Consider the following 49,174-nt stretch of genomic DNA (forward strand, 5'->3'; position numbering starts at 1 on the left):
GCGCGCCGCGGGACTGACTGACCTCCCTCCCGCGGCGTGCCGCGGGCCCGCGTGATCCGGGGCGCGGGCCCGTACGACATCAGGGGCTGGCGTGGTCCCAGCCGTAGCGCAGTGGCTGACCGTGCTTGAGGCGGTAGACGTACAGCGCCTCGACGCGCAGCCCCCGCCCGTCGCCGTCGGCCTCGTCCTCCGCCTGGCATCCGGATGTGACTTGGAGCACGCGGGGCGGGCCTGTCACCCGTACCCGCATGCCGTCCGCCGGGCCTCCGTCGAGATGCGCCCACTCCCAGGCCACAGGTGTCCTTCCGGTTCGTCGTAGCGTTTCTGGCATAGCAGACACTTTAAAGGTTGCGTAAACCAGGAACTGTGTCCGGTGGGGAGGCCGGCCGCGGGTGCGACGCTCACGGATACCCCACAGAGCCATGATTTACCCTTGCCGCGTTGCGCAACCATGAAGCCTTGGGTGAAGCGCCGCTTCACCCGCCGAATCCGGCCGCACCACCCCACGGGGGCCGCCCGGGAGAGGGAGCACGGGAGATGACCGAGCCCTGGAGCGGCCGGGCCGCGGCGCGGGCGGCCGCTCGCGCCGAGAGCGGGCGGTCCCGGTCGTCGGGCCGCGGGGGCAGGCGCGCCAGGCAGGCCGGCCGGGGCCGGCGGTTCCTGAAGATCGGCGGCATATCCCTGGCCGTGCTCCTGCTGGTCACCGCGGGCGGCGGCTACTGGCTCTACCAGCACCTCAACGGCAACATCACCAGCGTGTCCCTGACCGACGGCGCGGGCAAGGACAGCGCGGGCCAGGAGAAGGCGGACGCCTTCGGGCGCACGCCGATCAACATCCTGGTGATGGGCAGCGACGGCCGGACCACCGAGGCCGACTGCAAACTGGGCGGCGGCTGCGCCAAGACCGGCGTCCAGACCGGGGGCAACGCCGATGTCGAGATGGTCGTGCACATCTCCGCCGACCGCTCCAACGCCACCGTGATGAGCATCCCGCGCGACACCCTCACCGACGTGCCCGCCTGCGAGAATCCCAAGACCGGCGCGTCCACCCCCGGCTACCACGGCATGATCAACAGCGCCCTGACGTACGGCCAGGCGTGCCAGGTGGCCACCGTCCACAAGTTGACCGGAATTCCGATCGACCACTTCATCCAGGTCGACTTCTCCGGCGTCGTCAGCATGTCCGACGCCGTGGGCGGGGTATCGGTCTGTGTGGACGCCGACGTGTACGACACCTACTCGCATCTGAAGCTCTCCCGGGGCACCCACACCCTCAAGGGCGTCGGGGCGCTGGAATTCCTCCGCTCGCGGCACGGCTTCGGCGACGGCAGCGACCTCGGCCGTACGTACGCGCAGCACATCTATCTCAGCGCGCTGATCCGCAAGTTCAAGAGCGCGGGCACCCTCACCAACCCGGCGGCCGTCTACAAGCTCGCCAACGCGGCGACCAAGGCGCTGACCGTCGACACCGGCCTCGGCAGCATCAGCAAGCTGGTCGGCCTGGCCTCCGACCTCGACAAGGTCCCGTCCAAGCGGATCACCTTCACCACCATGCAGACCGGGCCCGACCCGACCGACCCCAACCGGGTGGTGGTCGGATCCGGCGCGAAGACGCTGTTCGCCACCATCGCCAACGACCAGTCGCTGACCACCGCCTCGGGCGGCACGTCCGCCGCGGCCTCGGCGACCGCGTCGGCGAGCCCGACCGCGACGTCCGTCCCCGCCTCGGCGATCACCGTGCGGGTGCGCAACGGCACCGGCATCGGGGGCCGCGCGTCCGAGATCGTCGACACCCTGACCGGCAAGGGCTTCAACCCGGCCACCGCGGGCGGCAACGCCCCGGCGCCCGCCGCCACCACGACCCTGACCTACGGCCCCGGCCAGCGGTCCGAGGCGGGGACCGTCGCCCGTACGCTCGGCATCGCGACGTCCCACCTCAAGGAGGGCGCCGTCGCCGGGCTCACCCTCGTGATCGGGGCGGACTGGCCGAGCGGCACCACCTTCCCCGGCGGGAAGTCCTCCGCGCCGCCCGCCGACACCAAGGTGGCGCTGGGCAACTCCCACGCCCAGACCGCCGACGACTCCGACACCTGCGCCAAGGTCAGCCGCTACCGGACCGTGCAGATCAACCGGGTCCCGATGACGCCGACCCAGGCGTACGCCGCCGCCCGTTCCAAGCCCGACTCGGACGACTGACCCGCGCACACACCCGTAACGCTTAAGCTGTTACGCAATCGAGGAACTGTCGTGGCGCGCACGCCGTTGACCTGGCAGACGCGCGCGGACGACGACATACCGGCGATCGACAACCGACTACCGACAACCCCCAAGCAACCGGAGGTAATTTCGTGGGCGTGACTCTGTCCAAGGGCGGCAATGTCTCTTTGAGCAAGGAAGCTCCCGGACTCACCGCGGTCACCGTCGGCCTGGGGTGGGACGTACGGACCACCACGGGCGCCGACTACGACCTGGACGCGTCCGCGCTGCTGTGCGACGTGGGCGGGAAGGTCCTCAGCGACCAGCACTTCGTGTTCTTCAACAACCTCGGCAGCCCCGACGGCTCCGTGGTGCACAGCGGCGACAATCTGACCGGTGGCGGCGACGGCGACGACGAGCAGATCAAGGTCAGCCTCGCCACCGTGCCCCCGCAGGTCGACAAGGTCGTCTTCCCCGTGTCGATCTACGACGCCGAGAAGCGCGGCCAGAGCTTCGGCCAGGTGCGCAACGCGTTCATCCGGATCGTGAACCAGGCCGACGGGCGGGAGCTGGCCAGGTACGACCTGACCGAGGACGCCTCCACCGAGACGGCTATGGTCTTCGGAGAGCTGTACCGCAACGGCGCGGAGTGGAAGTTCCGCGCCATCGGCCAGGGGTACGCCTCGGGCCTGGCGGGCATCGCCACCGACTTCGGCGTCAACATCTGACGTGGGTGCCGGCGTCACCACCTCTGACGCCGACCGCCGCGTCGGCCGCTGACGTCCTCGGCCGGGGCCGGGGGGCCCCCCCCCCCCCCGCGGGGGCCCCCCCCCCCCCCCGGGGGGGCCCCCCCCGGCCCGGACTCCGCACGCCGTCGCCCGCTTCACCCACCCTCCCCTCGAACTCTCCCCGGAGCACCCCGCCGTGTCCTGGTTCACCGCCGCTGTCCTGGGCCTTGTGCAGGGTCTGACCGAATTCCTGCCGGTGTCGTCGAGCGCGCACATACGCGTGGTCTCCGTCCTCGCCGGATGGGACGACCCCGGAGCGGCCTTCACCGCGGTCACCCAACTGGGCACGGAGACCGCCGTGCTGATCTACTTCCGGCGCGACATCGCCACCATCGTCAAGGCGTGGACCGCGTCGCTGTTCCACCCCGAGCGCCGCAAGGACCACGACGCGCGGATGGGCTGGTTCGTGATCGTCGGTACGGTCCCGATCGCCGTCCTGGGCGCGGCATTCCAGCACACCATCGAGAACGGCCTGCGCGACCTGCGGATCACCGGCACCGTCCTGATCCTGTTCGGACTCGTCCTGGCGGTCGCCGACCGCACCCGCGCCGTGCGCCGCCCCAAGCCGATCACCGAGCTGACCTTCCGGCACTCCCTCTGGTACGGCCTGGCGCAGGCGCTCGCCCTGATCCCCGGCGTCTCCCGCTCCGGCGGCACCATCAGCGCCGGACTGTTCCTCGGCTACAGCCGCGAGGCCGCCGCGCGCTACTCGTTCCTGCTGGCCATCCCCGCCGTGCTGGCCTCCGGCGGCCTGGAGCTGTTCAAGCTCGGCAGCGGCCCGGCGCCCGCCTGGGGCCCGACGATGCTGGCGACGGTCATCGCCTTCGCGGTCGGCTACGCGGCCATCGCCTGGTTCCTGAAGTACATCTCCCACCGCAGCTTCACTCCGTTCGTGATCTACCGGGTGCTGCTCGGCGTGGTCATCATCGCGCTGGTGGCGACGGGCGCGGTCGCGGCGGGCGCGGGCGCCACCTCCGGCTAGAGCGCGCACCAGGCCAGGACCGGGACAGGGCTGGGCCAGGACCGGGCCAGGGCCGCGTCATGGCCGGCTCAGGGCTGGTTCAGGACCGGGGCCGCCGTCCGGAATGTGGTCCGACGTGACCGGAGCGTGGTCCGCGCTCTAGCCTGGCCGGTGCGACAGGTTCGCGTCCGTCAGCCAGGCGGTCGCGTCGTAAGAGGGAACCCGGTGCGAATCCGGGACTGCCCCGCAGCGGTGAGTGGGAACGACCGCCGTCATACGCACTGGGTCCGACGTACCGGACCTGGGAAGCGACGGTCAGTAGGTGTCCGCCTCAGGCGGACGTGCCCGCGAGTCCGAAGACCTGCCCGTCGCCCGTACGCGACCGTTCGCGTACGGATATCCCGGTGACCTCGTGGGCGGGTCGGCGTGCATATCGGACGGACCGGTGCCATTGCGGGGCACTGTGGGTCCGTCGGGTCTGTCACCTCCCTTTCGCGCTCGCGTCCCGTCGCCGGGAGGCCAGGAGTCATCTCGCGAAGGAGATTTCCGTGACAGCGAAGTCCGCAGCCGCGGCAGCACGGGCCACCGTGTACGGCTACCCCCGCCAGGGTGAGAACCGTGAACTGAAGAAGGCCGTCGAGGGCTACTGGAAGGGCCGCGTCACCGCCGACGCCCTCCGGCAGACCGCGGCTGACCTGCGCCGCTCGACCTGGCGGAAGCTGGCCGAGACGGGCGTCCACGAGGTGCCGACCGGCGACTTCTCGTACTACGACCACATGCTGGACACCAGTGTCATGGTCGGCGCCGTCCCCCCGAGGCACCGGTCGGCCGTCACCGCGGACGCGCTCGACGGCTACTTCGCGATGGCCCGCGGCACGCAGGAGGTGGCGCCACTGGAGATGACCAAGTGGTTCGACACGAACTACCACTACCTGGTCCCCGAACTGGGCCCCGACACCGTCTTCACCGCCGACTCCGCCAAGCAGGTCGCCGAGTTCAAGGAAGCCGCCGCGCTCGGCCACACCGCCCGGCCCGTCCTGGTCGGCCCGGTCACGTATCTGCTGCTCGCCAAGCCCGCCCCCGGCGTCGCCGCCGACTTCGAGCCGCTGACGCTGCTCGACCGGCTGCTGCCCGTCTACGCCGAAGTCCTCGCCGACCTGCGCGCCGCGGGCGCCACCTGGGCACAGCTCGACGAGCCCGCGCTCGTCCAGGACCGCACCCCGGCCGAACTGAACGCCGTCGCCCGCGCCTACCGCGACCTCGGCGGCCTCACCGACCGGCCGAAACTGCTGGTCGCCTCGTACTTCGACCGGCTCGGCGAGGCGCTGCCCGTCCTGGCCAAGGCCCCGGTCGAGGGCCTGGCGCTGGACTTCACCGACGCCGCCGCCGCGAATCTGGACGGCCTCGCCGCCGTCGGCGGACTGCCGGGCAAGCGGCTCGTCGCGGGCGTCGTCAACGGCCGCAACATCTGGATCAACGACTACGAGAAGTCGCTGGCCACCCTCGCCACCCTCCTCGGCTTCGCCGACCGCGTCGACGTGGCCGCGTCCTGCTCGCTGCTGCACGTCCCGCTCGACACCGCGCCCGAACGCGACATCGACCCCCGGATTCTGGGCTGGCTCGCCTTCGCCGCGCAGAAGACAAGCGAGATCGTGACGCTCGCCAAGGGCCTGGCCGAGGGCACCGACACCATCGCCGCCGAGATCGCCGCCAACCGCGCCGCCCTCGCCTCCCGCGCCGCCTCCCCGATCACCCGCGACCCGGCCGTACGCGCCAGGAGCGCGGCCGTCACCGACGCCGACGGGCGCCGCTCCCAGCCGTACACCGAGCGCGCCGCCGCCCAGCGCGCCCGGCTCGGCCTGCCGCTGCTGCCGACCACCACCATCGGCTCGTTCCCGCAGACCGACGACCTGCGCGCCGCCCGCGCCGACCTGCGGGCCGGCCGGATCGACACCGCGGGGTACGAGGAGCGGATCAGGGCCGAGATCGGCGAGGTCGTCTCCTTCCAGGAGAAGACCGGCCTCGACGTGCTCGTGCACGGCGAACCCGAACGCAACGACATGGTGCAGTACTTCGCCGAGCAGCTCACCGGCTACCTCGCCACCCGGCACGGCTGGGTGCAGTCCTACGGCACCCGGTACGTGCGCCCGCCGGTCCTGGCCGGGGACATCTCCCGGCCGGAGCCGATGACGGTGCGCTGGACGTCGTACGCCCAGTCGCTCACCGACCGCCCGGTCAAGGGCATGCTCACCGGTCCCGTCACCATGCTGGCCTGGTCCTTCGTCCGCGACGACCAGCCGCTCGGCGACACCGCGCGGCAGGTCGCGCTCGCCCTGCGCGACGAGGTCACCGACCTCGAGGCCGCGGGCACCTGCGTGATCCAGGTCGACGAGCCCGCGCTGCGCGAGACCCTGCCGCTGCGCGCCGCCGACCGGCCCGCGTACCTGGACTGGGCCACCGAGGCGTTCCGGCTCACCACCGGCGCCGTCGCTCCCGGCACCCAGATCCACACCCACATGTGCTACGCCGAGTTCGGCGACATCGTCCAGGCCATCGACGACCTCGACGCCGACGTCATCAGCCTGGAGGCCGCCCGCTCCCACATGCAGGTCGCCACCGAACTGGCCGCGCACGGCTACCCGCGCGAGGCGGGACCCGGCGTGTACGACATCCACTCGCCGCGGGTGCCCGACGCGGCGGAGGCGGCCTCGCTGCTGCGCGAGGGCCTGCTCGCCATCCCCGCCGAGCGGCTGTGGGTCAACCCCGACTGCGGCCTGAAGACCCGCGGCTGGCCCGAGACGAAGGCGTCGCTGGAGAATCTGGTGGCGGCGGCCCGTACGGTGCGCGCCGAGCTGTGAGGCTCCGGCCGACGGCCGCGTGACGCGGCCGGGACGGCCGGGAGGGACGCGCGGAGCCTTCGCCGTCTCTCCCGGCCGGGCGCGCCGCCGCCTGTCCCGGCTCGACGCGGTGTGCGTACGGCGCGTGTGGCGTATGCGACGCGTACGGCCCGTATGGCCCCTACGGCCCGTATGGCGAGACCCTCCCGGCTCCCCGCGCGCACGCCGGGCCTACAGTCATGTGCGGTGGTGGTTCTCGTCGGCGGGGGGAGTACGGCGATGCGCGGCGCGACATGGGGATGGCGGACCGTCCAGGGCCTGTACATGGCGGTCGTGGCCGTCCTGGCGGTGCTCGGCGCCGTCACCGGGACGAGCCTTCCGTACCTGCTGGCCGTGGCCGTGACCCTGCCCTTCGGGATGGCGGCACTGGTCCTCGTCTACGGCGGCTACGCGCTGCTCAAGGGGGTCGGCGGGCTGTGGGCGTCCACCACGAACGCCGACGGCGACGATGCCGCCTGGCTCAGCGCGGGCAGCGCGACGCTCAACGTCGTCCTCCTGATCGCCGCGGCCCTCGCCAACGTCCTGCTCCTCGAGTACCTGCGCCGCCGGAGCCCGCGCACCGCCCGGCGGTGAGGGCGCGGCGCTCGGGCCGGGGGAGCGCGGGAGCCGTCAGGGAGAGGGCGGGGCACCCCACCAGGACCGGTGGAAGGGGTCGTCGGCGCCGATCGAGCCCCGCGGGACCGGGCGGCCGGTCGCGGCCGACTTGTAGAGGGCGGTGACGAATTCGGTGGTGCGGCGCGCGTCGGCCGCCGTGTGCTCGGGCGGCTCGCCCCGCCGCATCCGCGCGACCAGGTCCGCGAGCTGCGGCGCCTGGTGCGCGGGCACCTCGGCGCCGATGGTGTCCCAGCCGGGCGTGGACGGCGGCCGGTCGGGCGCGGGGGTGAACGTCCAGTGCTCGTTGCCGTACGCGTACAGGTGGCGCAGCTCCGTACTGGCCCGCGCGCAGTCGATCCGCAGATACGACTCCTGGCGCGCCGACACGACGCTGTTCACGATCGACGCCTGCGCGCCGGAGGCGAAGGCGACATGGGCGAGGGACACGTCCTCCGTCTCGATGTCCCGGTCGACCGTCGCGATCCGCGCGCTCACCTCCGCCCAGTCGGGCATCAGCCACAGCATCAGGTCCATGGCGTGGATGCCCTGCGTGACGGTGGCACCGCCCAGTTCGGTGGCGCGCCGACCGCGCCACGGGGCCGCGTAGTAATCCGCCCCCCGGTACCAGGTGGTCTGGCACAGCGCCAGCAGCGGCGGCCCGAGCACACCGTCGCGCAGCAGACCGCGTACGTGCGCGGCGCCCGACCCCGCCCGCCACTGGAAGACCGGCGCGCAGCAGCGGCCCGTCGCGCGCTCCGCGGCCAGAATCCGGTCGTGGTCGGCCAGCGAACCGCACAGCGGCTTCTCGCAGTAGACCCAGGCACCCGCCTCCAGCGCGGCCACCGTCAGATCGGTGTGGGTGAACGACGGGGAGCAGATCACCACCAGGTCGGGCCGTTCGACGGCCAGCAGTTCCAGCGCGTCGTCGTAACCGCGCGCGATGCCGTGCCGCGCCGCGAAGTCCGCGGCCCGCGCCGGGTCGGAGTCCGCGACCGCCACCAGGTCGAGCTGCCCGGACAGCGCCCGGATCGCGGGGACATGGGCGTCGTCGGCGATGCTGCCCGCGCCGATCAGCGCCGTACGGTAGGGAAGGTCTCCGGCCGGCCGGGTCATACGGTGCCCCCCTGGGCCGTCATGCCGCGCGCGAGCCACCGCGCGGTCACCGCGATCGCCTCGGGCTCGTGCTCGGGGGAGTGGAAACCGTGGCCGGCGCCGGGCAGCGGGTGGAATTCCCAGTGCGGGACCGTCGCCGCGACGTCACGGGCGATGTCGAAGGAGACGCAGTCGTCGCGGTCCCCGTGCAGGACGAGGGCGGGCGGGCCGCCCGCGGTGTAGGCGTCGATCGGCCGGTGGGCGGCCAGCTCCGCGAACAGCACCCGGCCCAGGGCGAACCGGCCGCCGATCAGCAGCTCCCCGTGCTCGGCGAGGCCCTTCAGCGGACCCGCTCCGAAGTTCGCCAGCCCCCAGGGGAGTTCGGGTTCGAGGAAGGTCCGGCGCAGGTCGAGCACGGGATTCCACAGCACCAGCCGGGCCAGCCGCCCGCCCAGCCAGGGCATCGACAGGCCGGTGGACACGGCGCCGAAGCTCGCCGCCACCACCGCCAGCGGACCGGGCAACTCCCGCTCGGCGTAGGCCGTGACGGCCGCCAGGTCCAGCATCTCCCCGGCGATCGTCACACCTTGCGGAGCGCCGCCGCTCTCCCCGTGCCCGCGGAAGCTGAACCGCAGCGCGGTCAGGCCCTGTTCGGCCAACCGCTGGGCGAGCCGTACGAACGCCCCGCCCTCGTCGAGATCCGCGGAGATTCCATGGACCAGGAGCACCGTGCCCTCGGGGCCTGTTCCGGACCTGGTCCCTGGCCTGTTCCCGGCCCCTGTTCCGGCCCCTGTTCCGGACTCTGTACCGGGGGCTCCGGACGCGGGGCGGTGCACGACGGCGTCCAGCTCGACGCCGTCGGATGCGACCACCCGCACCCGTTGTCCGTCCGTCACGGAAACTCCCTGTCTGCTCGATGTGTTGACGTCATCCCCACGGACCGACATGTGACGACGTGCAGCGGCTGGTACCGGCGCGCATCGGCGCGGACGGGCGGCACCCCTCCGGCCGCCCGTCCGCGCACCCGCGCGTCCCTACGGCGTCCAGCGGTACAGCAGCACCTTGTTGAACAGGTCGTCCTCGACCTGGACCAGATAGTCGCCGTTGGACCTGCGGGTCGCGGTGATGCCGTACGGCACGTCGACCCACCCCGTACGTTCCACGCCGCCGACGTTGGCGCCGGGCTGCCAGGTCCCGACCGGGCTGGCGTCGGCGGCCTTCCACACCCAGATCTGCCCGCGCGTCGCGATACCGGAGATGAAGATGTAGTCGCCCGCGAAGGCCAGACTCACCATGGTCACGATCGGGTTGGCGGCGGTGTCCCAGGGCAGCAGCAGCGTCCAGGTCGGGGTGCGGTTGCCGGTGCTCCACTTGTCGTAGCGCACCAGGACCTTGCCGCACTCCTTCCAGTGGGCGTTGTCGAAGACCTGGTCAGGGGTGTAGCCGACCATGTACATCACGTCGGCGGCCACGTCGTAGTGCAGACGGCGGACGACGCTGAACGGCGCGGGCAGCGCGATCGTCTCCCGGCTCGCGTACGTGTAGACCGGGTTGCCCTGCGCGTCGAAGCCCTGCAACGGGTAGCGGCGCAGGTCGCGGTCGCCGCCCTCCCAGATGTCGCCCCGGTCGTCGACGTACCAGACCCAGCAGTTGCCCGGGGAGTTGCTGCCGTCGCCCGGCTGGATGAACTCCCCGGCCTCGAACGCGCCGTTGCCGCTCAGGTCGCGCCAGATCCACTGACCAGAGGCGGGCTGGTTCGGCGGCCAGTTGGGGTCGTCGCCCGGATCGGCTCCCGACCAGTGCGCCTTGAAGATCGCCCCCGACGGCTTCGCGATCTCGCCCTGGAAGCGGTAGATGAGCAGGTGACCGCAGTACATGCCCGTCACGTACATGTACATCTGCCCGTTGAGCCGCTTCAGGAAGGGCGAGGTGGCGTGGTGGTGATGGCCGGGCAGGAACAGCCGCGCGTCTTGCGGGTAGTTGACCGAGTCGAGGGTGTAGCTGCGCCAGGTCGCGTCGGTGCCGGGCTGCCGCGCGTAGTTGACGGTGTAGTGATTCTGCTTGGTGTAGACCTCGACGCCGTCGGAGGCCGGGTCGAAGTCGGCGGAGTCCACGAAGGCGCTGCCCTGGAGCTGCCACACCACGGCCCCGGCCGCGGTGAACTTCCGCAGCCAGGTGCCGAATTCGTACATCGCGACATAGACGTTGCCCGCGGAGTCGCCGCCGACGCCGACGATGCCGAAGAACTTGTCCGCGGTGACCCGGCCCGGTGTCCCCGCGCCGATGCCGCCCGCCTGGCCGAGGCTGCGGGCCCGGGTGGGCGTACCGGACAGGCCGGTGTACGTGTGGACTTGGCGCAGCGGGCCGTTGTCGCCGACGAGGAGGTCGCCGTGGACGTCCACGGCGAGCGAGGTGGGCAGCCAGTCGGCGGAAGGGCCGCTGATCGTTCCGCCCAGCGCCGCGCCGGTGTTGGAGAAGTGCAGGATCTGCGCCGGATGCGCGGGGTCGGCGTGCCAGAAGTGGCCGTCGTTGGCGTCGCGCGTGACATTCGCGACCACCCAGATCTCGCCGTTGGCGCCGATCGCCACCGCGCCGGGCTTGTTGACGCTCCAACTGCGCAGCAGCGCACCGCTGGCGGCGTCGAAGACCTTGACGAGGTTGGCCGCCCGGTCGGTGGCGACCACCTGCGTCGCCGAGGCCGCGGCGGCGGCGGGCGAACTGCCCACGGCGTAGGTCAGCGAGGTGGCGGCGCCGTTCAGGCCGAAGCGCGTCAGGCCGTTGCCGACGCTGAGATAGACGTACGAGTCGTTGACCGCCACCGCGTCGCCGTTCGCGCCGTGGCAGTTCCCGATGAGATGGCCGTCCTTGTAGATGCCGGCGTAGTTCCCGCCCTCGTCCCAGAAGCTGACGGTGTAGACGGTGCCGTCCTTGGCGACGGCGATGTTGAAGACGAAGTCCTGCACCCACTCGGTGGCCCCGGAGAAGGTGTTCCCGGTCCAGGAAGTGACCACGTTCGGCAGGGTGTTGGTCGGGATCGCGGTGGCCACCGGGGGCGCGGCGAGCGGTCCTGACGCGCCGGTGGGCGCGGCGGGCGGCGGGGCGGCGGCCCGCGCCGCGGAGGTGACAGCGGCCGGAAGCGCCACGGCGGCTCCGGCGACGATCGCGGCGCTCCTGCCGTAGGCCAGCATCCGCCGGCGGGAGACGGCGCCGGTACCGCGCGGGGTGTGACGGGGTGCGGGGGGATTGTCTGCGGGTTCCTGCTCGCTCATGTTCGGGGACCTCCGTCGTGGGGCCGACACCTTCGAGCCGGTCTGGCGGTACACGAGTGACCGTTCACTTGACGGGAGGTAAAGCTAGGACTCGCCGCACCCGGCGTCAATGGCGCGTACCTCTTCCGCTCGGCGGCGATCGGTTCTACAATGAGTGACGCATCATGTGAACGGTCACTGAGGAATCGAGGATGCCCCGTGTCGGATCGGCCGACTCTGCGTACCGTCGCGGCCGAGGCGGGTGTCTCCCACCAGACGGTCTCCCGGGTGATCAACGGCGACCGTACGGTCACCGACGCCGTACGTGACCGGGTGCTGGTCGCCATGCGGACGCTCGACTACCGGCCGAGCGCCGGTGCCCGCGCCCTGGCCAGCGGCCGTACCGAGGTGATCGGCGTCGTCCTGCCGCACAACCCCGGATTCGCCTTCTCCAACGACCACTTGATCCGCCTGGTGCAGGGCGCCGACCAGGAACTGACCTCGCGCGGCTACGGGTTGCTGCTGTCCACCCGCGAGGTGGCCGACGAACCCGCCTCCGCCTACCGCCGGTTCGTCCAGCGCCGCCAGGTCGACGGCCTGCTGGTCGAGGCCGGAACCGGCGGGGAGTCGCTGCCCGCCCTGCGGTCCGCCGGATATCCCACCGTGGTCATCGGCTACACCGCCGAAGACCTCACCTGCGTCCACCCCGACGACGAGGGCGGCGCCTACGCCGTCGCCCAGCACCTGCTGGCCCTCGGCCACCGCCGCATCGGCGTGGTCAACGGCCCCCGGGAGAACCGGCTCGCGATGGCCGCCCGGCTGCGCGGGCTGCACCGCGCCCTGGCCGACGCGCACCGCACTGTCCCCGACGACCTCATGGAGCACGGCGACTTCACCGCCGCTTCCGGCTACGCGGCGGCCGAACGGCTCATGGCCCACCCGGAACCGCCCACCGCGATCTTCGCCTTCAACGACGGCATGGCCCTGGGCGCGCTGCGCTGGCTGCGCGAGCACGGACACGCCCTGCCCGCCGACGTGTCCGTGGCGGGCTTCGACGACACCGAGGCCGCCGACCTCGTCGACCCGACGCTGACCAGCGTCAACCTGCACAGCGTCGACGTGGGCCGGCGCGCCGCACAGATCCTGCTCGACCTGCTGGACGGCCGCCCGCCGGCCCAGCGCGAGAACGTCATGCCCAGCACGCTCAAGGTCCGCGCTTCCACAGCGCCGCCGCGCGCGGCCGGTTGAGCACCCGCCGCCCCGCGCGATCCCGCCCCGCGTCAGCCCCGCTTCGCGCAAGTCCGCCGTACATCGGCCCCGCCCCGCGCGATCCCGCCGCCTGACGCGTCAGCCCCGACTCGTACACCCCTTATGGGTACGCCCCAGACCCCCGGAAAGGACCGGTCGCACCGATGGACCCCGCCCAGAACCGGAGCGAAAGCCCGGACGCCTGCGCCTACGTCGAGGACGTATCACCCGGCAACGGCCGGCTGCGGCCCCGCGCGTCGTTCGACTCCGACGCACCCGCCCTCGACCTGAACGGCGACTGGAGCTTCCGGCTCGGCGACGGTCTCCACGACGTGACCGTGGGCTTCGAGGCCCCGGAGTTCGACGCCGCCGAGTGGACGACCGTCCCCGTGCCCTCGTCCTGGCAGATGGACGGCGTCCCCGGACCCGGCCGCTTCGGCACACCCGCGTACACCAACGTCACCTTCCCGATCCCCGTCGACCCGCCGCGCGTGCCCGACGAGAACCCGACAGGCGAGTACCGCAGGGAGTTCGACGTCGCGGAGGGCTTCGCCGACGGCGGCACCGCGGTGCTCCGCTTCGAGGGCGTCGACTCCGCCTTCGCGGTCTGGCTCAACGGCCGGCCGCTCGGCGACGGCAAGGGCAGCCGGCTGCCCACCGAATTCGACGTCACCGACACCCTGCGGACCGGCCGCAACGTGCTGGCCGTACGGGTCCACCAGTGGTCGTCCGCCAGCTACTTGGAAGACCAGGACATGTGGTGGCTGTCGGGTGTCTTCCGCCCCGTACGGCTGCTGGTCCGGCCGGCCGGCGGCATCGCCGACTTCTTCGTGCACGCCGACTACGACCACCACTCCGGCACCGGCACCCTGCGGGTCGACGTCGACGGCGCGGGCGACGCGCGCCTGAGCGTTCCCGAACTCGGCATCACCGACGCCGATCCCGCCGGTCCGCACACCGCGCCGGGCGTCACCCCCTGGAGCGACGAACAGCCCCGGCTCTACGCGGGCGAACTCGTCACGGCCACCGAACGCGTCCCGCTGCGTATCGGCTTCCGCCGGGTCGTGGTCGAGGACGGCGTCGTCACCGCCAACGGCAGGCCGCTCGTCTTCCGCGGCGTCAACCGGCACGAATGGGACCCGGTCAGGGGCCGCGCGCTGACCCGCGAGACGATGCTCGCCGACGTGCTGCTGATGAAGCGGCACAACATCAACGCCGTGCGGACCAGCCACTATCCGCCCGCCGCCGTCTTCCTCGACCTCTGCGACGAACACGGCCTGTGGGTGGTCGACGAGTGCGACCTGGAGACCCACGGCTTCTCGGAGAACGGCTGGCGCCGCAACCCCTCAGACGAGCCCGAGTGGCGCCCCGCGCTGCTCGACCGGGCCGAGCGGATGGTCGAGCGCGACAAGAACCACCCCAGCGTCGTGATGTGGTCGCTCGGCAACGAGTCCGGCGTCGGCGCGAATCTCGCGGCCATGGCCGAGTGGATCCGCGACCGCGACCCCGACCGGCTGATCCACTACGAGGGCGACTGGGACGACTGCGCCTACACCGACGTGTACTCGGTGATGTACCCCGACTACGCGTTCGTGGCGGCGGTCGCCGCGCGCCAGGAACCGCTCACCGGCGACCCGGCCAACGACGCCCGCAGGCGCGCGATGCCGTTCCTGCTGTGCGAGTACGCCCACGCGATGGGCAACGGCCCCGGCGGACTGCGCCAGTACCAGGAGCTGTTCGAGAGCAGCCCCCGGCTGGCGGGCGGCTTCGTCTGGGAGTGGATCGACCACGGCGTCGCCCAGCGCGACGAGGAGGGCACGCTCTTCTACGCCTACGGAGGCGACTTCGGCGAGCCCGTCCACGACGGCAACTTCGTCGCCGACGGCCTGGTCTTCCCCGACCGCACCCCCTCTCCCGGACTCCTGGAGTACGCGAAGGTCATCGAGCCGGTCAGGATCACCGCCCGCCGCGACGGCGGCGGAGTCGAGATCCGCAATCTGCACCACACGCGGGACACCGGCTACCTGCGCTGGGTCTGGCTGCTCGAAGTCGACGGCGAGCAGGCCGGGGAGGGCGCGTGGGAGGTCCCGGTGACCGGCCCCGGCGACACCCGCCGCGCGGACTGGCCCGACAGCCTGGCCAAGGCGCTCGCCGCGGCGGGACCGGGGGAGCGCTGGGTGACCCTCAGCGCGCAGCTCGGCGCGGACGAGTCGTGGGCCGGAGCCGGGCACACCGTCGCCTGGTCCCAGTTCGCCTCGGACGGACACGGCGCGACCACGCTGACGGCGGGACCCGCGGGCGCGGCTTCCACCACGACCACGCTGACGGCGGCACCCGCGGGCGCGGCTTCCACCACGACCACCCCTCGGGCGCGCCGCCGCGGAACGATCAGCCTCGGCGCCGGACAGTTCGACGCGGCCGACGGACGGCTGCTCCGCCTCGGTGACCTGGCACTCGAAGGCCCCCGCGTCGACCTGTGGCGGGCCCCGATCGACAACGACGGCCGGTCGCCGCTCCTGGCCGCCTGGCACCGCAGCGGCCTGCACCGGCTCCGGCACAAGGTGCTGGAGATCTCGGCGGGCGGGGCGAGCCTCACGGTGAGGACCAGGATCGCCCCGGCGGGCCTGGACCTCGCGATGCTGGCGGACTACCACTGGACCACCGGGCCCGGAGACCGGCTCGTGCTCACCGTCGACACCCGGCCCGGCGGCACCTGGGAGGTACCGCTGCCCCGGCTCGGCGTCGCGCTAACCCTCCCGGCGGCGCTCGACCGGCTGAGCTGGTTCGGCCTCGGTCCCGGCGAGTCCTACCGGGACAGCGAGGAGGCCGTCCGCGTCGGGCGGTACGCGACCACGGTCGCCGAGGCGCAGACGCCGTACGTGTACCCGCAGGAGAACGGCAACCGGCGCCATGTGCGCTGGGCCCGCCTCACCGGTCCCGAAGGCGACTCCGCGGGGCCCGGCCTGGAGATCACCGGCAGCCCCTGGTTCGACCTGACCGCGCGGCCCTGGTCCACCGCGGCCCTGGCGGCGGCCAGGCACACCGCCGACCTCAGGCCCGACGGCCGTATCCACCTCAATGTCGACCTCGAACACCACGGCCTCGGCAGCGCCTCCTGCGGACACGCGTTGCAGCCCCGGCACCATCTGGCCGCCGTACCGGGCCGCTTCACCCTCGGGTTCGGTCTGACGGAAGGGGAGGCGGCAGCCGATGGCGTAGGGTGATTTCGGCGACCCCGGCGGCGGTATGATCCGAGCGTGAGACAACGTTGGCCCTCCCCTCGGCGCCGCGTCGCCGAGGGGAGCAGCACGTGAGTACACCGAGCCCGAGCGCGGCCCCGCGGCGGCCGACGATGACCGACGTCGCCCGGGAGGCCGACGTCAGTCTCAAAACGGTCTCGCGTGTGGTCAACGGCGTGTCCACCGTCGATCCGGAGATGGCCGAGCGGGTCAGGGCCGCCGTGGTGCGGCTCGGCTTCCGCCGCAACAGCATGGCCAGGGACCTGCGCACGCAGTCCACCTCGGCCACGGTCGGCCTGCTCATCGAGGACCTGGCCAACCCGTTCTACGCGGGCATCGCCGCCGCCGCGGCGCAGTGCGCCCTGGAGAACGACACCCTGCTGATCACCGCCAGTTCCGAGGAGGACGCCGAGCGGGAACGCCGACTGCTGTTGCAGATGTGCGAGCGACGCGTCGACGGGCTGCTGGTCGTACCGGCCGGCAGCACCGCCGACCACGTCTACCTGCGCGCGGAGATCGACATGGGCACCCCCGCGGTGTTCCTCGACCGGCCGCCCACCAACCTGCGCGCGGACACCGTGCTCATCGACAACGCGGCGGGCGCGCGGTCCGCGATCGAGCACTTGACGGCCCGCGGCCACGAGCGGATCGGCGTGGTCTCGGACTGGCTGAGCATCCACCCCATGGTCGAGCGGCTGTCGGCCGCCGAGACCGCGCTGGAGCGGGCCGGGCTGCCGTACCGCCCCGACCTGATCAGATACGGCCTGCACACCGTGCGCGACACCGAGGCCGCCGTCGAGCGGATGCTCACCGGGCCGCAGCCGCCGACCGCGCTGTTCGCGCTGAACAACCGGCTCACGCTCGGCGTGCTCGGCGCGCTGAACCGGCTCGGCGGCGCGGGCGGCGCGGGCGGCGCGGGCGGCGCGGGCAGCGCGGGCAGCGCGGGCGGCGCGGGCAGCGCGGGCAGCGCCGTCGAAGTGGTGGGCTTCGACGACTTCGAGACCGCCGCGCTGATGGCCCACCCGCTGACCGTGGTGTCCTACGACGCCCGCGCCATCGGCCGGATCGGCGCGGAACTGCTCTTCAGGCGGATCGCGGGGGACAAGTCGCGGCCCCAGACGGTGGTCATCCCCACCACCCTCGTCGAGCACGGCGCGGCGCGGCCGGGCGCCGGACGGTGACCGGCGCGGGGGCCCCGCCGAGTCCCGCGCGGGACTGAACCGGGCCGCAGTCGGTCCTGTTCAGGCCCCGCCCCCCACGCCCACCCCGCACTCACCCCCGCGAACGTCCCCACTCGCCACGCAACCGGCGCGGTCCCGTACCGCTACCGCGCCGAGACTCATGCCGATACGGGCCGCCCCGTGCGCCGTTCCCCGGCCGCCGAGGGCGGCGCGCCACAGTGCGCCCAACGGGATGTCCACCCAGTCCAGTTCGCCGACGCGGTGGTCCACGACGGGACCCTCGCCGACCCCGACCCCGGCCCCGCCGGGGACGGAGATGTCCGGCGCGTGCGGGTAAACGGCTTGTGACGCGGTCGCTCTCCGGATCTCCGTGCGGGATTTCTCTGTCACTCGCGCGAAAACTCTAGGCAACGTTGTCTCAGGTGGCTAGGGTTCAGCACGACCGCCTGCGGAGGGCGGCCGGGTCGGACCTCCTGTCCCGGTGCTCCTTCCGGTATGCGTGGTTGATCTGTCGACAGCCGTCAGGACGTAGCTGACCAGGCACGAAGGCGCCGCCTGTCGGTGAGCGCGCACGGCCGGAGCCGTGGCGCGGGCGTCGTGATCCCCTCCAACCCCCTGGGGGACGCCGCTTGTCTCGTCAGGCAACGTTGTCTCAGCTGGTCAGACATGTTTCCCCGACCTCGGAAAGGAGCGGTGATGGCCGACTTCGCCAGTCCGGCGCAGATGTGGGCCGCACGCGACGCCCTGCGTGTGCAGGGCGCCTCGGTCAGCCTGCTGACGGACGGCGCGCGGCTGAGCGTCGAGCCCACGGGCGGTCACGTGGCCGGTGCGGACGGGGGCGCCGGGCGTCCCGCGGACGCCGACGTGCTCGAACTGCGCGCCGACGCGGCCACAACGGCCGTACTGCGGCTGGCCGTTCCGCTCGGCGACGCAGCGGGTTACTGGCATCCGGGGGCGGGCTGGGACCGGCACCTGGTGGCGGACTGGGCCAACCCCTGGCGCACCGTCGGCCTGGTCGACTCCGCGCCGCTGGGCTGCCTGTACGACACGGCGGGCCGCGCGCTGCTGGCCTTCGCGTCCGACCGGATCGCGGCCACCACGCGGGTCAGATTCGGTGTCGGCGAGGAGTCGGCCCGCTTCGGCGTGTGGCTCTCGATGGACCTCGCGGCGGGGGAGACCTGTCGGATTCGCGTCCAGGCCCCGGGCCGCCCGTGGGCCGAGGCCGTACGGGAGGTGACCGGCGGTCTCCCGGACGCCGCGCCGCTGCCCGTACCCGACGCGGCCCGCGCCCCCGCGTACTCGACCTGGTACTCGATGCACCGCGAGCTGACCGCGGCGGGCGTCGAGGCCGAAGCCGTGCTCGCCGCCGAAATGGGCTGCGGGGTGCTGCTGTTGGACGACGGCTGGCAGCTCCACGCGGACGGTCCCGGCTACTCCGGCAGCGGCGCGTGGACCCCGGACCCGGCCAAATTCCCCGACTTCGCCGCGCATGTGAGGACCGTGCAGGGCCTGGACCTGCGGTACGTGGCCTGGATCGCACCCCTGCTGGTCGGCGAACGCACCCCGGCGTACGAGGAGTTGGCGCGGGTCGCGCCGCACGAGGTGACGCGGCTCGGCTGCCGGGTCCTCGACCCGCGCCGCCCGGCCGCCCGGCGCTTCGCCGTCGACTCCTGCGTCGACCTCGTCCGGCGCTACGGCCTGGACGGGCTCAAGATCGACTTCCTGGACTTCGCGATGGCGTACGCGGCGGAGGAGTACGCGGCTGAGGAACTCGCGGGCGGGGACCACGCGGCCGAGGTCCACGCGGTCGAAGTCCACGCGGTCGAAGTCCACAAGGTCGAGGTCCATGGGGCCGACCGGCCGACTGCCGAAGAGAGCGCCGCAGACGAGAACGTCAGGACCGGCCGCGATGACGGCACCGGTGCGGGCCGTGGTGCCTCCACAGACGCCGGTACCGGTGTCGCCACCGCCGCCGGACCTGACACCGGCGGAGGCACTGGCACCGGCACCGGCACCGGCACCGGCACCGGTAAGGACACCTGCCGAGGCGTCACCGCGGAGGCGCCCGCCGATCTCGCCGTCGCGGACGTCGCCGATGTGGGCCTGGGCATACGGCTGTTGCTCACCGAACTGCGCGAGCGGCTGCGTGAACTGCGCGGCGACGAGCTGCTGATCGAGCTGCGACAGCCCTACACCGGCCCCGGCATGCGGCGCTTCGGCAACATGTTCCGGGCGGCCGACTGCCCGGCGGACGCCACCGCGAACCGGGTCCGCACGCTGGACACCGGCGTGCTCGCCGGATCGGCGGCGGTCCACTCGGACATGCTGATGTGGGACCCGGCCGCCCCGGCGGAAGCGGCGGCCCGACAGCTGCACTCCGCGCTGTTCTCGGCACCGCAGATCTCCGTCGCGCTGGCCGGACAGAGCGCGGAGCACCGCGCGATGACCGCCTTCTGGCTCGGCGTCCGGCGGACGTACGCCGATGTCCTCGGCCGGGGCGAGATCCGCGCCGGACGCCCCGACCAGCTCCACCAGACGGTGACGGCCGCCCTGGGCCGGCGCGCCGTCATCGCCTGCTACGCCGAACACCACCTCGTCCCGCTCCAGTTGGCGGAGTTCACCGAGGTCGCCCTGGTGAACTCCACCGCCGGGCCGCGCGTGGTCCTGGACATCGAGGACCCCGGCGTCGAGCGGCCGGGCGTGGCAGGCATGGCAGGCGTGGCAGGCATGGCGGGCGTGGCAGGCGGGTCGGGCCGGGACATCGACGCTCCTGGCGTCGCAGGGCCCGGCGTCCGCGTCCGGCTGGACGTCTTCGACGCCTGCGGCAGACCCGCCGCCTCGGGCCCGCGCACGCTCGGCCCCGGACTCACCCCGATCGCCGTCCCGCCCTCCGGCCTGTGCGTCATCCGGCCGGTGGCACCCGAACAATCCCCGCGCTGAACCCTGGAGAGGACCGACCGTGACAGACAGCCACGTCAGATCCGACCGCACCACCCCGGCGACGCCGACCTCGGCGACGGCCACCCCCGCGGAGGTCTCCCGGCGCAAGGTCGTGGGCTACGGAGCAGCCGCCGTCGCGGGCGCCGCCGCCGCGAGCGCCATGGACTGGGGCCTTGCGCCGAGCGCCCGCGCCGCGGCGCCCGAGGGCACGGCGGCAGCCGCCGCGCTGCCCGTGGTCGCCTTCGGATTCTCCGACCCGACCGGCCTCTACCCGGTGACCGGTACGGCGAAGGCCGCCCCCGACCTGCTCGTGGTCTTCAACCCCACGACGCCGCTGAGCGGTTCGGTCACCTGGTCGATCGCCGCCCGCGCCGGGGCGCCGCTGAACAGCGGCACCACCGCGTTCACCGCCCCGGCCGGTACGCAGACCACCACCACGATCCCGCTGGGCTCGTACGATCCCGACCACTACGCCGTCACGGCCACCGTCACCAACGCCTCCGGTGCCCAACTGCTGTCGCAGACGCTCGGGTTGGGCGTGATCCGGCCGACCGTGGCGGGCCGCAGGCCGAACTCGGCGTTCGGGCTGGGCATCCGCTCGGAGTCGACTCCCGCCATCACCCGGCAGATCGCCCAGCGCATCGGCGTCAAGTGGTGCCGGGGCATCGACGCCGTGCAGCCGGACACCGTCTGCCCGTCCCCCGGCGTCTTCTGGCAGCAGCCGCAGATCGACGCGGCGCGGGCCGAGATCGCCGACTGGCACGCCCACGGCATCGAGGCCCTCGCCGGCATCAACTACAACATGTCGTGGAATGTGCAGCCCGGCCCGGACGGCAAGCCGGTGAAGACCTACCAGAACCGGCCCAAGGACCTGGTCGCGCACGCCGAGATGGTCTACCACTGCATCGCGCCGCTCCAGGACCTGGTCCCCAACTGGGAGGTGTGGAACGAGCCGTGGGTGCACGGCTGGGCGTGGATGACCGGTGACGCCCAGGACTACCGCGACATGTGCAAGCTGATCTGGGACCGGGTGAAGCCCGAGTTCCCCGACGTGAATCTGATCGGCGGCGGCTCGGTCACGTACAACCGCGACATCGTGTACGCGCGGGGCTCCAAGGACACCGGCTACATCGACGGCTCGGTGAACCACGCCTACGGCTACCCCGACGCCACGCAGTACGCGATGACCAAGACGCAGGTCAAGATGGACCGCCTCTGGTCGCGCACCCAGGGCCGCGCCGGGCAGTGGCAGACCGAACTGGGCAACGCCGACGCCAACTTCACCCATCTGCCGGCCGGACAGGCCGGGTACGGCGTGGCCCGCACGGTGGCGCCGACGTACCTGCTGCACATGCTCGCGGGCGCCGAGGAGGACTCGCCGATCCGGATCTTCTGGTTCTCGCTGTCCTACGACAAGACCTACTCCGGCGTCGAGTTCAACATCTACGACATCGCCACGAAGTCCCCCAAGCCCGCCGTCGTCGCCTACGCGACCATGACGAGCCTGCTCGAAGACGCCACGCTGGAAGAGGAGTTGTACCCGAACGCCAAGTCGACGTGGGGCTTCCTGTTCCGCGGCGCCGACGGCAAGGGCCGGGCCGCCGTCTACGCCGACCAGCTCTACGACGGCACGATGGAGGACCAGAGCGCCGGGTACAACGGCACCGTCACCCTCAACGGCGCGCAGGGCGTGCGGGTCTACGACTACCTCGGCCGCCGGCTCGCCGACGGGGCCTCGTCGTCCGTCACGCTCCAGGTCAAGCCGTGGGAAGTCCTGTACTTCGACAGCGATCTGAGTCCTGAGGCGCTGAAGTCGGTGCTGACCACGGGTGCCGCCTTCGACTACGACACCCCGCTGAAGGTCGAGGTCCCGTCCTTCACCAGGCCGCTGGGCGCGAGCAGCACCATCGACGTCCTGGTGGAGAACGTCTCGCCGCAGACGCAGAACGCGAAGGTCGTGATCACCCCGCCGTCCGGCTGGCAGGTGTCGCTGTCGGTCTCGCCGTGGATCAGCCTCAAGCCCGGCCAGTCGAAGACGCTGACCTTCCCCGTGACGTCGTTCACGGCTAACTCCGCGAACGAGTACGAGATCGGCTACGACATCACGGTGCCGCGCGGCTCGGCCCAGGTGCACCAGACCGGGACGCGGAAGGTGCAGCTCGCGTATCTGCCGTTCCGTCAGATCACCGTCGGCGGAAGCTCCAGCCAGTGGAACGACGTCGTCCCGGTGACGATGACCAGCACCGGCGCGGCCGGTGACACCAAGACGTACAGCCTCCAGGCCGCCTGGGACGACGGCTTCCTGTACTTCAGGGCGCTGATCGAGGACGACGTCCAGCTCTCCAACGTGCCCTTCGCGGCGAACGAGTACCTCTTCCCGTTCAAGGCGGACAGCATCCAGCTCGGCTTCGACGCGGTCGCGCACAAGACCGAGGATCTGCTGGTCGGGGACGCGCACTACGAGAAGTGCCTGCGGTCGCTCTCCCACCTGTACGTCGTCACGCTCGCCACCGGAGGCGTACCCGAACTGCACCGGCAGCTCGCGCCCGGCACCAACTACCAGACGTACTACCCGACCAACGCGACGCTCCCGACGCCGCTGGGCCCGATGGACGCGAAGGCGGACAGCGGCACCGAGGGCCGGGTGCTGGTGTCGCGGGACGACGTCAACAAGGTGACCAGGTACGAGGTCGCGCTCGCCTGGAGCCAACTCCCCGAGGTGGCCGCCGCGGTGAAGAGCGCGCAGCCCGGCGCCGTCACCCCGATGTCCTTCGCCTTCCAGGTGACGGACGCGGGAACCGGCGGTCACGGCGCCACGTACTGGACGACCGCCGCGGAGCCGCCCACGTCCGGCTGCTACAACTTCGCGCCGTTCTGGGGCACCGGCGCCCAGTTCACCGGCGGTCGCGTGGACACCCGCTGGGGCATCGGCAGTTGACCATCCCGCGCACCCCGTAACGCCTCTTCGCACAGAACCAGGAGCACCCTCCCGTGACCGACCACGCCGCCGATTCCGCCGGACCCGTCAAGGAGTCCGTGCCCGCAGAGCCGCCGTGGGCGCAGCCGTCCGGCGTCCGTATCACCGGGGTCAGGACGATCCTGACCGCTCCCGCGGGCACCACGCTCGTCGTGGTGCGGGTCGACACCAGCGAGCCCGGCCTGTACGGACTCGGCTGCGCGACCTTCACGCAGCGGGCGAAGGCGGTCGCCACGGCGGTCGACGAGTATCTGGCGCCGCAGCTCATCGGCCGCGACCCGGCGGACATCACGGACATCGCGTCGACCTTGCACGTCAGCGGCTACTGGCGGTCGGGGCCCGTGCTCAACAACGCGCTGTCCGGCGTGGACATGGCCCTGTGGGACATCAAGGGCAAGCAGGCGGGACTTCCGGTGTGGCAGCTCCTCGGCGGGCGCTGCCGCACCGCGGTCCCGGTGTACGCGCACGCCGCGGGACGGGACGCGGCGGAAGTCACCGACGAGGTGCTGGCCCTGATGGCCGAGGGGTACGGGCACGTCCGCTGCCAGGTCGCCGTGCCCGGCGCGGGCACCTACGGGGCGCCGGCCGCCGCGGCCACGGCCGGCGCCGCCAAGGCGCTGACCCCCAACGCCTGGGACCCGGCGGCCTATCGGCGCACGGTGCGCGGCCTCTTCGAGCACCTGCGGGAGCACGCGGGCTCCGAGGTCGAGCTGATCCACGACGTGCACGAGCGGGTGCACCCCACCGACGCCGTACGGATCGCGGCGGATCTGGAACCGTACGACCTGTTCTATCTGGAGGACCCGGTCGCGCCCGAGGACATCGAGTGGCTGCGCGTCCTGCGCGGACGCTCGGTGACCCCGATCGCGATCGGCGAGCTGTTCACCAACCCGGCCGAGTACCGCCCGGTCGTCATGGAGCGGCTGTGCGACTTCATCCGGGTCCACGTGTCGGCGATCGGCGGCATCACCCCGGCGTGGCGGCTCGCCGCCGCCTGCGAGATGTTCGGCGTGCGCACCGCCTGGCACGGTCCCGGCGACGTCTCGCCGGTCGGGCACGCCGCCAACCTCGCCCTCGACCTGGCCGCCCCCAACTTCGGCATCCAGGAACAGCATCTGTTCGGCCCGGCCGCGCGGGAGGTCTTCCCCGGCTGCCCCGAGATCCGCGACGGCCACCTGTGGCCGAGCGACGCGCCCGGTCTCGGCGTCGACCTCGACGAGCGGCTGGCGCTGAAGTACCCGCCCAAGGGCGCGGCGGAGCCCGGCCAGGCGTGGAAGCCGCCGCGGCGGGCCGACGGCGCGCTCCAGCGCCCCTGACGCGCGCCCGCCCGCCCGGCACCGACCCCGCACCGCACTCGAACCGGCCCCGCACTCGAACCGACCCCCGCACCGCACTCGAACCGAACTCGAAACGAAGGAGCCCCACCCTCATGCGACCCCGTACCTTCGTCACGCTGCTGGCGGCGACCGCCTGCGTGTCGGCCGCGCTCACCGGCTGCGGCTCCTCCTCGTCCGGCGGCGGCGGCGCCACGACCACCCTGACCGTCGCCGAGTGGACCAACCCGGGCGCGATCGAGTTCACGCAGGACCTCAACGCCAAGTTCGAGAAGGCCCATCCGGGCGTGAAGGTCAAGCTCCAGCAGGCGCCGAACAACAACGGCGCCTGGCAGCAGCTCTGGAACAGCCTGCTCCAGTCCAAGTCCGTTGACGTACTGGCCCTTTCCGCGCCCACCCAGGCGGGCTTCGCGCCCAGCTACACCAGCCTCAAGCCCGCGGGCGCCGCCGCGCTGATCGACGCCGGGCAGATGACCGACCTGTCGGCGCAGCCGTTCATGAAGAACTACGACGCGACGGCCCAGGCCGCCGCGGTCGGGCGGAACGGGAAGGTCTACGGCGTCATGGCCGCGCAGTACGCCGCCGCCGGGTCGATCTGGTACAAGAAGGACCTTCTCGACAAGTACCACATGGGCGTGCCCACCACCTTCCAGGAGTTCCTCGACGACTGCGAGACGCTGAAGAAGGCGGGCAAGACCCCGATCTTCGTGGCCGCGAAGGACAACATGCAGGGCGGGGTGTGGCAGGGCTCGGTGAACCAGACCCTCATGCAGGGCCGCCCGGCCTCGGACTCCGTCAAGGTGTCGAGCGAGCGGGCCGACGCGTTCTGGAAAGGCACGCAGTCCTGGACCGACCAGGTCTACAAGGACGCGGCAGGCCGCTACGAGAAGGTCATGAAGTACATCGAGCCCAACGCGGCCGGTGTCGCCCAGCTCACCGCGCCCGGCGTCTGGGCCGCGAAGTCCGACGACTACCCGTTCCTGCTGGACGGTTCGTGGGACGGCGCGCTCATCCAGAAGGCCAACCCGACGCTCAACCTCGGGTTCTTCACCATGCCCGGCACCGACACCCCGGCGGCCAACCGCCTCATGCTCAAGCCCGACCTGACCTGGATGGTCCCGACGACCGCCAAGCACAAGGACCTGGCCATGGAGTGGCTGACGATGTTCTCCGACCCGGAGAACTACAAGGAGTGGCTGACCAAGACCGGCTCCATCTCCACCCAGCCCGCGCTGAAGAACACCGGACTGCCGTGGATGGACTGGCAGAACGCCCACATGGACGACGCCTTCCAGCAGCTCAGCAACCCGTGGGTGCCCGCGGGCGCGCCCGTGGACGCGGGCGGTCCCGACTTCTCCAAGATGACGCCGATCGGCGGCGACAGCGCCGACACGATCCTCAGCCGCTCGGCGAGCGCGTACCGCAAGTCGGTCGGCAACTGACCACCGCCTCCCAGGCACCATGAGAAAGGAGGCGCGGCGTGGCACGCTGTCCCTTCGGAACCCAACGGACGCGGCGGTTCATTCCCTGGGCCAGCATCGCGATTCCGGGAGCGGGCTGGCTGCTGTTCGGGCTCTACCCGTCCCTGGCCACCATCGGATACTCCTTCACCAGGTACTCCGGGCTCCCGGGCACGCCGCTCAACTTCTGCGGACTGTGCAACTACGACGCGGCGTTCACGTCGCTGTCCACCCAACTGTGGAGCGCCGTACGGGTCACGCTGATCTATGTCATCGGCGTGACCGTGCTCCAGAACGCGATCGGGCTGGGACTGGCCCTGCTGCTCAACCGGCCGGGCCGCTCCCTGACCTTCTACCGCGCGCTGATCTTCATGCCGCAGATCTTCTCCGTCACCGTGGTCGGCGCGGTCTTCTCCCTCATGCTCGACCCGTACTCGGGGCCGGTGGAGAAGGTCGTGCACGGCCTGTTCGGCGTCGACTCCGCCTTCCTCGGGTCGAGTTCACTGGCGCTGTGGCTGGTGATGATGGTGAACGTCTGGATGTTCTCCGGCTACTCGATGCTCATCTACATCGCGGGACTGCGGAACATCCCGCGCTCGGTGTACGAGGCCGCGGCGATGGACGGCGCGGGGCGGTTCCGGGTCTTCCGGCATGTGACGTGGCCGCTGCTGGCCCCGGCCACCACCGTGAACGTCTTCCTCACCGCCATGGCCACGCTGGGCGAGTACGCGCTGATCATGGTGCTCACCGCGGGCAACTTCGGCACCAAGACCCTGGGGTTGTACATGTTCCAGTCCGCGTTCGGCAGTGACAGCCAACTCGGCTACGGCTCGATGCTGGCGATGATCCAGTTCGTGCTGACCGTCGCGATCGGCGGCGTCCTGCTGTACGGCCTGCGCAGGCGGGAGGTCTCGCTGTGACGACCGCCCGGGCGGCCGGCGCGTCGCCGTCGTCAGCGCCGAGGACCCCCGCGGCCCCCACCCGGCTCCAGCGGCTGATGTCCGCCAGGACGACCAAGGCGGCGGGGCTGAACCTGCTGTGCTTCGCCATCGCGGCCGGTCTGTTCGCCCTGCCGCTGGTCTACGTCCTGCTCCAGGCGTTCAAGACGTACACCGGATTCCTCCAGAACCCCACCGGGATGCCGCATCCGTGGACCACCGAGAGCTTCTCGGCGGCCTGGAACCAGGGGCACTTCGGACGGCAGATGATCAACAGCCTTGTCTACGCGGTCATCCCCGACGTCGTCACGCTGATCCTCGGCGTCTTCCTGGCCTTCCCCATCTCCCGCGGCTACTTCAAATACTCCAACGGGCTGTACACCTTCTTCATCTTCTCCGGCTTCCTGCCCGGCGGCCTGATCCCGCTGTTCATCGAGGCCAGGACGCTGGGCCTGTACAACAGCATGGCCGGCTACCTGATCCTGACCAGCCTGTCCGGCGCCGGGTTCTTCTTCTTCGTCGGCTACATCAAGGGCATCCCGCGCGAGATCGACGAGGCGGCGGCGCTCGACGGCTGCGGCTACATCCGGTTCATCTTCACCATCATCATTCCGCAGATGAAACCGGCCCTGGCCACGTTCGCGATCTTCGGCTTCGTGCACGCCTGGAACAACCTGATCCTGCCGCTGGTGATGCTGTCGGACTCCGCGCTGTGGCCGGTCACCCGGGGGCTGTACTCGTTCTTCGGCGAGTACTCGCAGAACTGGCCGCTGATCGCCGCGGGCACCTTCATCGTCGCGGCGCCCATCATGCTGCTGTTCATCCTGCTCCAGCGCTACCTCGTCGAAGGCGTCGCGGGCGGCGCGGCGTTCGGCACGCAGGGTGTCGCGCCCGGCTCGTCGGGCGCCGGAGGCGCCGAAGTGGGAGGGGGATCGTGACGGCCGCCGTCACGCACTGGCCGGCGGACGGCGACGAGGTGAGGTTCGCGCTCAGTGACCCCCTCGTCCACCCCGACTTCGCCTGGCCCCGGACCCTGCTGCACTACCCGGTGCGGTGGGCGGCGCCCTCGATACGCGCCGGGCGACTGCGGCTGCTCGACGCGTCCGGCGCGCCGGTGCCCTTCCAACTCGCCGAGACGACCACGGACTCGGAGGGCGACGACGCGTTCCTGACGTCGGCCACCGTCTGCTTCTTCGCCGACCTCGCGCCCGGCGCCCGCCATGAGTTCACCCTGCGGGCGGACGAGACGCTGCCGCCGGCACGGGGCACGGGGCCGGTCGAGGTCATCGAGGACGGCGACGGCATCGTGGTCGACGGCGGAGCCCTGCGGGTCCGGCTGCCGTCCGCCGGCCGGTTCGCCGCCGGGGCCATACCAGGGCCGGTCCGGCAGCTCGACCGCGGGCACGGCTGGGTCGGCAGGTCCGTACTGCGCTGCGGCGACGGGCGGCTGGACCACCTCGACGTGCAACTGACCGAGGCGGGACCGCTGTTCGCGACCCACGTCCTCACGTACGTCTTCACCGGCGGCGCGCGCTACACCGCCACCGTCCGGGTGCTGCGGGACTGCGACTTCCTCGAACTGTCCGAGGAGATGGTGTCGTTGGACGAAACGGCGACCACCACTACTGCGACGACGACGGCCATGGCCTGGGAACTGCACTGGGAGGGCTGCACGCCCACCCACCGGTTCTCCTCCGCCTGGCCGTTCTCGCAGTCCGCCGCCGACCACGCCGACCCCGGTTCGCCCGAGCTGTACCACTGGCTCGGCATCGACGAGCCCGTCGTCGTCGGCGACTGCGGCGAGGACCCGTCCTTCTCCGGGCCGGGCGGCAGGGAGCACCCCGAGACCGACATGGCCTTCACCGTCGGCCCCTACGCCCCGAGCTTCGCGTGGGACATCCGGCCGCACGCCGCCTTCTGGGACGCGGAACAGCGCGACGCCATGGGCGTGTTCGTCCGCGACCACGCCCGGTGGGACGACCGTACGTACTCCTCGTGGGCGTCGGCGGACACCCTCCGCGTCCACTTCCGCCACGACGGCGTCCTGCGCTGGACCTGGCCGCTGCGCACCGGCACCCGCAGCACCGGTATCGCCTTCTACGACCACGAGCGCGACCTGGAGGTGCTGCGCGCGCAGCGGTCGACGGCCTACCAGTCCACGTACGTACGCCATCTCCAGCACTGGCAGGGCACGCTCAGCCTCGACCGGGTGAAGGACTGGACGCTCACCTATACCGGCAAGCGGCCGGAACCGCTGTGCGGGGAAGGGGAGTTCGCCAGCGCGCGGGAATTCGCCGACGCCCTGCTGACCGGCCCCGAGGGACCCCGGCTGATCGCCCACGGGGTCAACGACGTCGCGGGCTACCTCAACATCGGCCAACGCCCGCTCTACGACCGGCTGCTGGACGGCTACGACCGGTTCGCCGGACAGCTCGACGGCGCCGAGCGCGAACGCGTGGACGCCCTGCTCCTGCTGACCGGATACGTCTCGGCGGGCGAGGAGATCGGTCCGCTGCTGCGGATGGCGGGCGGGCACCCGAACTTCATGGCCGACGGCAAGGCGGCGCTGGCCTGCCTGGCCTGGCTCTTCCCCGAGCACGAGGCGGCGGGGGAGTGGCTGGACCAGTTCGAGCGGTTCGCCGAGCTGACCGGTGTGTTCCACACCCGCCCGGCGCTGCCCTCCCGCCGCGCACGGCCCGGCCGGTGGACCGAGAGCCTGGCCACGTACGTGTGGGCGTATCTGCGGCCCCTCGGCCAGGGCAACCACCTGGCGCGGGAGGCCGACGGCCGCAACCGGGCCGTCACCCCCGAACTCGGTGCCCTCGGCGACTGGTTGGTCAACGCGCTGACCGCGCCGGTCGACGTCACCGGCACCGGCGAGCTGCGTCGGCTGCACCCCGCGCAGGGAGCGCACGCCTACTGGCCGCGCCGCCCTCCCATCGAGATGCGGCTGCTCGGCGAGACCCTGCACCGCTACCGGCCCCTGGTCGCCGAACACCTGCTGTGGGGCAGCGACCCCGCCGCCCGACGCCTGGACAGCCCGCACGACGCACCCGACCCCTGGCGCGTCACCGTGCGCACCGAGGGCAACCCCGGCACCAACCCCCGCCTGCGCAGCGCCAAATACACCGGATACGGGATCACCCTGCGCGCCGACGTCGACCGGCCGGGCGAGGTCGCGGTCTTCCTCCAGCAGGTGGACCGCGGCCCCAACTACCGCTGGGGCATCGCCGACGACAACGGGAGCGGCCACCTCTACTACTACGCGGCGGGCGCCTCCTACAGCGGTCACGGTCCCGAGGACGCCGGGGACCGCCGCGTGCCCGACGCGACCTTCGCGACCTCCTGTGCGGTCTGGAAGGACGGCGCCTTCCGCGGTATCGGCTGCCACACCCTCGACCGGCCGATGTACGACCTCGGCGGCGCGCAGTACGCGGAGATCGTCCCCGATCCCGACGGCCCGGTCGGCGACCTGTACCTCGGCCGCAGCGTGCTGCTCGTCGGCACCGACTACCTGGTCACCTACGACTCCTTCGCGCCCAACCAGCGCATGGTGTGGACCTGGTCGGTGCTCACCGAGGCCACCGGGCACGACGCCAACAGCTACCCCCACCTGCCCGAGCGGATGCCGTTCATCCACCTCGTGCGCGGGGTGCGCGAGGACGGCACGGTGGGAGAAGGCGGCGCGGCGGGCCGGGGCGGCGTGGTGCGGGAGGCCGGCGCGCTCGGAGGCGCCTTCGCCACCGACGTCACGCACGGCGTACGCCTCGAAGGCCGCGCCGACGGGGCAAACGGCAACACGCTCGCGGTCGTCAGCCACCGCGACGACCTCGTGGTCGACCCGGCCGCCGACACGCCCTGGGGCGCCAGGATCCGCACCCCGCACAGCCTCGACCTCGTCTTCCGGCACCAGTCCGCGAGGCCCTGCGAACCGGCCGCCGTCGAATTCGCCGAGGACGGGCTGCGGTTCACGGGAACGGCGGGCACGATCCGGCTCTTCGACAGCGGACGCCGCGAACTGACGCTCTTTCACGGCAGCGCCATCGGCACGGCGGACGTCCTGCTGACCACCGACGACCGTGACCTGGGCATCAGCCTCGGCTACCTCCACCCCACGGAGCTGCGCGGCACGTACGACGCGCAGACGGACACCGGGATCACCCTGCGCCTGCCCGCCGGGCTCGACGCCGCGGCGGACTTCTCCGTGGACGGCGCACCGCTGCGCCCGCTCGGCCGGACGCACGACACCGTGCGGCTGGCGCTCCCACGGGGCCGCCACGCATGGGAGTTGACCGCGCGCCGCCCGGAACCGGCGCCGCCGCGGGTGATCCGTACCGAGACCGTCCCCGGCGGCGCCGTCGTGCACTTCACCGCCGTCGCCGCGGCCGACTCCTACCTGCTCGAACTCAGCACGGACGGCGGTCTGACCTGGGCACCGGCCGTCGCCGCCGCCGACAGCCCCGGACTCCTGAGCGGACTGTCCGACGGCGTGAAGTACCACGTCAGGGTCGCCGCGCGGAACACCGACCGGCAGGGCCCTTCCGGCGCCGACTACCCGGTCTATGCGTCCGGCCGGGTGCCGGAGCCGCCGGACGGCCTGAAGGTCAGGCTCAACGACGGCGCGGTGAGCGTCAGTTGGGGCGAGGTGCTGGGCGCCGGACGGTACCGGCTGTACCGGCGGCGCAAGGGCGAGGCCGGCTTCCGCGAGGTCTTCGCGGGCACGGCCTTCGCGTACGTCGACCGCGTGCCCGGTGTCGTACCGGCGACCGGCGATCCGCGCGGGTCGGACGGTGCTCGCGGCGGCGGGAGGCCGGGGCAGGCGCCCGTCCTGGAGTACGCCGTGGCCGCCGAGAACGGAAACGGTACCGGCCCCATGTCGCCCCCCGTCGACACCGACCCCGGCAGCTGGCGGCACTGGAATCCGCCGGTCGACGTCGCCTTCCGCCGTCACCACGCCTACAACCAGCCGCCGTACGCCCCCGCCTGCGCGACCCCGCGGCCCTACGACGAACAGCGCCCGCCCGCCCAACTCCCGCACGATATGGACCCGTTGGAGCGGACATGGTGACGGCGCAGCGCATCCTGATCACCGGGGCCGCGGGCCGCGTCGGCCGGGCGCTGCGCCCGCGCATGGCGCGGCCGGGACGCACGCTCCGGCTCCTGGACATCGCCGAGATCGAGCCGCCGGCGTCGGGCGAGGCCGTGGAGACCGTACGCGCCTCGTTCACCGACCCGGACGCGATCGACGCCGCCTGCCAGGGTGTCGACGCCGTGCTCCACCTCGGGGGACTGGCCGGGGAAGCGCCCTGGGAGCGCATCCGGGAGATCAACATCGACGGCACGCAACGGGTACTGGAGGCCGTGCGCCGCCAGGGCGTGCCGCGGGTGGTGCTCGCCTCCAGCATCCACGCGGCGGGATTCCGTACGCGGGACGACGCCGTACCCGTACGGGAGGAGGGCGCTGCCGCAGGGGCCCCCGCCGCTGAGCTGCCCGCGGACATCGCACCGCGCCCCGACACGTTCTACGGCGCGGGGAAGGCCGCGGTGGAGGCGCTCGGCGCGCTCTACCGGAGCCGCTTCGGCATCGACGTCACCTGTCTGCGGATCGGCGCCTTCCGGCCGCGCCCGCTCGCTCCTGAGGACCTGGCCGCCTGGCTGTCGCCGGACGACGCGGCCCGGCTGGTGGAGGCGTGTCTGCGCGCGGAGCCCGCCGGATTCCGGATGCTGTGGGGCATCTCCCGCAACACCCGCCGGTGGTGGTCCCTCGCGGAAGGGGAGGCCATCGGCTACCACCCGCGGGACGACGCCGAGGACCACCTGGCCGCGCTCCTGGAGTGCGGGTCCTTCGGTCGCGCGGACTTCGACCCGGCGGCCGACCGCAACTTCCGCGTCGGCGCCAATTTCTGCACTATGCCGCTGGGCTGACGACAAGGGCATGCCGTCGGCGGCAAGCTCGGACGGCAACAGTTTTCGGTCATCCGGCCGCGCAGGCGCTCCGGTTGGCGAACACCGTGGGACTGGAGAGGGAACGTATGAGTGAGGAACACGCCGGTCGCGTCGCGCTGGTCACGGGCGGATCGAGCGGTATCGGCCGCGCCGCCGCGGAACTGCTGGCCGCGTCGGGCGCCGCTGTCGCCGTCTGCGGTGTGGACGCCGACGACACGGAGAAGACGGCCGCGGCCATCGCGGAGGCGGGCGGCCGGGCGCTGCCCGTCGTCGTGGACGTCTCGGACCCCGACGCGGTCGCCGAGGCGGTGGCGCGGACCGTGAGCGAGTACGGCGGTCTCGACGTGCTGGTGACGTCCGCGGGCATCCAGCGCTACGGGACGGTCGCCGAGACCGACGAGAAGACCTGGGACGAGGTGTTCGCCGTCAACGTCAAGGGAGTGTTCCTGACCGCCCGCGCCGCCCTGCCCCACCTGCGGCGCAGCGCCTCCGGCGGCTCCGTCGTCGTGGTCTCGTCCGTGCAGTCGCGCGCCGCGCAGTCCAACGTGGCCGCCTACGCGGCGGCGAAGGGCGCGCTGAACGCGCTGGTCCGTTCGATGGCCGTGGACGAGGCCCCCTTCGGAGTACGGGTCAACGCGGTCTGCCCCGGCTCCGTCGACACCCCGATGCTGCGCCACTCGGCGGCACGGTTCAGCGACGGCAGCGACGAAGGGGTGCGGCGACTGCTCGGGGAGTGGGGCCGCAGCCACCCGATAGGGCGCATAGCCCAGCCCCGCGAGGTCGCCGAGGTGATCGCCTTCCTGGCCGGCACCCGCGCCGGATTCGTCACCGGCACGGACATCCCGGTCGACGGCGGCGTCCTCGCGGCCCTGGCCGTCACCCTCCCCCAGGACGCCCCCGAGCCCTCCGCGACAGCCTGACCCCACGGCCGGACCGATAACGGCGACGAGGGAGCGGGGGCCCTCGTCGGCACGGCGAAGTCGGTCGCCGTGCGCAGCGACCGGCGCCGGGCGGGCCCGTCGGCGTCCCGGCGGAGCGCGAGCCGTTGCTCTACGGCCTGCGGGCGGGCGGCGGTTGAAGGGTGGGCCAGCGGGTGAGCATCGCTTCGCGCATCGCGGGGGCCAGACGGCCGAGAGCCGGCAGGCGGCCCTCTTGGGCGGTCACGCGGCCGACGACGCCGAGCCGGTGGACCAATCGCTGACGGGCCGTCACCGTGCCCCACTCCCAGTCCTGGTGCGGAATCAGGGCCAGGCGGTCGGTGGTCCCGCGCTCGGCCCGCTGCACCAGCGCGTCACCGCGCAGCAGCCAACCGGCGCAGGCGTCGGTGAGATCACCCGGGACGTCCGTGCCCGTCGCTCGGCGCCAGGCGTCGCGGTACACGGCCTCCGCCGCTTCCAGCAGCGGGGGAGCGGGGGCGGTGACGCACCAGCAGGTCGGGAAACCGACGCGCAGATAGGCGAGTTCGACGATTCCGTCGCCCAACGCGGCCTGCTCGAAGTCGATGAATCTGACGCCGTCGTCGGTGTGCAGGTCGTTGCCGGGGCACGGGTCGCCGTGCAGCAGAGCGCGGCCCCGCGCCCGTGACGTACGGTCCACGAGGTCGTCCAACTCGCCGCGTACGGCGGGCGGTACGGCGACGCCGAGGGCCTGGGCGAGGCCGAGGAAGGAGTCGACGTCCGTGTGCGCCGGGCCCGACCAGGCGGGGAGTACGTCCGAGCCGTCGCTGCCGTCGCTGCCGTCCCCGACGTCCGCGTCGCCGCTGGTCGCCGCGTGGAGCCGGGCCAGTGCCCCGGCGTAGTCGACGATCCACTCCTCGCGCGGCGGCCGGTGCTCCACGTACTCCAGCACCAGCACCCGCTCCCGCGCGTCGGTGCCCAGCAGCGTCGGCACGACCGGCGGATCGACCCGGCCCGCGAGCCGCAGCGCGGCCACCTCGCGGGCGTACCTCTCGTCGGCTTCGGGCGCATCGACAAGTTGCTTGACCACCACGGGAGTTCCGGCCAGCTCGGCCCGCCACACCCGCGAGCGCGGACTGCTCCCCAGCCGGCGGCCCCGCCGGGGCGTCCCCAACTCGTCCCGCAACTTCTCCCCGAGGGGCAGCCGTGACCGCATGGCGGCATCCTCGCACGGGCGGGGACGACATCCGGAGCGATTTACGGCGCGGCGGCCCCGCCCGGTCCGGGGCGGTCCCCGCCCATGACATTCGTCATGAACAGTCATGACAGACCACACGGCCCGAAGCGCCGACGGGCGGACAGCCTTGAGTCATGGACACAGTCATCGAAACCACCGGCTTGCGGCGGAGCTACAGCGGCTTCGAGGCCGTACGCGGCGTCGACATCAGCGTGGGGCGGGGCGAGCTGTTCGCCCTGCTGGGGACGAACGGCGCGGGCAAGACCTCGACGCTGGAGATCCTGGAGGGGCAGGCGCCCGCCAGCGCGGGAACCGTACGGGTGCTGGGCGCCGACCCCTACCGCGAGCGTGCCGCGGTGCGGCCCCGTATCGGAGTGATGCTCCAGGAGGGCGGCTTCCCCACCGAGCTGACCGTCGCGGAGACCGTCGACATGTGGGCGGGCTGCACCAGCGGCGCCCGGCCCGTGGCGGAGGCCCTGGAGCTGACGCGGCTGGAGCAGCGGCGCGGGGTCCGGGTCAAGCAGCTCTCCGGCGGCGAGCGGCGCCGCCTCGACCTCACGCTCGCGCTGCTCGGACGGCCGGAGGTGCTCTTCCTCGACGAGCCCACCACCGGTCTCGACGCCCAGTCCCGGCACGACACCTGGGAGCTGATCGGAGAGCTGAAGCGGCAGGGCACCACGGTGCTGCTCACCACGCACTACCTCGAAGAGGCGGAGCAGTTGGCGGACCGGCTGGCCATCATGCACGCGGGCCGGATCGCCAGCACCGGACGCGTCGCGGACGTGGTCGCCGAGCGGCCCGCGCGGATCACCTTCGAACTGCCCTGGGGCCGCTTCCCCGCCGACCTGCCGCCGCTGCGGTCGATCGGCGTCACCGCACACGAGGTCACCGGCCAGAAGATGCGCCTGGAGACCCGCGACCTCCAGCACACCACCACCGAGCTGCTGTGCTGGGCCCGTGACCAGGGCGTCGAACTGACCGGCCTCGACGTCCGTTCCGCGTCACTGGAAGAGGCGTTCATGGACATCGCCAAAGAGCTCGACCACCGGGACGAGCACCCGGACGAGCAGCGTGGCGGCGACCGCACAGAGCAGCGATCCGACCGCCGAGCCGACCACCGGGCCATCCACCGGGCCGACGACCACCAGGAGACGACGCGATGACCTCCGCGACCACGACGACCACCGCGCCCACGGACACCGCGCGCCGGTCCCGTAAGAGCACCGAACGCCTGGCCGCGCTCGGCCGCGCGGAACTGATCCTGCTGGTCCGCAGCAAGGCCGCCCTCATGACGGCCCTCGTCCTGCCCGGTGTCATCGCCGTGTCGATGCGCAGCGCCGTGAAGAGCCTGGACCTGGGCGGCACCGGCCTGTCCGTCGCCACCGTGCTGGTGCCGGGCGCCCTCGGCATGGCGCTGTTCTTCGCGATCTACACCAACATGGTCGGCGTGTACGTCACCCGCCGCGAGGGCCTTGTCCTCAAGCGGCTCCGCTCGGGAGAGGTCCGCGACGCCGAGATCCTGACCGGCGGCGCGCTGCCCGCGGTCCTGATGGCGGTCGTGCAGTCCCTGCTGCTCGGCGTCGGACTCGCCGTCCTGCTCGACATGCCCGCCCCCGAGGCACCTCACCTGCTGGTCCTCGGCCTGCTCCTCGGTATCGTGCTGCTGGTCGTGGGCGCCGCGCTCACCGCCGCCTTCACCCAGACGGCTGAGAGCGCCCAATTGACCTTTCTGCCGTTCATGCTGGTGAGCATGGCCGGTTCCGGGATGTTCCTGCCCCGCGACACCCTGCCGGACACGGTGGCGCGCATCGGCGCGTTCCTGCCGTTCACCCCGGTCATGGACCTGTTGCGCGGCGGCTGGACGGGGAATGTGGACGGGACGGACCAGCTCCGGCTCACTCTCACGGCCCTGGTGTGGATCGGCGTGGCCGTGCTCGGCGTGCGGAAGTGGTTCCGTTGGGAGCCTCGGCACTGAGCGCCGGGCGTCGGCTCTGAGCGCCGAGCCTCGGCACTGAGCGCCTGCGCGGCCGACGGGAAGGCCGGGCGCGCACGGCGCCGGACACGTAGGACTCGTAGGACTCGTAGGACTCGTAGGACTCAAGGATTCGAAGGACCGAAGGACTCGAAGGACGAAGGGACGAAGGGGCGACGGTGACTGCGGGAACCACAGGGACCACGACGGGACCCACGGGAACGGCCGGGCTGGCGAGCGTGCAGAGCTGGGTGGAGTGGCTCGGCCACCGGCACGGCACGGACCGCTACCGTCGCTACACCCTGAACTCCCTCTCCTGCTTCGCCCTGTTCGAGGCGGGCCTGTGGACGCTGTGGGTCGTCACGAACGACGTGGGCCCGCTCTGGATCGCGGTCGCTGTCCTGGGCGCTGCCCACGTCGTCGTCCAGGCGCTGCTCTCCCGCGCCGGGCTGCGCGCCTACATCGGCCTGGCGCCCCGGCCGTACCTGCTGGCCGCCCTCTACACCGCCGTCACGGTCGCCGCCGTCGCGGTCGGCTGCGTGTTGCAGGCGAAGGACCGCGTCGAGGGGAAGGACCTCGCGCCGTACGTGCTGTGGCTGATGATGTTCTACGCGGGCCCGCCGATGCTGGCGCTGTCCCTGCGGGCGGGTACGGCCCTGGTCTCTGCCGTCACGCTGGGCTCGCTGGTCGCCGTCTTCGCGACCGGACTGCGCGGGGAGTCGCTGGCGGTGGTCGTCGGCGGGACCCTGTTCCTCGTCCCGTTCATGGCCCTCGCCCTGCGGGCCTCCGGCTGGAGCGTGCTCCTGATCGAGGAGCTGGCCGCGGCCCGCGGGACCCAGGCCCGCCTGGCCGTGGCCGAGGAACGCCTGCGCTTCGGCCGCGACCTGCACGACATCCTCGGACGCAACCTCGCCGTGGTGGCGCTGAAGAGCGAACTGGCGGCGAAGCTCGCGGAACGCGGCAGCCCCGAGGCCGTCGACCTGATGTACGAGGTGCAGCGCATCGCGCAGGACAGCCAGCGCGAGATCCGTTCCGTCGTGCGCGGATACCGCACCGCGGACCTGCACACCGAACTCGCGGGGGCCCGCGAGGTCCTGAAGGCCGCCGGTATTCCCTGCCGTATCAGCGACGGTCCCGCCGCCCGCCTCCCGGACGACATCCAGACCGCGCTCGGCTGGGTCATCCGCGAGGCCGTCACCAATGTGCTGCGCCACGCCCAGCACGCCACCCGCTGCGAGGTGTCCCTGCGCGACACCGGCGAGGGCGCTGTCACGCTGGTCGTGGAGAACGACGGGAGCGACCACCGGGGCGGGCGCGGCCACCGCGCGGGGAGCGTGGGAGGCGGGAGCGGGCCCGCCACCACGGCGGGCAGCCGCACGGCGGACGCGGCCTCCGCGGACGGGACCACACCCGCCGGAAGCGGTCTCGCCGGACTCGAAGAGCGTCTGACGCAGCTTCAGGGCACACTCACGACCAGCGAACGCTCCGCCGGCGTCTTCCGCCTGACCGTGACCATCCCGTGGGAGGAAACACCATGATCAGGGTCCTGCTCGCCGACGACGAGCACCTCATCCGCGGAGCGCTCGCCTCGCTGCTCGCCCTGGAGGACGACATCCTCGTCGCCGCCGAGGCGGGCTCCGGCGACGAGGCCCTCGCCATGGCACGGGCCCACCGGCCGGACGTCGCCGTCCTCGACCTTCAGATGCCGCGCGGCGACGGAATCAGCGTCGCGGAACACCTGCGCGCCGAACTCCCCGACTGCGCGACGATGATCGTGACCAGCCACGCCGGGGCCGGGGCCCTCAAGCGCGCGCTGAGCGCGGGCGTGCGCGGCTTCGTACCCAAGACCGTCTCCGCGCAGCAGCTCGCCCGCATCATCCGTACCGTGCACGACGGCGGACGCTACGTCGACCAGGAGCTGGCCGCCGACGCCATCACCGCGGGCGACTCCCCGCTGACGCCCCGCGAGGCGGAACTGCTCGCCATGGCCGAGGAGGGGGCGCCCGTCGCCGACATCGCCGCCCGCGCGATGCTCTCGGTCGGCACCGTACGCAACCACCTGTCGTCCGCCGCCACCAAGGTCGGCGCCGAGAACCGCCATGTCGCGGCGCGCCTCGCCCGCGAGCGCGGCTGGCTGTGACCGCGCAGCGCACCGGAGACCGCGGGCGGGGGGCCGCAGGAGGTCAGGGACCGGTCACCCGCAGAAGACGAAGGTCACCTCCACGGCCCGCCTCCTGACCCGTGGTCTGTACCGGCGCTCACGGGGAAACCGCCGTGACAGGGACCAAGCCGCGTGACGTGCGGCGGCAGGCCCGACGACGACGAAGTGGTGGCGATCGTGGGCATGGTCCGAAGATTCGACGCCTATCAGCGCGAGCACACCTGGATCGGGCTGCCGCTGGCGGTGGTGTACAAATTCGGCGAGGACCAGGGCGGCTACCTCACGGCGCTGATCGCCTACTACGCCTTCCTGTCGGTATTCCCCGTGCTGCTGCTCCTGGTGTCGGTGCTCGGCTTCCTGCTGCACAACGACGCGCACTTCCAGAAGCAGGTCGTCGACTCGGCCCTGCACCAGTTCCCGGTGATCGGCGATCAGATCGGCGAGAACATCCGGTCGTTCCACGGCAACACGCTCGCGGTCGTCACCGGTGTGATCGGCGGCCTGTACGGCGCGCTCGGTGTCGCCCAGGCCGCGCAGAACACCCTGCTGAAGATCTGGGCCGTGCCGCGCCACGACCGGCCGAACCCGCTGCGCTCCCGGCTGCGCAGCCTGCTGGTGGTAGGGGTCTTCGGCGTGGGCCTGGCCGCCACCACCGCGCTGACCTCGCTCGCGTCGGACGCCCGCGCGTTCGGCGTCCACCCCGTCGTCCTGCTGCGGATCGCGGCGACCGTACTGTCCACGGCCGTCAACACCGGCCTGCTCCTGTTCGCGTACCGCTACTTCACGGTCGGCACCGTACGGCTGCGCTCCTCGGCGGGTACGGCGCTGGCCGCCGCGCTGGCCTGGCAGTTCGTGCAGTGGGCGGGCACGTACTACGTCCGGCACGAGCTGCGCGGGGCGACCGCCACGTACGGGCTGTTCGGGATCGTCCTCGGCCTGATCACCTGGATCTACCTGGGCGCGCTGATCTTCGTCCTCACCGCGGAGGTGGCGGCGGTGCGGGCCCGGCGGCTCTGGCCGCGCAGCCTGCTCACCCCGTTCACCGACAATGTGGTGCTCAGCCGCGCGGACCGCGAGGTGTACACCTCGTACGCCGCCACGGAGGTCTTCAAGGGCTTCCAGCACGTCGAGGTGAGGTTCGACCCGCCGACCGTGCCGTCGCCCACCGGTACGGCGACGGATACGGCAACCGGTACGCCGCCGCCCGGCGTCGGGCTTCCCGCGCAGGACGGTTCGGGGGACGCGAAGGACGTCGTTCCATAGCGGGTGCCTCAACTCCGCCGATCGGGGAAGTCGGCCTGTGTGAAGACGCAAGCAGCAGCATCGACGGGCCGCCACAACGCCAGACGCGCGGCCGACAGCAAGGCGGTCGCCGTCGCGGGCCGCGCGGGGTTCGCGGCCCGAGGGGTGATCTACATCCTGGTGGGCGCACTGGCGGTGCGCATCGCCTTCTCCGACGCCGGAGGCCAACAGGCCGACCGCGGCGGCGCGCTCGCCGAGATCGCGCACAAGCCGTTCGGGGACGTCCTGTTGTGGCTGCTGGGCATAGCCCTGGCCGGAATGGCCCTGTGGCGGCTGTCGGAAGCGGCCTTCGGACAGGCGGGACCCGACGGCGACAAGCCCACCAAGCGCGCGATGGCCGCGGGCCGCTGCGTCTTCTACGCCTTCGTCTCGTACTCCGTGCTCGCCTACGCGGCCGGTGAGAAGAGCAGCGGCAGCGGGTCGACCGACAAGAGGACCGACGACGTGACGGCCAAGGTCCTCGACTGGCCGGGCGGCCAGTGGATCGTCGCCGTCGCCGGTGTCGCCGTGTTCTGTGTCGGTGTGTGGATCGCGGTCCGTGCCCTCATGCGCAAGTTCCACAAGCACCTGAAGATGGGCCAGATGTCGCGGCGCCAGCGCCAGGCCGTGGACTTCCTCGGCATGTTCGGCGGCACCGCGCGAGGCGTGCTGTTCGCCACGGCCGGCGGATTCGCCGTGGCCGCGGCGGTCAAGCACCAGGCGGGCAAGTCCAAGGGCATGGACGACACGCTGCGCTCGTTCGCCGACACGCCGGTCGGCCCGTGGCTGCTGGTGCTCATCGCGGTCGGCCTGATCGCCTTCGGGCTGTTCTCCTGGGCCAACGCGCGGTGGCGCGAGGTCTGAGCGGCGCCGGAAAGCGGACCGCGCGGCTCACAGCTCGCGGATCTCCTCGGGCGGGCGGCCGACGGCGTCCGCCACCTCGTGCTCGTCGCCGCCCTTGGCGAGGACCGCCGCGCTCTCGGCCTTGAGGTCGATCGCCGCCGCCTGGAGGGCGTCCTCGGCCTCGGCGTAGCGGTGCGCTGCCAGTTCAAGTTTCGCTGTGTCCACAGCGCAAGCATGCCACTACTCACCGCTGTCGCGGCGCACGACCGCGGCCGGTGTCGCACGGTCCTGCCGTCCGTACATTCGTCCGCACACCCGTACACGAAGAGGAGAAGTCGATGAGCACGCCGATGTGGGTCGTCCTGGGCGCCGTGGTCGTCGTGGCGCTGGTGGCCGCCGTGGTGGCGGCCGGGCGCGTGCGGCGTAGCGGAGAAACCCCCGTACGGCGGTCGGGCGGCGCGTCCGGCGGCGGTGCCGCGCCGCGCAGGGGCGAGGTGTGGTGGGCGGACGTGCCGTACGAGGACACGGCCGGCTCGAAGGACCGTCCCTGCCTGGTCGTCTCGGTGCGCGGCGGGACCGCGCGGGTCGCCAAGATCACCTCTCAGCACCACGAGGAGCTGCCCGGAGTCGTACCGCTTCCCGCGGGCACCGTCGACGACGCCCGGGGCCGGCAGAGCTATCTGGAGACCAACGAGCTGCGGCGCGTGCCCGTCTCGGCCTTCCGGCGCCGCGCGGGCGCCCTCGACCCTCAGGTCATGAAGCGGCTGAATCTGCGGTGACGAGCCGCCCGGCGAGCGGCCGTCGCGGACGCGGGGCCCGTCCGGCGGTCAGCTCAGCCACCAGATGAAGAAGCCTCCCGCGAAAACGAGGAGGCAGATGGTGAGGTTGGTGCGCCAATACGTCATGAGCATCGCGACGAATTCGCGAATGGTCGCACTCGGCCAGAAATACGCGGCGGTCGGCGCCCCCACGACATGTCCTCTGACGCCCAGCCGCCGCGCGGTCACCGCGGCGCGCAGGACATGGTAATTGTTCGTGACGACGACACAGCGGTAGTCCGCCTTGCTCCGCTCCATGATGGATTTGCTGAAGCGCAGATTCTCCTCGGTGGTCGTCGACCGGTCCTCGCGTTCGATCAGTTCCGCCGGAAAACCCTGCGCCACAAGGTAGTCGGCCATCGCGTGCGACTCCGGCAGCTTCTCGTCCGGGCCCTGTCCGCCGGAGGTGAGCAGCACCGGCCGCCTGCCGCGCGAGGAGAGCCTTTGGTGCACCGTACGGGCCCGGTCGAGGCGGCTGGCCAGCAGGGGCGGCACCTTGGTGCCGCCGATGAGCCCCGAGCCGAGAACCACGACGTAGTCGGTCTTGCGGCGGACGGTCAACCATCCGTAGAGCGACCCGTAGACGATGAAACAGAGGAAGAGGAAGACGACATACCCCGCGAGGACGGTGGCCGTCCCCGCGACCACGAGCAGCGCGCGGGTGTGCATCACCACCGCGGTGATCAACAGCGCTATGAGCGCCAGCAGCGCGAACCCGGCCAGCAGGGACAGCAGATTGGCCGGACTTCTGCCCTCTTTCCGCACCATGGCGACGCCGTTGGAAATCAGAAACCACGACATGGCGACCACGCCCACCGCCATGAGCGTCAGCAGCGCCACCCCGAGATCATTGCCCAACGTCGGGTGTTCCCTGCCTATGTCAAACAGCCACGCACCCAGCGCGAAGACGGGTGAAAGCCCGAGCAGAATCGCATTGCTGAACCGACGCCGCTCCCGCAGCACTCCGACACAGAACCCCAGAAAGAACAGCACCGCCGGTACATATGCCCACATGCCCACATGCTAGTGGCCCCCCGTCCCCCCACCCGCCGCCCCACCAGCCCCGGTTCCCCGGCCGGGTCAGGTCAGGCCCGCTTCGATGGCGCGGCGGACGGCGTCGGCGCGGTCGCGGATCGCGGCTTTGGCGAAGAGGTTGTTGATGTGGGTCTTGACGGTGGCCTCGCTGATGAAGAGCTTCTCGGCGATGCCGCGGTTGGGCAGGCCCTGGCCGATCAGCGCGAGCACTTCGCGTTCGCGGGGTGTGAGGTCCTCCGGCAGGGCCTGGCCCACCATCGGGGCCTTGGTCCTGACGGAGGCGAGCAACCGGTTCTGCACCTCGCGGTCGAGCACCGACTGCCCCGCGGCGGCGGCACGGATCGCCCGGATGATGTCCTGGCGGCCCGCGTTCTTCGTCAGATAGCCGCGGGCGCCCGCGCTCAGCGCGCCGAGGATCGAGTCGTCGTCGGCGAAGGTGGTCAGTACGACCACCGCCACGTCCGGGTGCTCCTCGCCGAGCCGCCGGGTCGCCTCGATCCCGTCCATCACCGGCATGCGCAGGTCCATCAGCACCACGTCCACCGGCCCGGCGGCGACAGCCGCCAGCACCTGGCTCCCGTCCGCGGCGGACGCGACGACGTCGATGTCCTCGGACAGCCCGAGCACCGCGGCGAGCGGCTCCCGTACGGCGGCCTGGTCGTCCGCGACGACCACCCTCAGCCGCCGCGGCCTCTCGGTCGGTTCGGTCATACCGGAATCACTGCTTCCACCTTCCAGCCGCCCTGGTCGGGACCGGCCGTGACCGGCCCCGCCGTCACCGTCCCGCCCAGCAGGGCGACGCGTTCGCGCATTCCGATCAGCCCCATGCCGCTGCCGACCACCGCGTTCACCTCGCGCGTGGCGGGGCCGTTGCGCACCGCCAGCGTGATCGACGCGGCGGCGTACGTCAGCTCCACACCGACATCGCCGCCGGGGGCGTGCCGGGCGGCGTTGGTCAGCGACTCCTGGGCGATACGCAGGAGATTCTGGACCACCCGGGCCGGGACCTCACGGGCGGTCCCGGTGACGCTGAGGACATCGCGGTGCCCCGACGACTCCAGCATCGCCGTCAGGCTCTCCAGCAGCGGCAGCGAGTCCTCGCGCAGCGCGTGCACCGTCCACTGCGCTTGTTTGAGGCTCTCCCGCACCAGACCGTGGGCCTTGTCGTTGGCCTCCCTGACCTTCTCCAGGTCCCCGGTGTCGAGCAGCGCGTCGGCCAGTTCCAACTGCATGTTGATCCCTGCCAGCGAGTGCGCCAGCACATCGTGCACGTCCCGGGCGATCCGGCTGCGCTCGGTCAGCGCGGCTGTCCGCGCCTCGGCCCGCGCGGCGCGCTCCGCCGACTCGGCCGCCGCGATCACCGCCTGTACGGCCTGGCGCTGGCTGCGGTTGAGTATGCCCACCAGCACCGGAGCGCCGGTGGCCAGACCGAGCACCCAGGGCAGCTCGTCGTGCCCGGGACCGAGACGGAAGTACAGCACCCCGCCGCAGAGCAGACTGCAGATCCCGGCGAGGACGAGAGCCGGTCTGGTCTCCAGCCGGTATCCGATGTGACCGGCGAGGAAGAAGGCGAAGAGATAGCCCGTGCCGCTGCGGCTGACAGCGATCAGGGCGACCGCCGCGGCGATGCCGACCGTCAGCCACGGGAGCACGAGGCCCTGGGGAATCCTGTCCTCGGGCAGGCGCCGGGCCAGCAGCACCGCCGAGTTGATCACGAGCAGGACGGCGACGACCAGCCCCCGGCCGCTGAAGCCCAGGGGGCGGATCGTCAGGACTCCGGCGACGACGACCCCGAGGGTCATCGCCCACTGCATCCACGGGTCCTGTCCCGGCACCTGCCGCGCCCCCGCCTCCTGGGCCACGGTCTTCCCAGGAGGCGGGGGGCTGTCTGTCGCGGGCACGGGGAGAACATAACGCACGGTCAGGCCCTGCGGCTGAGGACGGGCACGGCGCGCGGCGTCATCTGCATCCGGCTCCGTATGAAGATGGTGGCGAGCCGCGTCACGACTTCGGTGAGCGCCATCAGTACGAACGCCGCGACCCACGCCTGATCGCTGGTGATGTGGTGGGCGACGCTGAATTGGGCGACCTGGTGGGCGCCGCCCGCGTGCTCGGTCCACAACTGGAAGCCCATCCGCGCCCCCATGCCGACGACCCACAAGATCGCCGACACGGCGCCGGCCTTGATCAGGACGTGCTCGCCGACGGTCCGGACGCGGGTGTAGATGCCGCCGGCGACGCCGAGCGCGGCGCCCACGCTCATCAGCACTCCGATGAGCACGAGGTCGTTGCCCGCGGTGGGAATGGTGTCCAGGTACGAGTTCGCGACGAAGGCCACGATGCCCAGCGGGATCAGGAAGGTCTTGAGGTCGAGTCGGCCTTCCCGCAGTTGCCGGAAGACGACGAGGAGAAGAGCGATGTCGGTGATCCACTCGGTCGATGTCATGCCCCCAAGACTGCTGCGACCAGGCACGAAGCACCTGGACCCAGGGGTGGAACCAAGGGTGGAGATGACTCCCCGCCCGGCCCTCCACCCCCACGGCGCCGCCGCGCGCCTGGACGCCGCAGAGCCCGCGCGCACACCGAAAAGGGCCGCCCGAAGGCGGCCCTGTAAGGAGAGAAGATGTGTCCGAGGGGGGACTTGAACCCCCACGCCCGATAAAGGGCACTAGCACCTCAAGCTAGCGCGTCTGCCATTCCGCCACCCGGACGGGGTGTGTCACCTCGGCCTATGGGCCGTGGCGACGAGGTAAACCATAGCAAAGATCCGGTCACATCGATCACGGGCGCGGAGCGGGCCGAGGGGGCCGATGAAGGGGCTGTGCGCGGGGCCCGGGGTGAGGGCGCGGAGGGGAGCCTTGGGCGGGGTGGGGGTGTCGGGGGAGGATGGGGGGAGGCATCGGCCGCGGTCGCCCGGGTGGTGGGCGGACGCGGCAGGCAACGAGCGAGGAGACAGCGTGAGCGAGTCGGGGCCGGGCAGGGCGGAGAACGGGACGGTCACGGGCGAGGACGAGGTCGTCGACCTGTGCAGTGAGCTGATCCGGATCGACACCAGCAACTACGGCGACCACTCGGGGCCGGGGGAGCGGGCGGCGGCGGAGTACGTCGCGGAGAAGCTCGCCGAGGTGGGCCTCGAACCGCGGATCTTCGAGTCGCACCAGGGCCGGGCGTCCACGGTGGCGCGGATCGAGGGCGAGGACCGCTCGCGGCCCGCGCTGCTGATCCACGGGCACACCGACGTGGTCCCGGCCAACGCGGACGACTGGACGCACCACCCGTTCTCCGGCGAGATCGCCGACGGCTGCGTGTGGGGCCGGGGCGCGGTCGACATGAAGGACATGGACGCGATGACGCTGGCGGTCGTACGCGACCGGCTGCGCAGCGGGCGCAAGCCGCCGCGCGACATCGTGCTCGCCTTCGTCGCGGACGAGGAGGCGGGCGGTGTGTACGGCGCCCGGCACCTGGTCGACAAGCACCCCGACCTCTTCGAGGGCGTGACGGAGGCGATCGGCGAGGTCGGCGGCTTCTCCTTCACCGTCAACGAGAACCTGCGGCTGTACCTGATCGAGACCGCCCAGAAGGGCATGCACTGGATGCGGCTCACGGTGGACGGCACCGCGGGGCACGGCTCGATGACCAACAACGACAACGCGATCACCGAGCTGTGCGAGGCCGTCGGGCGGCTCGGCAGGCACGAGTTCCCGGTCCGCGTCACCAAGTCCGTCCGCGGCTTCCTCGACGAGCTGTCGGACGCCTTCGGGGTGGAGCTGGACCCGGAGGACATGGAGACGACGCTCGCCAAGCTCGGCGGCGTCGCCAAGATGATTGGCACGACCCTGCGGAACACCGCGGCCCCGACGATGCTCGGCGCGGGCTACAAGGTGAACGTGATCCCCGGCCAGGCCACCGCCCACGTCGACGGCCGCTTCCTGCCGGGCTACGAGGAGGAGTTCCTGGCCGACCTCGACCGGATCCTCGGCCCGCGCGTCAAGCGCGAGTCGGTGCACTCCGACAAGGCGCTGGAGACGGACTTCGACGGCTCCCTGGTGGACGCCATGCAGCTCGCCCTCAAGGCGGAGGACCCGATCGCGCGCGCCGTGCCGTACATGCTCTCCGGCGGCACCGACGCGAAGTCCTTCGACGACCTGGGCATCCGCTGCTTCGGCTTCGCGCCGCTCCAGCTCCCGCCGGAGCTGGACTTCGCCGGGATGTTCCACGGTGTTGACGAGCGGGTGCCGGTGGACGGCCTGCGGTTCGGGGTCCGGGTCCTCGATCGTTTCATCGAGAACTGCTGACGGTTCGGCCGCCCGTACGAGTACGGGCGGCCCGGATCGCTGGGACGAGTGAATGATCCAGTGCTTTCGTAGCTCTATTCCTCCGGCTTCGTTACGACGTGTGTGGTCCGCGGCTGGGACCGCACTTGTCAATCAGGAGGAAGAAAATGATCAAAAAGGTCGTAGCCGCTGCGGCTGTCACCGGCGGTCTCGTGCTCGCGGGTGCGGGCATGGCTGTCGCCGACTCCGGCGCCCAGGGCGCCGCTGTGCAGTCGCCCGGTGTGCTGTCCGGCAACCTGATCCAGATCCCCGTGCACGTGCCGGTGAACCTGTGCGGCAACACGGTCTCCGTGATCGGTCTGCTCAACCCGGCCTTCGGCAACTACTGCGTCAACAAGTAGTCCGAAGGCGTTCGGAACCCCTGTGGTCCGAACCGTCGGAACCGGCCCCGGAAGCGCGTATGCCGCGCTCCGGGGCCGGGCCGTGTCTGCGGCGGACCCGCGTCCCACCGTCGCGCGTCTCACCATGTGGCCCGCACTTGGCGGATGATCCGGCGGCGCAACCGCACCCTGCGGCTGCCGTCGGGGTAGAGGCGCACCCGGTCCAGTTCCCAGTGCCCGTACTCGGCCTCGTCCGTGAGCAGTCGTGTCGCGTCCTTGCGGGAGACCCCGCGTGCGACGTACATCTCTCTGAATTCGTATTCCGGCATCGCATCTATTGTGCGGGCAACGCCCCGGTGCGGATAGCGTCTGCCTCATGTCTGATGACGTGCAGCCCACCGTTGCCGAGGTCCGAGCCGCTGTCGAGGCGGTCAAGGCCGCGCTGGACCGCCACCTCGAGGCGATCGAGAACCGTACGGGCGAAGACGATCCCGCCGTCTACGCGGCGTTCGAGTCGCTGGCTTCGGCCGCCGAGTCGTATGACGAGTTGCTGTACGACACCTACGACGAGGTGACTCCCTTCGAGGTGCCCGCGGGCGACTCGCTGCCGGAGTACACCGGTCCCGAGGACCCGGAGGCCATCAGTGTGCTGATCCGCCGCGACTACACGATCGTTGAGCCCTCCCGGCTGTTCGCGCAGGCCAGAAGGGCCGATGACGGCGACGGCGCGGCGGACGCCACGGTGAACGCGGCGGTCGGGGTGATCTTCGGCGAGTACGAGCCGGACGAGATCGCCCAGCGCCACAAGGAGTTCGGCCTGGAGGAGGGCGACTCCACGGTGTGGGTGTCGGCCGTGCCGGAGGCCGCGGAACCGGGGGAGTGGCTGGACGCGCCCTTCGAGCAGGCCGACCCGCAGCTCGTCATCTGCCGCTTCGACGTGAGCGCCGTCTTCGACGACGAGCTGAGCGTGCTCGACCCGGACTGAGCGGGTCGCCCGAGCGCCAGGAGGGGGCGGACAGCGGGCGCTGTCCGCCCCCAGGCGCGTCCGGGGCCGGTGGGCGGCGGGACGGGCCCGTACGGGCCCGCCGGGCCGGTGGGCGGCGTTGAGCCGTACGGAGCCGCCGGGGAGGTGGCGGGCGGCGGTTGAGCCGTACGGAGCCGCCGGGGAGGTGGCGGGCGGCGGTTGAGCCGTACGGAGCCGCCGGGGAGGTGGCGGGCGGCGGTTGAGCCGTACGGAG

General features: G+C 72.0%; 39 protein-coding genes, 1 tRNA gene and 1 riboswitch (1 of these 41 only partly in view). Of the genes, 28 read left to right on the forward strand and 12 right to left on the reverse strand.

Annotated features, from left to right (window positions below; genetic code table 11):
* On the forward strand, positions 1–17 hold the 3' portion of the coding sequence (gene tatA, locus ACIQCJ_RS29240; RefSeq protein ID WP_402713030.1) for a Sec-independent protein translocase subunit TatA. The gene continues 262 nt to the left of window position 1, outside the view; the window shows 17 of its 279 coding nt (coding positions 263–279); its start codon lies off the left edge, out of view; its stop codon occupies positions 15–17.
* 62 nt (positions 18–79) lie between these two features.
* Here tatA and ACIQCJ_RS29245 read toward each other — a convergent pair whose 3' ends face one another.
* The gene (locus ACIQCJ_RS29245) at positions 80–331 is read right to left on the reverse strand and encodes a hypothetical protein (RefSeq protein ID WP_391048328.1); all 252 of its coding nucleotides are present in this window, start codon (positions 329–331) and stop codon (positions 80–82) included.
* A 206-nt stretch (positions 332–537) separates the two neighbouring features.
* Here ACIQCJ_RS29245 and ACIQCJ_RS29250 point away from each other — a divergent pair, with 206 nt between their 5' ends.
* The 5 genes from ACIQCJ_RS29250 (at position 538) to ACIQCJ_RS29270 (ending at position 7,415) form a co-directional block, all read left to right on the forward strand.
* Positions 538–2,196: an LCP family protein gene (locus tag ACIQCJ_RS29250; protein ID WP_402713031.1), complete on the forward strand. Its 1,659-nt coding sequence runs from the start codon at positions 538–540 to the stop codon at positions 2,194–2,196.
* Positions 2,197–2,348: 152 nt separating this feature from the next.
* Positions 2,349–2,924: a TerD family protein gene (locus tag ACIQCJ_RS29255; RefSeq protein ID WP_188283548.1), complete on the forward strand. Its 576-nt coding sequence runs from the start codon at positions 2,349–2,351 to the stop codon at positions 2,922–2,924.
* Positions 2,925–3,120: 196 nt separating this feature from the next.
* Positions 3,121–3,966 (forward strand): undecaprenyl-diphosphate phosphatase, encoded by an 846-nt coding sequence (locus ACIQCJ_RS29260; RefSeq protein ID WP_402713032.1) that lies wholly within the window; start codon positions 3,121–3,123, stop codon positions 3,964–3,966.
* A 159-nt stretch (positions 3,967–4,125) separates the two neighbouring features.
* Positions 4,126–4,329: riboswitch (cobalamin riboswitch) on the forward strand.
* Positions 4,330–4,493: 164 nt separating this feature from the next.
* Entirely contained in the window at positions 4,494–6,803 is a 2,310-nt protein-coding gene (gene metE / locus ACIQCJ_RS29265) for a 5-methyltetrahydropteroyltriglutamate--homocysteine S-methyltransferase (protein WP_402713033.1), read from the forward strand.
* Between the two features lie 258 nt (positions 6,804–7,061).
* Positions 7,062–7,415, forward strand: coding sequence for a hypothetical protein (locus ACIQCJ_RS29270; protein WP_401721043.1), 354 nt, complete (start codon positions 7,062–7,064; stop codon positions 7,413–7,415).
* Between the two features lie 36 nt (positions 7,416–7,451).
* On the opposite strand, the gene ACIQCJ_RS29275 is transcribed toward ACIQCJ_RS29270, so the two are convergent.
* The 3 genes from ACIQCJ_RS29275 to ACIQCJ_RS29285 form a co-directional block, all read right to left on the reverse strand.
* A complete protein-coding gene (locus tag ACIQCJ_RS29275; protein WP_402713034.1) occupies positions 7,452–8,549 on the reverse strand; it encodes a Gfo/Idh/MocA family protein in 1,098 nt (365 codons plus the stop codon).
* On the reverse strand, positions 8,546–9,424 hold the full coding sequence (locus ACIQCJ_RS29280; RefSeq protein ID WP_402713035.1) for an alpha/beta hydrolase: 879 nt from the start codon (positions 9,422–9,424) through the stop codon (positions 8,546–8,548). Before ACIQCJ_RS29280 ends, ACIQCJ_RS29275 begins: the two co-directional genes overlap by 4 nt.
* A gap of 138 nt (positions 9,425–9,562) precedes the next feature.
* Entirely contained in the window at positions 9,563–11,797 is a 2,235-nt protein-coding gene (locus ACIQCJ_RS29285; RefSeq protein WP_402713036.1) for a hypothetical protein, read from the reverse strand.
* 198 nt (positions 11,798–11,995) lie between these two features.
* Here ACIQCJ_RS29285 and ACIQCJ_RS29290 point away from each other — a divergent pair, with 198 nt between their 5' ends.
* From ACIQCJ_RS29290 to ACIQCJ_RS29345, 12 genes are all read left to right on the forward strand, one after another.
* Entirely contained in the window at positions 11,996–13,024 is a 1,029-nt protein-coding gene (locus ACIQCJ_RS29290) for a substrate-binding domain-containing protein (RefSeq protein WP_391048314.1), read from the forward strand.
* Positions 13,025–13,188: 164 nt separating this feature from the next.
* Positions 13,189–16,248, forward strand: a complete 3,060-nt coding sequence (locus ACIQCJ_RS29295; RefSeq protein WP_402713037.1) for a glycoside hydrolase family 2 TIM barrel-domain containing protein — start codon at positions 13,189–13,191, stop codon at positions 16,246–16,248.
* Positions 16,249–16,334: 86 nt separating this feature from the next.
* Positions 16,335–17,444 (forward strand): LacI family DNA-binding transcriptional regulator, encoded by a 1,110-nt coding sequence (locus ACIQCJ_RS29300; RefSeq protein ID WP_402713038.1) that lies wholly within the window; start codon positions 16,335–16,337, stop codon positions 17,442–17,444.
* Between the two features lie 696 nt (positions 17,445–18,140).
* Positions 18,141–20,384, forward strand: a complete 2,244-nt coding sequence (locus ACIQCJ_RS29305) for an alpha-galactosidase (RefSeq protein WP_402713039.1) — start codon at positions 18,141–18,143, stop codon at positions 20,382–20,384.
* 19 nt (positions 20,385–20,403) lie between these two features.
* Entirely contained in the window at positions 20,404–23,322 is a 2,919-nt protein-coding gene (locus tag ACIQCJ_RS29310; RefSeq protein WP_402713040.1) for a hypothetical protein, read from the forward strand.
* Positions 23,323–23,375: 53 nt separating this feature from the next.
* On the forward strand, positions 23,376–24,677 hold the full coding sequence (locus tag ACIQCJ_RS29315; RefSeq protein ID WP_401306658.1) for an enolase C-terminal domain-like protein: 1,302 nt from the start codon (positions 23,376–23,378) through the stop codon (positions 24,675–24,677).
* A gap of 113 nt (positions 24,678–24,790) precedes the next feature.
* Positions 24,791–26,137: an extracellular solute-binding protein gene (locus tag ACIQCJ_RS29320; RefSeq protein ID WP_355333127.1), complete on the forward strand. Its 1,347-nt coding sequence runs from the start codon at positions 24,791–24,793 to the stop codon at positions 26,135–26,137.
* Positions 26,138–26,175: 38 nt separating this feature from the next.
* Positions 26,176–27,075 (forward strand): sugar ABC transporter permease, encoded by a 900-nt coding sequence (locus tag ACIQCJ_RS29325; protein WP_355333125.1) that lies wholly within the window; start codon positions 26,176–26,178, stop codon positions 27,073–27,075.
* A complete protein-coding gene (locus ACIQCJ_RS29330) occupies positions 27,072–28,031 on the forward strand; it encodes an ABC transporter permease subunit (RefSeq protein ID WP_391161104.1) in 960 nt (319 codons plus the stop codon). The genes ACIQCJ_RS29325 and ACIQCJ_RS29330 overlap by 4 nt, the downstream gene beginning before the upstream one ends.
* Complete coding sequence (locus ACIQCJ_RS29335) at positions 28,028–32,161, forward strand: hypothetical protein (RefSeq protein ID WP_402713041.1); 4,134 nt, start codon at positions 28,028–28,030, stop codon at positions 32,159–32,161. The genes ACIQCJ_RS29330 and ACIQCJ_RS29335 overlap by 4 nt, the downstream gene beginning before the upstream one ends.
* The gene (locus ACIQCJ_RS29340; RefSeq protein ID WP_402713042.1) at positions 32,155–33,018 is read left to right on the forward strand and encodes an NAD-dependent epimerase/dehydratase family protein; all 864 of its coding nucleotides are present in this window, start codon (positions 32,155–32,157) and stop codon (positions 33,016–33,018) included. The genes ACIQCJ_RS29335 and ACIQCJ_RS29340 overlap by 7 nt, the downstream gene beginning before the upstream one ends.
* Positions 33,019–33,125: 107 nt before the next feature.
* Entirely contained in the window at positions 33,126–33,959 is an 834-nt protein-coding gene (locus tag ACIQCJ_RS29345) for a glucose 1-dehydrogenase (protein WP_391048294.1), read from the forward strand.
* A gap of 130 nt (positions 33,960–34,089) precedes the next feature.
* Here ACIQCJ_RS29345 and ACIQCJ_RS29350 read toward each other — a convergent pair whose 3' ends face one another.
* Entirely contained in the window at positions 34,090–35,151 is a 1,062-nt protein-coding gene (locus ACIQCJ_RS29350; RefSeq protein WP_402713043.1) for a phosphotransferase family protein, read from the reverse strand.
* 155 nt (positions 35,152–35,306) lie between these two features.
* On the opposite strand from ACIQCJ_RS29350, the gene ACIQCJ_RS29355 reads away from it, so the two are divergent.
* From ACIQCJ_RS29355 to ACIQCJ_RS29380, 6 genes are all read left to right on the forward strand, one after another.
* The gene (locus tag ACIQCJ_RS29355; protein WP_402713044.1) at positions 35,307–36,335 is read left to right on the forward strand and encodes an ABC transporter ATP-binding protein; all 1,029 of its coding nucleotides are present in this window, start codon (positions 35,307–35,309) and stop codon (positions 36,333–36,335) included.
* The gene (locus ACIQCJ_RS29360; RefSeq protein ID WP_355333109.1) at positions 36,332–37,147 is read left to right on the forward strand and encodes an ABC transporter permease; all 816 of its coding nucleotides are present in this window, start codon (positions 36,332–36,334) and stop codon (positions 37,145–37,147) included. The genes ACIQCJ_RS29355 and ACIQCJ_RS29360 overlap by 4 nt, the downstream gene beginning before the upstream one ends.
* 176 nt (positions 37,148–37,323) lie before the next feature.
* Positions 37,324–38,682 carry a sensor histidine kinase gene (locus tag ACIQCJ_RS29365; RefSeq protein WP_401721089.1) on the forward strand — a complete coding sequence of 453 codons (1,359 nt, stop codon included), beginning with the start codon at positions 37,324–37,326 and terminating at the stop codon, positions 38,680–38,682.
* Complete coding sequence (locus tag ACIQCJ_RS29370; protein ID WP_355333104.1) at positions 38,679–39,284, forward strand: response regulator transcription factor; 606 nt, start codon at positions 38,679–38,681, stop codon at positions 39,282–39,284. The genes ACIQCJ_RS29365 and ACIQCJ_RS29370 overlap by 4 nt, the downstream gene beginning before the upstream one ends.
* A gap of 153 nt (positions 39,285–39,437) precedes the next feature.
* Positions 39,438–40,568 (forward strand): YhjD/YihY/BrkB family envelope integrity protein, encoded by a 1,131-nt coding sequence (locus ACIQCJ_RS29375; RefSeq protein ID WP_391048284.1) that lies wholly within the window; start codon positions 39,438–39,440, stop codon positions 40,566–40,568.
* A gap of 39 nt (positions 40,569–40,607) precedes the next feature.
* Complete coding sequence (locus tag ACIQCJ_RS29380) at positions 40,608–41,450, forward strand: DUF1206 domain-containing protein (RefSeq protein ID WP_355333099.1); 843 nt, start codon at positions 40,608–40,610, stop codon at positions 41,448–41,450.
* Positions 41,451–41,477: 27 nt separating this feature from the next.
* Here the strand turns inward: ACIQCJ_RS29380 and ACIQCJ_RS29385 are convergent, their stop codons facing one another.
* On the reverse strand, positions 41,478–41,654 hold the full coding sequence (locus ACIQCJ_RS29385) for a hypothetical protein (protein ID WP_355333097.1): 177 nt from the start codon (positions 41,652–41,654) through the stop codon (positions 41,478–41,480).
* A 113-nt stretch (positions 41,655–41,767) separates the two neighbouring features.
* Between ACIQCJ_RS29385 and ACIQCJ_RS29390 the strand changes: the two genes are divergently transcribed.
* Positions 41,768–42,208 carry a type II toxin-antitoxin system PemK/MazF family toxin gene (locus ACIQCJ_RS29390; RefSeq protein WP_355333095.1) on the forward strand — a complete coding sequence of 147 codons (441 nt, stop codon included), beginning with the start codon at positions 41,768–41,770 and terminating at the stop codon, positions 42,206–42,208.
* A 48-nt stretch (positions 42,209–42,256) separates the two neighbouring features.
* Here ACIQCJ_RS29390 and ACIQCJ_RS29395 read toward each other — a convergent pair whose 3' ends face one another.
* The 5 genes from ACIQCJ_RS29395 to ACIQCJ_RS29415 form a co-directional block, all read right to left on the reverse strand.
* On the reverse strand, positions 42,257–43,261 hold the full coding sequence (locus tag ACIQCJ_RS29395) for a YdcF family protein (protein ID WP_402713045.1): 1,005 nt from the start codon (positions 43,259–43,261) through the stop codon (positions 42,257–42,259).
* A gap of 66 nt (positions 43,262–43,327) precedes the next feature.
* A complete protein-coding gene (locus tag ACIQCJ_RS29400) occupies positions 43,328–43,993 on the reverse strand; it encodes a response regulator transcription factor (protein ID WP_355333091.1) in 666 nt (221 codons plus the stop codon).
* A complete protein-coding gene (locus ACIQCJ_RS29405) occupies positions 43,990–45,096 on the reverse strand; it encodes a sensor histidine kinase (RefSeq protein ID WP_402713090.1) in 1,107 nt (368 codons plus the stop codon). Before ACIQCJ_RS29405 ends, ACIQCJ_RS29400 begins: the two co-directional genes overlap by 4 nt.
* 107 nt (positions 45,097–45,203) lie before the next feature.
* Positions 45,204–45,728, reverse strand: a complete 525-nt coding sequence (locus ACIQCJ_RS29410) for a hypothetical protein (RefSeq protein ID WP_355333088.1) — start codon at positions 45,726–45,728, stop codon at positions 45,204–45,206.
* 180 nt (positions 45,729–45,908) lie between these two features.
* Positions 45,909–45,993, reverse strand: a tRNA-Leu gene (locus ACIQCJ_RS29415).
* Between the two features lie 246 nt (positions 45,994–46,239).
* Here ACIQCJ_RS29415 and ACIQCJ_RS29420 point away from each other — a divergent pair.
* Both ACIQCJ_RS29420 and chpH read left to right on the forward strand, forming a co-directional pair.
* Positions 46,240–47,577, forward strand: a complete 1,338-nt coding sequence (locus ACIQCJ_RS29420) for a M20/M25/M40 family metallo-hydrolase (protein WP_355333086.1) — start codon at positions 46,240–46,242, stop codon at positions 47,575–47,577.
* Between the two features lie 146 nt (positions 47,578–47,723).
* Entirely contained in the window at positions 47,724–47,957 is a 234-nt protein-coding gene (chpH, locus tag ACIQCJ_RS29425; protein WP_355333084.1) for a chaplin ChpH, read from the forward strand.
* A gap of 119 nt (positions 47,958–48,076) precedes the next feature.
* Here chpH and ACIQCJ_RS29430 read toward each other — a convergent pair whose 3' ends face one another.
* On the reverse strand, positions 48,077–48,265 hold the full coding sequence (locus ACIQCJ_RS29430) for a DUF5703 family protein (protein ID WP_188283518.1): 189 nt from the start codon (positions 48,263–48,265) through the stop codon (positions 48,077–48,079).
* A 47-nt stretch (positions 48,266–48,312) separates the two neighbouring features.
* Between ACIQCJ_RS29430 and ACIQCJ_RS29435 the strand changes: the two genes are divergently transcribed.
* Complete coding sequence (locus ACIQCJ_RS29435) at positions 48,313–48,921, forward strand: hypothetical protein (RefSeq protein WP_355333082.1); 609 nt, start codon at positions 48,313–48,315, stop codon at positions 48,919–48,921.
* Positions 48,922–49,174: the final 253 nt, after the last annotated feature.

It is taken from the genome of Streptomyces sp. NPDC093221, assembly GCF_044753885.1.
Classification (GTDB): Bacteria; Actinomycetota; Actinomycetes; order Streptomycetales; family Streptomycetaceae; genus Actinacidiphila.

Bases quoted from the DNA above. Each gene is read 5' to 3' on its own strand.
- ACIQCJ_RS29410 (WP_355333088.1), bottom strand. From the start codon at position 45,728: ATGACATCGACCGAGTGGATCACCGACATCGCTCTTCTCCTCGTCGTC.
- ACIQCJ_RS29275 (WP_402713034.1), bottom strand. From the start codon at position 8,549: ATGACCCGGCCGGCCGGAGACCTTCCCTACCGTACGGCGCTGATCGGC.
- ACIQCJ_RS29355 (WP_402713044.1), top strand. From the start codon at position 35,307: ATGGACACAGTCATCGAAACCACCGGCTTGCGGCGGAGCTACAGCGGC.
- ACIQCJ_RS29285 (WP_402713036.1), bottom strand. From the start codon at position 11,797: ATGAGCGAGCAGGAACCCGCAGACAATCCCCCCGCACCCCGTCACACC.
- ACIQCJ_RS29320 (WP_355333127.1), top strand. From the start codon at position 24,791: ATGCGACCCCGTACCTTCGTCACGCTGCTGGCGGCGACCGCCTGCGTG.
- ACIQCJ_RS29400 (WP_355333091.1), bottom strand. From the start codon at position 43,993: ATGACCGAACCGACCGAGAGGCCGCGGCGGCTGAGGGTGGTCGTCGCG.
- ACIQCJ_RS29370 (WP_355333104.1), top strand. From the start codon at position 38,679: ATGATCAGGGTCCTGCTCGCCGACGACGAGCACCTCATCCGCGGAGCG.
- ACIQCJ_RS29350 (WP_402713043.1), bottom strand. From the start codon at position 35,151: ATGCGGTCACGGCTGCCCCTCGGGGAGAAGTTGCGGGACGAGTTGGGG.
- ACIQCJ_RS29430 (WP_188283518.1), bottom strand. From the start codon at position 48,265: ATGCCGGAATACGAATTCAGAGAGATGTACGTCGCACGCGGGGTCTCC.
- ACIQCJ_RS29250 (WP_402713031.1), top strand. From the start codon at position 538: ATGACCGAGCCCTGGAGCGGCCGGGCCGCGGCGCGGGCGGCCGCTCGC.
- ACIQCJ_RS29395 (WP_402713045.1), bottom strand. From the start codon at position 43,261: ATGTGGGCATATGTACCGGCGGTGCTGTTCTTTCTGGGGTTCTGTGTC.
- ACIQCJ_RS29405 (WP_402713090.1), bottom strand. From the start codon at position 45,096: ATGCAGTGGGCGATGACCCTCGGGGTCGTCGTCGCCGGAGTCCTGACG.
- ACIQCJ_RS29435 (WP_355333082.1), top strand. From the start codon at position 48,313: ATGTCTGATGACGTGCAGCCCACCGTTGCCGAGGTCCGAGCCGCTGTC.
- ACIQCJ_RS29340 (WP_402713042.1), top strand. From the start codon at position 32,155: ATGGTGACGGCGCAGCGCATCCTGATCACCGGGGCCGCGGGCCGCGTC.
- ACIQCJ_RS29345 (WP_391048294.1), top strand. From the start codon at position 33,126: ATGAGTGAGGAACACGCCGGTCGCGTCGCGCTGGTCACGGGCGGATCG.
- ACIQCJ_RS29390 (WP_355333095.1), top strand. From the start codon at position 41,768: ATGAGCACGCCGATGTGGGTCGTCCTGGGCGCCGTGGTCGTCGTGGCG.
- ACIQCJ_RS29270 (WP_401721043.1), top strand. From the start codon at position 7,062: ATGCGCGGCGCGACATGGGGATGGCGGACCGTCCAGGGCCTGTACATG.
- ACIQCJ_RS29305 (WP_402713039.1), top strand. From the start codon at position 18,141: ATGGCCGACTTCGCCAGTCCGGCGCAGATGTGGGCCGCACGCGACGCC.
- chpH (WP_355333084.1), top strand. From the start codon at position 47,724: ATGATCAAAAAGGTCGTAGCCGCTGCGGCTGTCACCGGCGGTCTCGTG.
- ACIQCJ_RS29360 (WP_355333109.1), top strand. From the start codon at position 36,332: ATGACCTCCGCGACCACGACGACCACCGCGCCCACGGACACCGCGCGC.
- ACIQCJ_RS29245 (WP_391048328.1), bottom strand. From the start codon at position 331: ATGCCAGAAACGCTACGACGAACCGGAAGGACACCTGTGGCCTGGGAG.
- ACIQCJ_RS29295 (WP_402713037.1), top strand. From the start codon at position 13,189: ATGGACCCCGCCCAGAACCGGAGCGAAAGCCCGGACGCCTGCGCCTAC.